Genomic DNA, 56,614 nt, shown 5'->3' with positions numbered 1-56,614 from the left:
ATCTGCATTCCAGCCGGTGGATTGATATAAGCTGTAGTACTCATCCATGTCCGGAATATCTGTATGGTAAGTAAAGCCCACTCCTCTTCCCCCTTAATCACTTCAAACTCTGAACCTGACCATTCAGCTGCTTATTTATTATCTTTCTCAGTATCATTCTCTTCTGGAGCTGGTGCAGCAGGCATCTCAACATCACGGTCCAGCAGTTCCCGGTTCTGTTCACGGTTGCCCTGGCGTATCTGTTCGAAGTGTTCCCGCTCCCGACGCTTAAGGATTCTGCGGACCCAGATCACAACCGCCACAACCACTGCAGCCACGATCAGCACCGGAAGTGCAGCCGCCAGCACAACTACAAGCCACTGGAACATTACAGATAATGCCTTCATGCTGCCCTGCAGCGCCTCCGAAGCACGTTCACCCAGCGGTCCTTGTTTTTTCACTTGCGTGACGGCGATGCTCTCCTCTGTCTGGTAAAGGCGAAGCTCAACGGTTGAGAAGGATACGTTCTGGTCGATATAACGCATTCTGCCCTTGATCTGTTCGATTTGCTCCTGGATTGCACCCAGCTGGTTGGCAAACTGCACAAGATCTGCCGGCTTGGTCGCTTTTTTCATGAAATCGATATATTGGGTCTCCATCATCTGCTTAGCCTTGAGGCGTGACTCCAGATCTACGTACTCTTCCGAGACATCCTGCCCCTGAATACTTCTCTGCAGCTTCTCATGTTTGACCTTCTCCAGATTGTTCAGAAAAGAAGAGAAGCCCGACGCCGGCACCTTGAGGATGAAGGTTCCGCCCTGTTCATATTCAGACATATTCTCTGAAAATTCAATAATGTAACCGCCTGCCAGTGTAATCATATTCCGTACTTCGGTCTGCGCCGCCCCGTAATCGGCTACCTCCATGTTGAGGTTAGCCTTATAGATCAGCTTTTTGTTCAGACCTGCCACCACATCGGTTCCCGTGAACCCGGCTGAAGCGTCTGCCGCCTGCTCCGCTCCCGGATTAGGGACCGCAGGATTCGCACCTCTGCCTTGCACCACATTGTGATCATTCACAGCCACCGTGGAAGTGGAATTGAAATTATCGGTCATTTCCTTTGCCGCCGGTACACTCGCAGCTGAGCCTTCTTCCGCCGCCGCCGCTGATTCAGCGGTCATCGCACTGTTTGCTGTATCCGCCGCCGAATTGTTATTGCCTGCCCCGCACCCCGCCAGAACCACTGCCAAAACAATTAAACACAACAAAGAATGCAGACCCCATTTTCGCATGTTCATTCCTCCAAAAGTGTAATGGCGAAAGGCCGTTATATCTATCGATCTCTTCCGCGCTTACACCCTTTGACGTTCCAAAAGCTGGAAGGTTGCAGACAATTAGGAGGATGGCAGCCTTTTTTTGTGTTTTTTTCCCATATCGGTAAAAATGCCAAACAGGACCTCTCAACAGCTGAATGATCCCGTTTGCGTAATAGCTCTTTATTTGTTACAATTATAGTGTCTGTAAAAGACAAAAAACACCAAATACCCTCCATTCTCAAGGAATAAGGGTAAGGTGCTGTTCGGACAAGCTCCACCTTGCCGGACAGATCTATTCAATTGCTAACTGATTTATGATGCCAACTACTATAAGAGGAGGTGAACCCTCATGGCAAAAGACGTATTGTGTGCAGTTAACTCCTGTACTTACTGGGCTGAAGAAAACAAATGCAACGCTGAGTCCATCTTCGTTGCTTACCACAGCTCCAAAGAACCTACTCATTCTGAAGAAACAGATTGCAAAACCTTCGAAAGCAAATAATGATTGAAGAATATCGAAGGGACCCTCCACGGTTCCTTCTTTTCTTTTTTCATTTTATCAAGAATGATAATTATTATCAAGTGTTTCTTGCAAAAAAAATGAAAATAAATCACCATAACCAGAGTGGATTACTCTGGTTATGGTGATTTATTTGTGTCCGGCAGCTATCACAGATTGGCTAAAACGTTTACCGGCTGACTGCTCCGCTCTTCTCCCGTACTAGGACCGCCGCCTTCACCATATTACGCAGCGCGGCTGTGGTCTCTTCCCATCCGCGAGTCTTCAATCCGCAGTCCGGATTAATCCAGAACTGCTGCACATCCAGAGCGCGCAGCGCCCGCTCGATGGCCGAAGTCATCTCCTCTACGACAGGAACCCGCGGACTGTGAATATCGTACACTCCGAGTCCAATGCCCTTGTCATATTCCTGCTCCTCGAAGCTGACGATCAGCTCCCCGTGGCTGCGGGAGGTCTCAATTGAGATAACATCCGCGTCCATCGCCGAGATCGAACCAATCATGTCGTTGAATTCGCTGTAGCACATATGCGTATGCACCTGGGTCGTATCCTTGACATGGTTCGTCGCGATCCGGAACGATTTCACGGCCCAATTCAGGTAATGCTCATGATCTCCCGCCTTCAGCGGCAAGCCTTCGCGGATGGCCGGTTCATCGACCTGGATCATCTCAATGCCCGCCTCCTCCAGGGCTGTCACCTCATGGCGCAGCGCAAGTGCGATTTGCCCTGCAACGGCTTCACGGCTGAGATCATCGCGGACAAAGGACCAGTTCAGGATCGTGACCGGACCCGTCAGCATCCCCTTGACCGGCAGCTTCGTCAGCGACTGGGCATACAGGCTTTCTTTGACGGTCATCGGCTCGATAAAAGCAACATCGGCATAGATAACAGGCGGCTTCACGCAGCGTGAGCCATACGATTGAACCCAGCCGCCTCCGGTGAAGAGATAACCGGCCAGCTTCTCCCCGAAGAATTCGACCATATCTGTCCGCTCAAACTCCCCGTGTACCAGTACGTCAAGTCCAAGCTCCTCCTGAAGGGTGATGGCCTCAGCGATTTGACGCTTGATGAACCCGTCATAACGCTCCTGGGTCCATACCCCCTTGCGCCATTTCAGCCGGGCCTGGCGGACCTCAGCCGTCTGCGGGAAGCTGCCGATGGTGGTTGTCGGCAGCAGCGGCAGCCGCCACTTCTCCTGCTGAACCTTCACCCGTTCTGCAAAAGGAAGACTGCGGTTGTCCGGCAGCTTCTCCAACGAGCGTACCTGCTCGGCTACATCCTCACGCCCGCGTTCCGGAAGGGCACGGAATATAGCAAGCACCTCACGGTTTGCGGCCAGCTCCGCTGCATAACGTTCAGTCCCCCCGTCTGCAGCTGCCGCAATAAGAACCAGCTCATTAAGCTTCTCATTGGCGAAGGCTAATGCATTCTTGACCGCTGATTTCAGTTTGTCTTCCCCTTCGACTGTAACCGGCACATGCAGCAGGCTCGAGGCGGGCTGAAGAATCAGCTGCTCTTGTGGCACATATTTCTGCAGTTCGGCAACCTGCTCCAGCTTGGCATCTATATCCGAACGCCAGATATTGCGTCCGTCGATAATTCCGGCAGCCAGGGTCTTATCCTGCGGCCAGCCCAGGCGGGCAATGGACTCCAGGTTCTTGCCTCCGTCATGGACGAAATCCAGGCCCAGGCCTTGCACTGGCAATTCCAGCAAGGCTTCCAGCGGCTCGGCAGCTTCGAAATACGTCTGCAGAATGATATTAAGGCCCGGTACTGAAGCGGCGATCTCCCCATAGATGTTCTTAAGCAATGCGATGTCCCCTGCCGTTAAGCCTGTTACAACTGCCGGCTCATCGATCTGTACCCAGGCCACTCCTTCCTGCAGCAGCTCCTGCAGCAGCTGCACGTATACCGGCAGGAAGCGGGCAGCAACTGCGGATATTTCGGCAGCCGGGAAGCCCTTGGACAGCTTGAGGAAGGTATAGAGCCCTACTATAACAGGCTTGCCTTCTATGCCCGCCCGCTCTTTGGCGAACCGGTAGGCTGCCAGCTGCTTATTCTCTGTCAGGACAGGTGTAATGCTGCCAATCTCAGGCACGATGTAATGGTAGTTCGTATTGAACCATTTGGTCATCTCGCAGGCTGTAGCCCCTGCATTGCCGCGGGCCATGGCAAAGTACAGGTCGAGCGGAATCTCTCCGCCCTGATAACCATAGCGCGCCGGTACAATTCCGAACATCGCTGCTGTATCCAGCACATGATCATAGAAGGTGAAGTCGCCCACCGGAATCAGCTCTATGCCGGCCTGCTGCTGGGTCTGCAAATGCTGAAGCTGAATTTCTTCCATCTGCGAGCGGAAATTCTGCTCATCTATTTTCCCGGCCCAGTAAGCCTCCAATGTTTTTTTCCATTCGCGGTTCTTGCCGATTCTCGGATAGCCGATGCTGCTTGTCTTAATTCCTTTGCTCATTTATGTCCGCTCCTCTTGGGTTAAGTTAGGTGCTGCATCCTTAATCTGCTGCCATCTTACTTCACATTTTCCGCAGTCCGCAACAGATTCCGGGGAGTTTGGCTATACAGATTCCTTATAACAAAAGCAAATCACCCCACAAAGTGGGGTTTTAGCTTCGGGGATCACTCAGGTACTTTCCGGAGACCCCGAACTTAATAAAAGCCGCACTCTCCATTGAAGGAGGTGCGGCTGTGGCAACCGTGCTGACGGGTTCAGAACCAGACCAGATAGACCACACCGGCTAGAATAATCCGGTAGATGGCGAAGGGCAGCAGCTTGATTCTGTTAATCAGCTTCAGGAAGAAACGCATCGACAACAGCGCGAACAGGAAGGCGCTGATAAAGCCGGCAATGAAGAATGGCAGGGCATCCAGTGTGAAGTACTGCCAATTCTTCAGCAGCGAAATCAGGCTGGCACCGGCCATAATCGGCACAGCCATAATGAAGGTGAAATCGGCAGCCGCGCGGTGGCTCATCCCCAGCAGCACGCCGCCGGAAATCGTCGAGCCGGACCGTGAGAACCCCGGCCACAGGGAGACACACTGGATCAGTCCGACCGATAGCGCCTGCCTATATGTAATCTGGTCAACACTCTCTGTTTTGATGGTTTTGGGTGCAAACCGGTCGGCACAGATCATAAATATAGCACCAACAACCAGTCCGATCAGCACTGTAGAAGTGGAAAATAAATGCTCATCAATGTAATCCTCGAACAGAAACCCGAAGATTCCGGCGGGAATCAGGCCTACGATTACCTGGGCTAACTTCAGACGGCCTTCGGCAGGCGCCTGCGGCTGCCCCTCAGGCACCACCGTCAGCTCCTTGCGGCTGAATTTCTTCAGCCCGAGCAGATCGATGAACCGGTTACGGAAAATAATAACTACAGCAAGGATGGAGCCCAGCTGAATAACAACCTTGAACGTGTTCGCCGTATATTTTCCCAGAAACTCCTGCGATTTAAGCCACATATCATCCACGATGATCATATGGCCTGTTGAGGATACCGGAGCAAATTCAGTCAGTCCTTCTACAATTCCCAGTATGATTGCTTTGACAATGGTCAGCAGCTCCATGGTTATCCTCCTTTGATTGTTGAAAAATCATCCCCGGACCTTGCCGGCATTCAGTCTTTTACGGTAATACAGGAATCCGAGCAACAATAGTCCTGCGGCAATGATGGCATATACTACACTGGAATAGGTGCCAATAATACCGGCAATATCCTCCCACGACTCCCCGAGCGCTGCCCCCAGCAGCACCAGCAGCACATTCCAGCCTAATGTTCCGATCGTTGTAAACAGCATGAACACGCCGAATTTCATCCCGGACATCCCTGCGGGAATGGAGATCAGACTGCGTACGAGCGGAATCATCCGGCAGAAAAGCACGGTCCAGTAGCCATATTTGTCAAACCAGGCGTCCGCCTTGCGGATATCCTTCCCGCTGATCCGCAGCAGGCCGCCCCAGCGGTCTACGATCCGCTCCAGTCTGTCCACATCCAGCATCCGTCCGATCCAGTACAGAATCACTGCTCCCAGCAGTGAACCGGCGGTTGAAGCGATCAGCACTCCGGGAATCGTCATGTCAGTCGTAGTGGTCATGAATCCGCCGAAGGGGAGAATGACCTCTGAGGGAATGGGCGGAAAAACATTCTCCAGCGCCAGCATCAGAAAGATGCCAAAGTATCCGAACTGCTCCATAAAATCCGTAATCCATGTTTGCATATGCGGGCCTCCTGTTTAGAGCAGATTTTTCTTGAGATTGCGTAAATAACGGCTGCGGATAAAAAAGAAATAGATTCCCTGGGCTGCCAGATATCCGGCCAGCACTGCCCCTGTCTCGGCCGCAATCGACAGATAGAACAGGCGCTGCAGGGCAATGAAAGCAAAGACGCTGTGCAATATGGCCAGCAGCACCGGAATAAAGAACATCAGGGCCAGCTGCTGGGTGACGCTGCGGTCCAGCTCCTGATCGGTGAAGCCCATTTTGGACAACGCAGAATACTGGAAACGGTCATGCTCCAGATCCATGTACAGCCGGAAATACAGGAAGCTTCCTGCCGCGATGAAGAAGACGGTCCCCACCAGCAGGGAAGCAAACAGCATTGTGCTGTACAGCGTCCGCTGAATCTCAAACAGTGTACCGCTGACCACGACAGCGTAATTCGCCTTATGCTCATAGGCGACCTTGCCGCCGTCCGCAAGACTTGAAGCAATGCCTACCGTCTGGGGGAAATCCTCCATGTAAAAGCCGTAGTATATATCCTGCTGGACCGGAGCTATAGAGTTATAGAGACTGTCGCTAACCACCAGGCCGCTGAAATCTCCTCCGCCCCGCCCGTCCAGCTCCGGCAGCAGATATTCGGCAACCGGCACATGCTGTGTGTAGCCAATTTCCCGGATATCGGTTCCCTGCTCCAGTGTATAAGTGGCTTTGACACGCTCACTGATCAGACTGCGGTCCCGCTGGGAGCCGATCATCACCAGACCGTCGTGTCCTTCCAGCGGAGGTTCAGAGGAATCGAAGCCGGCATATTGGAGAGCCAGCCTATAGTCACTGTAAGCCATGAGCGGCAACCGTTCGGTATGGTCCGGTCCGCTCTGCGAGGCCACATCTGCATATTTCACTGGGATCGACAAGGTATCATACGCTAGTCCCAACTGCTTCAGCTCCGACTCGATGCCTTCCAAATCCTGCACTGCCGTGGAACTGGCCGCTCCGCCTTTGGCGACGTAGCCTACGGCTGCGGGATAATCCAGCTTCAGCTCCCGGGACAGGGTATGGATCGAGGCGAAAACACCCACCGAAGTGAAGGATACCGCCGAGACAATGGTCACCATGAAGAACATCCGCCCGTTATCCTTCCAGCGGTAGGATAAACCCGAGAAGGTGATAATCCGCATCCGTTGCCAATAGAAGCGCCGGATTCTTCTCAGCTGTTCCACCACGTATAGACTCAGCTGTGTATAGAACAGGTAGGTACCCACTACCGTGATAGCCACTACCGGGAACATCATCACCTCAACCGTTGTGGCTGTAGTCAGCACTGCCAGCACATAACCGCCAAGCAGCAGTAGAGCGGCGAGCAGCGCCTGCCAGCGGTGAACGTGCGGCTCCGCATCTCCTCTGCGTCCGCCTTGGAACATTCCCCGCGGAGACTCATTGCCGATAAAAAAGAAGGTGCACAGCGAGATCAGGACGAACAACAGCACAAAGCTGATAATAGTCAGCACCGGTGCCTGCCAGCTAAGATGGAAATCCAGCGGGGGAATGCCGAGAAAAGCGGAGCCGATCATCAGGAACAGCTTGCCGAGCAGCATCCCGAGCAGTGTGCCGGTAAAGATGGCCGAGCCGCCGATCAGCATATTTTCCAGAAACACCATCTTGTTGAGCTGCTGCTTGGTCATGCCATGCATCAGCAGAATACCGAACTCCAGCTTGCGGGACTGCAGGAAGGAGCCGACGGATACCAGGACAAACAGTGAGCAGAAAACATAGATGATCCCTTCCGCCATCATCATTGTCTTAGCCGCAGTATCCAGAATAAGAGCTCCTGAGATTACCGGATGAAAGATAAACAATGCGCACAGAAAGAAAATCATCACCGAAAAGGCACTGCTGACGAAGTAGGCGGCATACTTGCGCTTGCTCCGGGTTACGTTCCTATAGGCGAATTGCCGAAAGGTCATGGCCGGCTCCTCCCAGCAGCGACAGCATGTCGATGATATTCTGGAAGAAGGCGGCTCTGCTGCTGCCCCGGTACATCTCGCTGTAGAAGCGGCCGTCTTTGATAAAAATCACCCGGTGGCAAAAGCTCGCTGCCACCGCGTCATGCGTAACCATCAGCACTGTCGCTCCCTCGGCTTCATTCACTTCAGCCAGCGCCCCGGTACATCTCGCTGTAGAAGCGGCCGTCTTTGATAAAAATCACCCGGTGGCAAAAGCTCGCTGCCACCGCGTCATGCGTAACCATCAGCACTGTCGCTCCCTCGGCTTCATTCACTTCAGCCAGCAGCCCCATCACTTCTTCCGACGCCTTGGAATCCAGGCTGCCGGTGGGTTCATCCGCCAGAATCAGCGAAGGGCGGTGGATCATCGCCCGGGCAATCGCTACGCGCTGCATCTGGCCGCCGGAGATTTCATAGGTGCGTTTGTGCAGCAGCCCGGCAATGTCCAGCCTGGAGGCCACTTCGGCCAGCCGCTTTTCCATTTCCGCAACGGAACTCCCGCTTAAAGTCAGCGGCAATACTACATTCTCTTCTACCGTGAGCGTGTCCAGTAGATTGAAATGCTGGAATACAAACCCCAGCTCCTTGCGGCGGAACAACGCCTTCTCTTTACGGCCCAGCAGGTTAGGGTCCCGGCCGCTGATCATTACCTGGCCTGAGGTAGGTTCATCAATCGTCGCGATGACATTGAGCAGTGTGGTTTTGCCGCTGCCGGACGGGCCCATAATTCCGACGAATTCCCCCTTCTCCACGGCGAACCGGATATGGTTCAGCGCGTGAATGGATACCTTGCCTTCATATATTTTGGATAAATTGTGTACGTCTAATAGGGGCAAGGGCTACCGCTCCTCTTTCACCTGGATTGCTTTCATTATACAAACTGTAAACTAATGCTGCTATTTCTGAAACTTACAGCTACCTTACAGTATTGTAAGCACAGTTGTAGTTGACAGTTGACAGTGCAGAGATAAGGCCTTATATTTAAATGCATGAGCATGCATGTATTTTATGGAGAGCCGATTATTTGTTACATAGTCCCCCCAGCCGCATGCCAATTCCAGATTGAACGAAGGAGCGCGACGAATAATGAAGGATCTGTTCACCCCCTATGAGTTTAAGAGCCTGAAGCTGAAGAACCGGGTAGTTATGCCGCCCATGTGCCAGTATTCGGTCACCAATAAAGATGGAATCGCTACAGATTGGCATTATAACCATTATGTGAGCCGTGCAGTCGGCGGTGCCGGACTGATTATTGTAGAGATGGCTGATGTTGACCCGGATGGCCGTATCACCGACTATGATCTGGGACTCTGGTCCGATGAACAGATCCCTGCCCTGGCCCGGATCGTGGAGGCCAGCCATGCCTACGGTACCAAAGTGGGGATTCAGGTCGCCCATGCCGGACGCAAGGCCGAGGATGCCGTGCTTCCTGTCTCCTCTTCCGCTATTCCTTTTGACGATAAGTCTACTACTCCGCATGCCTTGACTACGGAAGAAGTGAAAGCTATGGTAGGCAAATTCAAGCTGGGTGTGCAGCGGGCCGTCCAGGCCGGCTTCGATGTCATTGAGCTGCATGGTGCCCACGGCTACCTGATTCACCAGTTCCACTCACCGCTGACCAACCAGAGAACGGATGAGTACGGACAGGACCGGACGCTGTTCGGCCGGGAAGTGATTGCTGCCGCGAAGAGCGTAATGCCTGAGGGTATGCCGCTGATCATGCGCATTTCCGCGCAGGAATACGTTGAGGGCGGCTATGGGCTCACCGAGAGCCTGGAAATCAGCAGAGCTTATAAGGAAGCCGGAGCGGATATCTTCCACATCAGTGCAGGCGGTGAAGGCCCGATAGCTGCAGCCGGCAGACCGGGCACACATGCTGCCTATCAGGTGCCGCTGGCCAGAGCTATCAAGCAGGAGCTGAATGTGCCGGTGATTGCCGTCGGCCGGCTGGATGAAGCGGTACTCGCCAACGCGGTCATCGGCAATGAAGAGGCTGATCTCGTAGCGGTTGGACGGGGCATGCTGAGAAATCCTTACTGGACGCTGGAAGCTGGTGTAGTGCTCGGCAAAGACGCGGGCGTTCCCAAGCAGTATGAGTTCGGGTTTCCCCGCGCCGCCAAATAATTGAGCATTCCCTGCGGTGTCCTTCTCTTCTTCCAGATGATATACTAAAGTGAAATTTATATTCATGAATGGCATGCACCGGGAGGATTGATGACATGAAGAACACCCCTGCAAATGACCTGATAACCAGCTGGTTGTCACTCTCTCATATACAAATGAATGTTGCCGCTGCACTTGAAGCAAAGCTGATGGAGAACTATCAGTTATCGCTCAAGGAGTTCTACGTACTGCTGTTTCTGTCCGAGGCACCCGAGAAGAAGCTGAAGCTGCAGCAGCTTGAGTCGATGGTCGGGCTGAGCCAGAGCGCCGTATCCCGGCTGGTCAGCCGGTTCGAAGCCAAAGGCTGCGGCGCGCTGCAGCGCAAGGTCTGTGATGATGACCGCAGAAGCATCTATACCTCTTTGACTGACATCGGTCAGAATAAGGTGGACCGGGCACAGGTGACCGTTAATGAAGTGCTGCAAGAAGCCTTTCCTGTAGCCGATATACAGCAGCTGCTGGAACAGCTTGTGCAGCTGAAACAGCAATAGACCCGGGCAGAGCGCCTGCCGGGTGAACCCGCCGTCCCTTACAGGGGCGGCGGGGTTTTGATATGCACCGAACCTCAACCGCCCATTGAGCATACAACGTACTAAACGAAGAATAGCGGGGTGTACGCATGTTGTTCACGGTTATGCAGCTGATTGGCGGTATCATTCTCTCTGTAGGCTGGATTCCACAAATTCTGCAAATCATTAAGACCCGGTCTGTCGCAGACCTTAGCCTGAAGTCCTACCTGCTGATGCTGCTGGGCATCGCCCTTATGGAAGCCTATGCGGTTAACCTGGCCGCTCAGGGGGTCGGGCTCGCTTTTCTGATTACCAATACCCTGTCGCTGGCGGTCGTATCAACGGTCGTCCTCCTGATTATCCGCTACCGGGCCGGCAGCAGGTAGAGCCGAACCGCCTCCCGCTTGTATCAAAATATAATCCGCACTGCCGTCCCCTTGCCCACCTCCGAGGTAATCTCCACCTCATGCTCCAGCTTGCCGCAGATCTGCTTCACCAGATACAGCCCCATGCCGGTAGATTCCTGAAAGCTGCGCCCGTTGACGCCGGTAAAATAAGGATCGAATACCCGCGGCAGGTCACCCGGAGGGATGCCCACGCCTTCATCACGCACCTCCAGCACAGCCCTGCCCTGCTCCTCTAAATACCCGTGGAAATGCACAAACTTCCCCTCCTCCACTGTATAGCGCAGGGCATTGGTTATCAGCTGGGTTATGACGAAGGACAGCCATTTCTCGTCCGAGGTAATCGAAATCCCGCTCTCCACAGAAATCACCGGAAACACCCGCTTACGGATGAACAGCCGTTTCTGTTCCGAGGTCACGCTCCGCACCACGGCCGAGAGCTCCAGCCGCTCGACATAGAAATCATGCTCAAAGGTATCCAGCCGGGCGGTGTAGAGCACCGTTTCCAGCCCTTTCTTCAGCCGGTCCAGCTCATCGCCAATGGCCGTGAACGGAGGCCCGTCTTTATCCTGTATCATCAGATGAATCACCGAAAGCGGCGTCTTCATGCCATGCACCCACTGGTTGATGAAGTGAATATGCTCCTCCAGCTTGTGGCGGTAGTTGTGCAGGTCGTTCTGGTACAGCCGGAACTGCTGGGCCAGCAGCATACGCAGACTCCCGGCCAAAGGCGTGTTCTGCGCCGGCCCTCCGGATTCCTCGAGCGATGCCGGCACCGTCATAAGCCGCTCATAGAATGTACGGTTTGTGAGATACCGGTAGGCAAGATAACCCAGCAGCAGAATCGTACTGAGCAGCGCCGCGTACAGGCTCACCGTGACTCCGCTTCCCCCGTCCAGCCGGTAGACAAGCGTAATCATGATCAGCTGGGCCAGATAGACAATGATCAATGGCGATTGTTCCCGCATGAACAGCTTCATGTTACCCCTCCTCCCAATTCCCGGTGAGCCTGTACCCTTGACCGCGCACCGTCTGCAGCCCCTCCATAATGTCCAGCGCAGCCAGCTTCTTGCGTACCCGGGTTACATAGACGTTCAGTGTGTTGTCATCCACAAAAGCTTCGGTATCCCAAATCTTCTCCAGCAGCCGGTCACGCGTAACGAGGGTACCGGATTTCTGCATCAGCTCATCGAGAATCTTGGCCTCGGTATGGCTGAGGTCGATTCTGGCTCCGCCCCGCGTCAGGATCAGCCGTTCTACGTCCAGCATCAGTCCCGAGACGGTGAGGCTGCGTTCAGTGCCGCCCCCGGCGTAGGAGCCGTAAGCGCGGCGCAGGTGGCTTTTGATTTTGGCCATCGCAATCTCGTAATCAAAGGGTTTCGTAATATAATCATCCGCGCCATTCTCCAGCGCCATGACCTGATCCATCTTCCCGTCGCGTGCGGAGATGAACAGAATGGGACAGGTCGAGACCGCACGGATCTGGCGGCACCAATAATATCCGTCGAATTTGGGCAGGTTCACATCCAGCAGTACCAGCTGCGGGGCAAACGCCTCGAACTCGGTCCGTACCGCTTCAAAATCATGCACCGCCCGTGTTTCGTATCCAAACTTATGTAAGTAGTCCTGGAGCAGGGTTACCAGTCCCTTGTCATCCTCAATGATAAATATTTTGAACATCATAGCCCTCCGGTTGCCGCCTTAAGTAGTCTAAGGGGTTTGCCCCATAATATATACAGTACCTGCGTTCCAGTCAAATCTGCGGTATACTTTCCGGGAAGCGGTGAATGCCAGTACAATTCCTGTTTCGAAAAAATAACGGGCTTAAAGTCCGTTACGGAGGTACACCGTATGAAGCAAAACAAATATGATGAGGCCAGTTTTTTTGAAAATTACAGCCGGATGCCGCGCTCCACAGGCGGACTTGAGTCCGCCGGAGAATGGGGGACTTTCCGCACGCTGCTGCCTGACCTGCAGGGTCAGCGGGTACTGGATCTGGGCTGCGGCTTCGGCTGGCACTGCCGGTATGCCCGTGAGCAGGGGGCCGTTTCTGTAGTGGGCATCGATCTTTCCGCGAATATGCTGGAGCGGGCCAGGGCGATGACCCGCGATCCGAAGATTGAATACCTCCAGTTGGCAATTGAAGATGCCGCTTTTGGTGCGGATGAATTCGATACAGTCATCAGTTCACTTGCCATTCACTATGTAGAGGATTTCGCCAGCCTCTGCCGCCAGGTCTACTATTGCCTGAAGCCTGGCGGAGCCTTCGTGTTCTCGGTTGAGCATCCCATCTTCACCGCGCTCGCCGCGCAGGATTGGCATTACGGTCCTGAAGGCGGGAAGCAGCATTGGCCTGTTGACAATTATCATCTCGAAGGACCGCGGCAAGCCAATTTCCTTGATCATGCAGTTACGAAGTACCACCGTAATGTTGCTACCTACGTTAATACGCTGATCGGTTCCGGCTTCACCCTGACCCGGATCTCCGAGCTGCAGCCAACTGCGGATATGCTGGAGAAGAACGCAGCCTGGCTGGAGGAAACCCGGCGTCCGATGTTCCTGCTGCTGTCTGCGGTGAAGAATTAGCCGGTATAGCGTTTGAGAAACAAAATTGCTTCGAGGGCGCGGCTGGGTGGAGCTTCGAGGGTGAGTCGGAGCTTAGTATGCGCGCATTTGCTCCTTAGGAGGCCGGTGGCTTCATAACTCATCAGCTTTTGAGGAGGACTGAGATTCCGCTATTTGGGCAAATCTGCTGATTTGACGGGTCAAGCGGACTCAGATTCCGTTATGGTTCCAGTTATCCCTCATTTTAAGCTGAAATGAACAGGATAACGGAATCTCAGTCCGTTTCAGCCGCAAAAGAAGGTCTTTCCTGGAAATAGGGGCCTCTCAGTCCGCTTCCCTCCGCAGACCAAACAGCCCAGCCGCCTCCCGGGAATCCGGTGAGGCGGCTGTTGCACTTACCGGGGAATCCCGTGAAACACCTGCTGCGTTCCGGGGAACCCGGCGAGGCTGCTGCTACGTTCCGGGGAACCCGACGAGGCTGCTGCTGCATTCCGGGAACCCCGCGAGGCGGCCAATTATTACGGTTGAAATTGGATTGGCGGCTTATTTCATCGCCGCTCCATTTACTTGCCGTCCAGCAGATTGCCCAATCCGCCGAGGATGCTGCCCTCTTCCTTCCGCCCGGAAGGTCCGGCGGCCGACAGAATACGGTCAGCCATCCGGCTGAACGGCAGCGACTGCACCCACACCTTGCCCGGTCCGCGCAGGGTGGCGAAGAACAGGCCTTCGCCGCCGAAGAGCGCAGTCTTCACTCCTTTGACCATCTCGATATTATAATCGACAGAGGATGTCATGGCGACGAGACAGCCGGTGTCGAGCTTGATGGTCTCTCCAGGCTGCAGCGTCCGCTCCAGCACATGACCTCCGGAGTGAACGAAGGAGAGTCCGTCTCCTTCGAGCTTTTGCATGATGAAGCCTTCACCGCCGAAGAAGCCCGCCCCCAGCCTGCGCTGGAATTCAATGCCGATCGACACGCCTTTGGCTGCGCAGAGGAAGGAATCCTTCTGGCAGATGATTTTGCCGCCGTATTGCTGAAGATCCAGCGGAATAATCTTGCCCGGGTACGGGGCGGCAAAGGTTACGCTTTTCCGTCCATATGCCCCGCTGTGCGTGAAAACGGTCATGAACAGGCTCTCCCCGGTCAGCAGCCGTTTGCCTGCACCCTTCAGCATGCCCATCAGTCCGCCGCCGCCCCGCGAGTTGCCGCTGCCGTCACCAAAGATCGTCTCCATCGTAATCTCCGGGTCCATCATCATGAAGCTGCCCGCTTCGGCAATCACGCTCTCCCCCGGGTCGAGCTGCACCTCCACACACTGAATTTCCTCACCCATAATCGCATAGTCAATTTCGTGAGCACTCATTCCCTTACATCCTCCCTCTACATTCTGAGCATAGTGTAACCTTGGGCCTTGCAGTTTGAATGAAATATATACGCGCGCTCAAGCCTCACGGTTTCAGTATCCAGGAACACCCGGGAGGTCAATGTGCGAATTGTGGCGTGAAACGAAGAAGTAAACATTTTACCGAAAACAAATTAACAGAGGATGATATGCAAAAATGTTGCAGATATTACAACTTCGATTCACTGAATACCGGGGTGTGAGGTCGGATTGTTGTATGAAATACAAGAATCCTCTCGGTAATCGGCTTGGAGGGGGCAGAATGCTGCATTTCATACAACAATTTCCGGTTACGGTCGATATAACGGGCGGAATGTTGTATTCTGTGCAGGATTTTTTCAAAAAAAAGACCAGCTGGACTTAAGTCCGCTGACCTTTCATCATCCCCGTATACGGGGTTCACATTGCATTGTTCACATTACCGTGCTATCCTGCGCATTGCCCATTGCCGATTGAATCTTCGGAGCCTTGACCAGCTTCGGTCTGCCCAGAGAGGTTGTAAAAGTAATCACATATCCGGCCACGACTACAGCCATCACTGTGTACAGGGTCTCTCTTAACGGCATATAGAAGAGGGACAATGCCAGAACAATTACATCCATCAGGATAAATACGGTTCCTACCTTAATTCCTTTCCATTCACTGATCAGCAGCGACAGAATATCGTCCCCGCCGCTCGCCCCGCCGCCTCGCAGGACCATACCTGCTCCTAGACCTGTCAGTACACCTGACAACAATGCCGCAAGCGGCAAGTTATCCTGCAGATCAATAACCCATCCGGAATAGCGTTCCATCAGTCCGTAGAATACCGTGAAGGCTGCTACAGAGATGAAGGTGTTCACCACGAACGATTTTCCTTTGAAGATGATTGCGATTAAGAGTACTGGAATGTCTAAAATCAGGATCGATAGTGATGGTGAAATCCCAAGCACATATTTGCCGAGCAGCGACAGCCCTACGAACCCGCCCTCAGTCAAATGGTTCTGATAATTGATGTGATAATACGTAAATGCAAGCAATAGTGTTCCGGACAAAATAACGGCTAATCGGAGCGGCATACTCATGCCACTGTCTTGTTTCCTCATACTCGGTCTCCCCTTATCGTAAATGGCGGCTAGACGTCCCACCAGCCTCTACGAGGGGTTAAACCGGAGGTGTTGCTCCTTCGCATACAATACTCCTTCCCTCATAGAGGCGGCTATCGTCAATTAACAACAGTAAGCGCACATTCTACAGGGAAGCTAAGTATAAGACAGATCATAACGTTTCCAAATCGTCCTTTGGGGAATCGTCCTTCGGGGACACATGGTATCCTGATCCTTTCTTTAGTTTGATATGTTCTGAATAGATTATACCACGCGGAAGGGGCAGTCTAAACAGTTTCCATTAAAAATAAGCAATCAGCCCTGATTCCGCAGCAAACGGTTGACAGTTTCCCGGCGTACACCTATTAATTGCCCGATCTCTTCCTGTGTCAGCAGATCTGTCAGCTGTGCACCATGAGAGTATTCGTTCAGCCAGCGGGTCAGCAGCGCCATGCGTTCCCCGGGCGTTCCGACTGTAAGATGGTCAAGCCGTGTCTGCATGAACCGCACCTTCTCCTGGAGCAGAAGAGCGACCTCCATCACCTTCTCAGGGTCCTCCCGCAGCTCCCGGTACCATTCCGCAGCGGGAATGAGCTCGACCTCACTTTTCATCATCGCCACCGCTGTTCCATGCGCCTCCTTCGGCGAAATGAGGGAATGATGGGGAACTGTCTCACCCGGATACAGCAGGTTAAACAGTACCATGTTTCCGTTCTCATGCAGTCTTGTCACCTTGAACAGTCCGCTTTTCACCCGGTACAGGTTCTGGCCGCCGTCCCCCTGACGGAACAAGACTTCCCCTTTGTGCAGAATCATTTCGCATTCTCCTTTGCCTTCTCTTTATATATATTTTTAATTATACCGAAATACGACAATAAAATGGAGCGTGCAAACAAAGAAACCGTATGAATGCAGAATGTTGCTCTGCTTCCATACGGTTCAGGACAGGAATGATTACGTTACTTCAATGCGAGCGGCTTCTTCCAGAGACCCAGCATCAGCCCGGAAATAACGGAACCGATCAGCACAGCCAGCAGGAACAGCAGCGCGCTGCTGGATAAGAAGGCTACGAACACACCTCCATGCGGTGCAGGAACATTGATATTCCACAGCTGGGTCAGTCCGCCGGCTACGGCTGAACCCACGATACAGGAAGTGAGCACACGCAGCGGATCTGCTGCAGCAAACGGAATGGCGCCTTCGGTGATGAACGACAAGCCCAGCACGTAGTTGGTTAATCCGGATTTGCGTTCCGTCTCTGTAAATTTATTCTTGAAGAAGGTAGTGGCCAGCGCGATTGCCAGCGGAGGCACCATCCCCCCGGCCATAACAGCAGCCATCATCAGTCCGTTTGTGTTGCCGCTTGAGGTGAACACACCGATAGCAAAGGTGTATGCTGCTTTATTGAACGGACCGCCCATATCGATGGCCATCATACCGCCAAGCACCAATCCCAGCAATACTTTGTTGCCAGTACCCAGGTGGTTAAGCGCATCAATCATACCTTCATTAATCCAGCTGAATACCGGATTGAACAGATAGAACATGACCCCGCCGGTAATAAGCAAGCTGAACACAGGATACAACAGAATCGGTTTCAGGCCGTCAAGCGTACGCGGCAGGCCAGAAAAGGCTTTGCGGAGCATAATAACCACATAACCGGCCAGGAAACCGGCAGCCAGGCCGCCCAGGAAGCCCGCATTGGCATTCAGAGCCATGATACCGCCGACCATACCTGGCATCAGTGCCGGGCGGTCGCCGATGCTAAGTGCGATAAATCCGGCCAGGATTGGAATCAGGAAGTGGAACGCCCCGTCTCCTCCGCCGATCGTCTGCAGCAGCTTCACCAGCGGATTATCGACACTGGCTACCTGTTCAATCAGGAAGGAGATCGCCAGCAGAATCCCGCCGCCCACTACGAACGGCAGCATGTGGGAGATGCCATTCATCAGGTCTTTATAAATCTTGCTTCCGATTGTTCCGGACTTCGCCGATGCGGCACCATCCTCATTACGGCCGGAGCTGCGGTAGATTGGCGCATTGCCTTGGACCGCGATGCGGATTAATTCCTCTGACTTGCGGATTCCATCGCTTACAGGACGCTGAAGTACAGGCTTGCCGTTGAAGCGGTCCATCTCCACGTTCTTGTCCGCAGCGATAATAACTCCGCTCGCCCGGGCAATCTCATCCGCAGTCAGCACATTCTGCGCACCTTCTGAACCGTTCGTCTCTACTCGGATGTTAACTCCCATCTCTTTGGCTTTCTTCTTCAGGGCATCCTCAGCCATGAAGGTATGGGCAATTCCCGTAGGACATGCTGTCACAGCCACAACAAAGCTCTGAGAATCCGGATTCCCGGTGATCATCCGTGCAGGTTCAGCCTGCGGCGCCGCTGTCTTCCGGGCTTCTTGCTCCGCAGCTTCCTTAGCTTCCGCTTCCGCCTCAGCTTGCTTGGCATCGAACAAGCGCGTTACTTCTGCAGGAGTCTTGGCACTCATGAGCTGTTCGATGAATTCGCTTTCAATGAGCAGCCTTGACAACGCAGCCAGTGTGCGCAGGTGCATATTTCCAGCTCCGTCCGGCGCCGCGATCATGAAGAACAAATGGGCCGGCGCTTCATCCAGGGAAGCAAAATCGAGTCCGGTGCTGCTCTTGGCGAACACAACCGTCGCTTCATTCACAGCTTTGGTCTTGGCATGAGGCATGGCGATGCCCCCGCCGATTCCGGTGCTGGACTGGGCTTCACGGTCCAGTATCTTTTCTTTGAACAGCTTCACGTCATTAATGCGTCCGCTGGCCGCGAGGCTGGCAATCAGTTCGTCGATCGCCGCTTCCTTCGTTGTAGCCTGCAGCTCCATTATCATAGTTTCCTGTATCATCAAATCTGTAATTTTCATTAATCTCAACTCCCCGTTTTACTTAAAATCTTTCATTATCTCGTTTACAGCTGAGAAATTACAACGAGCGGCCGAAGCTGTTCTATCTTCTGACTGTCCGCCAGATCGTCCGAGAATGCCGTTGCGCTTCCTGAGGCGACGCCGGCACGGAATGCCTCCAGCACATCTCCTGTCAGCGACAAGGTCCCCACAAACCCGGCGATCATGGAATCTCCAGCACCTACTGAATTCTTCACCTGCCCCGCAGGAGCAGCCGCATGGTAGACACCTTGCTCGGAAATAAACAATGCGCCTTCACCGGCCATCGATACCAGCACATGCCTAGCCCCCGCTTCCAGCAGCTTACGCCCGTAGGTGATAATCTCAGCCCTGGTGCTGATCTGAGCGCCGAACAGCTCTGCCAGCTCATGGTGATTCGGTTTGACAAGCAGCGGTCCCAAGGGCAGCGCGTCTTTCAGCGCCTGTCCCGTTGTATCAATTACAAACTCTGCCCCCTTCTGCTTGCATACTGCAATCAGCCTGCTATAGAAATCTCCCCCAAGCGACGGTGGAGTACTTCCCGACAGAATAACAACATCGCCCTGCTTCAGGGCATCCAGCTTGTGCAGCAGCGAAGCGGTCTCGGGCTGCGAAATCTCCGGTCCGGCTCCGTTAATTTCCGTCTCTTCCCCGGCTTTCAGCTTGATATTGATCCGGGTATCATCCGCTATATGAACGAAATCACTTGCAATCATCTCCTGGCGCAGCCACTGCTCAATATATCCGCCCGTGAAACCGCCAAGGAATCCGGTTGCCGTATTCTCGACCCCCAGCTGCTTCAGCACGCGGGATACATTGATTCCCTTCCCTCCGGGGAGCTTCATATCCCGTTTCATCCGGTTTAACCCGCCTAGTGTAAACTCTTCAACCTCCACGATATAATCGACGGAAGGATTAAGTGTCACTGTATAAATCATCATTCATCCCTCATTTATAATGTTTGTCTTCTTCTCACACTCACACCAAGGTATAATCAACATCCATCTTCTCCAGCTCCCGGCGGAAGTTATCCGGCGTATCCGTATCAAGAATGCAGTGATCCATCTCCTGCAGATCCGCCACTTTACAAAAGGAGATTTGCCCGATCTTGCTATGGTCTGCGAGCAGAATGGTCTGCTTTGCGACAGCAATCATTTTGCGCTTGGTTGCAGCCTCCAGCATATTCGGAGTCGTGATGCCTTCACGTATATCCAGCCCGTTGGTTCCTAGGAATGCTTTGTCTACCCGAACCATATCCAGTGAGCGTTCTGTCATTGGTCCGACAAAAGCCATCGTGTCCGGCCGCAGCATTCCGCCTGTAATCGAAACTTCGATATGGCGGCAATCCTTCAGCTCATTAAGCGCCATAATCGAGTTGGTGATGACCTTGAGATTACGGAAGGATTTCAGCGCCCGGGCAATCTGCAGCGTGGTCGTTCCGCCATCCAGAAGAATAGCATCGCCTTCCTCAATCATCTCCACGGCCTTGCGGGCAATCCGCAGCTTCTCATCAAGGAACCGGTCTTCCTTATCCGGAACAGCTGCTTCAAAGTTCACACTCTGCAGGGATACCGCCCCGCCATGCGTACGTTTCAGCAGCCGTGCTTCCTCAAGCTCCTTGAGATCGCGGCGGACCGTTGATTCTGAGACGGACAGCTCCTGGCTCAGCTCCTGAACCGATGCTCTTGTATGATTCTCAATAAACTGCAGAATACTCAGCTTCCGTTCTTCTTCAAACATGCGCTTCACTCCTCGAACTTGCAGCACGTGCTGCCGGATTCCTTTTATACACAATCGTTTATTTGCGTTCGGGATTATTGTCAATTGGATTTGAATAAAAGCTTAAGCGTGACTGATATTGATCATTTATGCTCATTTATGATTGTAACAGCGTTTTCATAAACTGTAAAGTGCTTTTTTGTCTGCTTATTTTTTACGGAAAAAGCTTATAATATCCCTTATACTGTGGAACTTTCCGTTATCCTCTGATTGAATGGGTGCATGGATGCTCATCTCTGCTCATTTCATCCTGAAAGGGTCAAACAACGGCTGCAGCAAATAACCACCCGAACGCCTATTTCACAAACGCGGTCAGCGACATATTTTATATTACATATGGGGAAAAGCGGGTGAACAGGAGATGGCCTATAACAACAATAATTATGGATCCGGCTATACCGGCGGTAACAATAACACTGGCGGTGGTGCGGACAAATCCTCCCCTGCAGAAGCTGAAGAACTCAGTGCCGAAGACTATGCAATCATTGCAGCAGGTTTTGGGGCATTAGGTGAAATATTTGCTTTTCTCTCCCTGGTCAAAGCCAAACAGGTGACCAAAGAAACCGGAGGACAGGCAGGCTTTGAAGTGGACCCTATTCTATTCGTCCAATCACGAAAAAAAAAAGCAGCCAGACGAAAATCCCGCCGGCCGCGTTGATATATTCTTTTGCTTATGAAATCTTCAAAGGCAGAACCTGATGTTTGGCGAATATAGAGTCCACCTTCTCACGCTGCTCCTCCTCATCAAGGAAGACAATGACTATAATATGCTCCAGCTCGGCATGCCTGGCATAAGCCTCCGCGTCCTCCTGCGGAATGCCAATACCGATCAGACTTACAATAAGACCATCCGTTTCAATATCGGCTCCAGCCAGTTTGCGTGCAGCCGGACCCGCAGCTACAGCAGTATCGGCCAGCATATCGAGACCCACTCCTAACCCGCGGGCTGTACCGAACAAGCCCTCATTGCCTTCCCCGGTCTGCGCAGCCCCAATTCCGGTATCGTGGCTGATGATCTCCAGCGTATTTTTCTGCTTCGTGACTGCAGATATAGCTTTCGATTTGATTCCATCCTCTTTTAGCTCCCCAATCGCCAGTGCAGCATCGCTCCGATGTCCAAAAATCCCGAGTACCAATGTAGGCATCTAACATCCCTCCTGTTATTGCGATATTACCACTCTGCCAGTAGCTTGAACCTGACGGGAAGTCTCGGCGTTAGTGAATCATTCTCTCCTAATTCGGTTATAAAGATAGAATCAGGCAAATGATATACAGCAGTCTTTTAAAATAAGATAGAACGCTGCTGCTCCTGATGCGTATACATAAACATAAATCAAGAGATTGGGGGGGCTGCTGTGCTTCAAAGCAAATATTTCCGGACATGCCTGGCCATTATCGCCTTTTTGACGATACTGTACCTGGGTTCCAAAGTTATTTTCCTATTTACGCCGCTCGTATCCATCTTTAACCTTCTGCTTGTGCCAATGATGCTGTCGGGGTTCATGTATTATCTGCTCCGCCCGCTCGTCAACTTCCTGGAGACCAAAAAACTTGGACGTGCACTCTCGATTCTCCTAATCTATCTCGTCTTCATCGGTTTGTTCGTACTGTTCTGGGTGCTGGTGTGGCCGACCCTGCGTGAGCAAATCCAGAATTTCATCGACAATACCCCGTATCTGGTGGAGGGGCTACAGAATCAGTTCAATAAAATCCAGAATGATCCCTCATTGTCCCGTTTCTTCAAGGGCGATGCCAATTTGACCACTAAACTTACGGAGTACGTGAATAGCGCCATTACCTGGGTGACGAATTCCATGTCCAATCTAATCGGTGTCATCTCCAGCATCGTAGTAGTTATTGCCACACTGCCGATTATTCTCTATTACATGCTGAAGGATGGATATAAGCTGTCGCCGATTCTTCAAGGCCTGATTCCAAGAAAATACCGTAAGGAAGGCCAGGATATGCTGAAGGATATCGACAGTGCGCTAAGCGGCTTCATTGTTACGCGCGTCCTGCTGAATGTGGTGCTGGGCATCATGCTCTACATCGGATTTCTGTTTATCGGCCTGCCGTATTCACTACTGCTAGCCGTTATTTCCATTCCGCTTAACTTCATTCCTTATGTCGGCTCCTTGCTGGCAGCGATTCCGGTTATTATCGTAGGATTCATTGAATCTCCTTCGATGGCACTCTGGTCTCTGATTATCGTCGTCGTTGCCCAGCAGATTCAGGACAATGTGCTGTCACCGATTATCTATGGTAAATCCCTGGATGTACATCCGCTGACAACCGTTGTGCTTGTCCTGATAGGCGGCGACTTCTTCGGCATTATCGGTGTGCTCATTGCGCTGCCTGTATATATGATTCTCAAAATCCTCTTCTTGCGGATTTATGAAATCATTATCGCTGAGCGTGAGGATGATCCGGGCGGTCCCGGGCCTATAGCACCGGCAGGGATTGAGGTCGAGATTGTTAAAGAAGAGCAGATGTAGTTCAGTAAACCTGCTTTGAGTGTTATATTTCAAGACTGAATTCGCCCAAAGGGCGAGTCCGGCTGGAGCCGATGGGCCTGTGCAAGCTAATGTAGCTCATGCAGGCCATGAAGCTTATAAGACACCCCCACATTGCTCCATCCAGACTACTTCTGGGATAGCAGGCGGTGGAATCAAGAGCACTAATGCTCCTCATTTGCTCATTTGGTCCGCATCCGATGGAATCAAGAGCACTAATGCTCCTCATTTGCTCATTTGGCCAGCATCCGATAGAAATCAAGAGCACTAATGCTCCTCATTTGCTCATTTGGCCAGCATCCGGTGAAATCAAGAGCACTAATGCTCCTCATTTGCTCATTTGCTCAAAGTTCGGCGGGAACAGAGGGATTTATCCCTTTAATTTTCCCGCTCCGCCCACTTTCGGCGGGATCAGAGGGATTTATCCCTTTGATTTTCCCGTTCCGCTCACTTTCGCGGGATCAGAGGGATTTATCCCTTTGATTTTCCCGTTCCGCTTACTTTCGGCGGCATCAGAGGGATTTATCCCTTTGATTTTCCCGTTCCGCTCACTTTCGCGGGATCAGAGGGATTTATCCCTTTGATTTTCCCGTTCCGCTTACTTTCGGCGGCATCAGAGGGATTTATCCCTTTAATTTTCCCATTTCGCCCACTTTCGGCATCAGAGGGATTTATCCCTTTAATTTCCCCGTTCCGCCCACTTTCGGCGGGAACAGAGGGATTTATCCCTTTAATTTTCCCGTTCCGCTCACTTTCGGCGGGATCAGCGGGATTTCTGATATAAGAATAAGAATTAATTCATCCTTTAGACGGATCTGCCCTAATTCCAAAGAATCTTATCCATAACCCATACGCTGATCTTATCCACAACAATCAAATATCATAATAATCCAAATAACAAAAACAAAAAAACGGGCAAATCTCTAAATAAGAGGTTTGCCCGTTTTGCTATACCTTCCGAAGCCTTCCGTTCCGCAATCTCAGCCCCGCAGAGAACGAACCACAAAAATGTGATTGCCCTTCAGCAGGTTCTGCCCATCACGGAGCGTGACTGAACCCTTGGTGTGCGCTACGATGGTCGTATTGAGGGCAACCAGCTGATCGCCTTTCCAAATGGTGACCGCCGACTTGAAATATACCGCGTTGTCAAACTGCTGGCGTTCCCTCATCACGTACCCGACGGAATGGAGGACCGGGGGCAATGCCCTCTCCTTGGGAGCCAATGCCTTGATGAACACAATGTCACGAAAAGGGACGGCAATCTCCTGATGTCCGATTACGGCTACCGAAGCTGCAGGGTCCCATCTGCGCAGCACGCCTTTCATGATCGTATATGGCTCTTCTCCGCAGTACATAATGACCGGTCTGCCTACCCAATGCTTCATGGCTCCACCCCCTTCGCTGTGTCCGTGCTACTTATACATTCGGTATGGACCAATCGATTCCTGTAAGCCCGTGCGACTCCAGATAGGAGTTAGCCTGTGAGAACGGATGGCTGCCGAGAAATCCGCGATGGGCCGAGAACGGACTTGGATGCGGAGACTGAATAACCTTATGCCTGCTGCGGTCAATCGAAGCCCCTTTGAGCTGGGCATGACTGCCCCACAGGATGAACACCATCGGTTCTGTCCGCTCATTCAGCTTCTCCATGATGGCATCTGTAAACGTCTCCCAGCCCAAGCCTTTATGCGAGTTCGGCTGGCCTTCACGTACGGTCAGCACTGCGTTAAGCATCAGCACCCCTTCTTCTGCCCAGTGGAGCAGAGAACCATGGTTCGGCACAGGTACCCCCAGATCATTATGCAGCTCGGTATAAATATTGCGCAGTGACGGAGGAATCCGCACTCCCGGCTCGACCGAGAAACTCAGGCCATGAGCCTGTCCCGCCCCATGATAGGGGTCCTGACCCAGAATGACCACCCGGGTCTTGCTGTAAGGCGTCAGCTTCAGCGCTGAGAACAGCTTGTCTTTTGGCGGATAGACTGTATATTGCTTATATTCACGTGCCAGCGCATAACGCAGCTCTTCAAAATAGGGCTTATGCGTTTCTTCCTGCAGTACCTCATCCCAATCATTGCCGAACATCCCGTTCTCCTCCTGCTTGCTTCCCTGTAGTATTCATTCATTACCTGTTATTAACCAGATCCCGCAGAATTTATTTGCGCCCGTAATCTGCTTTGATCTCGCCCCATACCTTAGTCTGCCATTTCAGCACCTTATTCTCATATGTATGGCTGCGCAGCCAGCTCTCCGCCCGGTCAATCAGCGTCCAGATTTCCTCTGTGGAAGCATCCCGGGGCAGGGTAGTAGCGACCTTCTTCTGCTTCACCCACTTCATCGCATTCACGGAGTCGGTATAGACCGTACGGCTGCTGCCTTCCTTCTTAAGAAGAGCCAGCGCATGGACAATCGCCAGAAATTCCCCGAGGTTATTCGTTCCCTTACTGATTGGACCGCAGGAAAAAATAATGTCCCCGGTCTGCGTGTCTACGCCTTTGTATTCTACCGGTCCGGGATTGCCGCGGGTGCCGACATCTACAGAGATGCTGTCATAATCAATCTCCTCTGACGTTTCTACCGAGGCACTGCGGCTCCAGCTGTTTGCCGTTTTACTCTTGGCACCTGCGCCGGATGAGGACGCACCTGTTCCCCAGTTGCCTTTCCAGCCCGCCTTATAAGCCGTATCCGCTGCCGCTCTGCTCTCATAAGACTTATATTTCGCTCCGGTATAATGATCGGTCTGCGCCTGGCATTCTGCCCAAGTGCTGTACACTCCCGGCTGCTTGCCTTCCCACACTACATAGTATTTCTGCTTAGCCATGAATATAGCTCCTTCCTGCACGCCTCATGAATCATCAAAATCATATTGTAATCCAAACCGCGGCGATATTGAAGTGCAAATAAGCTCAGCGCCTGCTGTGAGCCGAAATTTAAATTGGATAATTACCAGCAGGCGCGTTCATACTAATAGGGCCGCATTATTCCAGTACGGAAAGCGTAGTGTTAACGATAGTCTGAAGCTTGTCAATATCCCGGGTGGCTTTGACCATGACCCGCAGCCCGACGAGGGCATTATGCAGATAAGCAGCAAGCGCGGAGGCCTGATGCCGGCCGGAGATCTCTCCGCTAGCCTGACCGTGCCGGATCAGCCGTTCGATGAGATGTTCGGTATTCAGAAAAGCATCATTCGCTTTGGTTGCTGCTTCCGGATCATGATTGGACAGCTCCACTGCGGTATTCACCAGCAGACAGCCCTTGGGCTCGTCTTCACTCCTGTGGATCGTTGCTTCGAACAGCAGGGTGATTGCAGCTTTGGCTGAGGAAATGCCTTCGATACGGCCCTCCATCCGGGAGGCGTTGATGGCTGCGAACCGCTCCAGTGCTTTTATATATAAAGTATGCTTGTCTCCAAATGTGTCATACATGCTTCTCTTGTGAATCCCCATGCCGGTTACAAGATCCTGCATCGAGGTTTTCTCATAGCCCTGCTGCCAGAAGATATTCATCGCCTTCAATAGTACGTCATCAATGTCGAATTCTTTGCTTCTCGCCATCATCATGCTCCTTTCTGGATCAATTTTACCATTTATAGAACGATCGGTAAATATTATTCTGCCATTGTGAATTAAATCACATTAATTCCGCACTAATCATTCTATATTAATTTTAAAGGAAAAATAAATCTGCAGCAACACACACCCCAAGGAGGTTATTTACATGAGAAAGCTCGCAGCAATAGCAGCCGCATTCACTCTGACCCTGCTCGTCGGATGCGGCAACTCGGCAAACAACAATGCGGCAAATACAAACACGTCCGCAAATAACGGCAACACGGCCACGGCCACCGAAGCACCGGATGCTGTAACATCGGTTTCCGTCGTTGATAATAATGAAGCCTTCAAGAAGGCGATCAGCAAAGACGGCCACTGGATCGCCGCAGTCCTGAACGACCTGACCTTCACGGAAGAGCTTGTGGTAGACGGACAGTTCATCAATAAGGAGGAGCCAGCCCGCAAAATCGCGCTCTATACCCAGGACGCAGATCACAACATCACCAATTCCTTCACGCTCACCGCTCCGAAAATTACGATCCGCAGTGAAAATTGCCGGATACAAGGCGGTATCTTTGTCGGGGATGTCTACGTTGAAGCTGACGGCTTCGCTGTTGTGAATGCTACCATTGAAGGCAATGTCTATTTCTCGGATGCCAAATACCAGGCTACCTACACGGCAGCTGACCAAGGTAAGGTAACCGGTGTGACTGAAGTCCAGAAATAAGTTATTCTGTACAGGAGGTGTTCCTTTCAGGGCAATCTTGCCGGGGACACCTTTTTGCGGTTTTACCAGGAAAAGAGGTGCAGAACCCATGTTATCTGTCCGTAAGTCCGTCATTCTCTCCCTACTGCTGCTGCTGTTCTCATCCTGCAGCGGGCAAGAAGAGGAGCAACAACCGCAATACCGCATACAGTCCGGCCATGATCTTAGTATTCTTACGACTACCGACACACACTATTTATCGCAAAGCCTGAGGGATCTCGGGCCTGCCTTCAATCAGTTTCTGGCTGCCGGGGATGGTAAACAGCTGGGATACAGCAACGAAATGATGGAAGCCCTCGGATACGACATCGGCATCCGGAAGCCCGATGCCGTCATCATTAGCGGAGATCTCAGCAACAATGGTGAAGAAGCCAGCCACAAAGACCTGGCCAAACATCTGAAGACCATCGAACAGGAGACAGGGACCCGGGTATATGTGATCCCCGGCAATCACGATATCCAGAATCCCTGGGCCCGCAAATTCAAAGGCCAGCGCCAATACCCTGCAGATTCCGTTACAGCCAAAGAGTTCCGCAAAATCTATGGCAGCCTCGGTTACAATGAAGCGCTGCTGGAGGATGAGGATTCGCTGAGCTATCTGGCCGCCCCGTCGGATGATTTGTGGCTGCTTATGCTCGACACTGCACAGTACAAGAATAATAAAATGCTGGGAAATCCGCAGCTTGAGGGCAAGGTGAGCGCTTCGACCCTCAAATGGATTGATACCTGTGGTGAAATGGCTGCGTCACAAGGGGCGCAGATCGTAGCAGTCATGCATCACAGCCTGCTGGATCACAGCGATTTCATCCAGGAGGGCTTCACTGTCGATGATAACGGGCAGGTTATTGACGCCCTGCTGCGCAATAATATCCATACCACACTCAGCGGCCACATTCATATTCAGGATATAAGTGAATATCAGAAGGACGGCAACAGCATCTATGACATCGCAGACAGTGCATTATCGGTATTCCCGCATCAATACGGCATCTTAAACTATTCAGCTTCTAATCAGACCCTGGATTACAATACAGCTAAATTAGGGATGGAGCTGTGGGCCGCAGCTTCGGGCAGCACAGATCAGAATCTGCTCCAGTTCAACACTTACAGCGAAGCTAATTTCCGCAAGCGCTCCGCGACCCGCAGTTATTCCCGTCTGACCGCGGACACAGCGTACGCTAATTACACGGATGCCGAGCTGAACGCGATGGCGGATGTGGTCGGCCGGCTGAATGAGATTTATTTTGCAGGAACCGCCAGTACTGACAATGCGGCTGTAATCGCCACGGAAGGCTACCGCCTCTGGCAGAAGGCCCCCGCCAGCGGGACAAGAAGTTATGTCCTGAGCATGGCTGCACGGGAGCAGAAGAACAACCACCAGCTGCATATACAGCTTCCGGCCCGTTGATGTTTGAGCATGAAGGATTGCGTTTAATTTAGGGCTGTACAGCAATATCATGACTGCTGAAGCGCTAAGGAGGATGACAAACCAATGTTCAAACGCATGGATGAGATTATGATTGAGATTCCGGACGTCGAGAAACCAGATCCCAATGCCGCTGCGGCTGTACAGGAACTGCTTGGCGGTAAATTCGGTGAAATGTCAACACTCAACAACTATCTGTATCAGTCCTTTAACTTCCGTTCCAAGGAGAAGCTGAAGCCCTTCTACGATCTGGTAATGAGCATTACCGCAGAGGAGTTAGGCCATGTCGAACTCGTCTCCCACGCTGTTAACAAATGTCTTAGAGGTTCCACGGATTATAAGAAGCCGGACTCTACTCCACTGGATGCTGTAAAAGATGCCCGGCTGTCCTATCACTTCCTGGCCGGAGCCCAGGGTGCCATGCCGTTCGATTCTATGGGTAACCCCTGGACCGGGGCCAATGTATTCAACAGCGGCAACCTCGTGGAAGATCTGCTGCATAACTTCTTCCTGGAATGCGGGGCCAGAACACATAAAATGAAGGTCTACGAAATGACCGACCATCCGGCTGCGCGTGCTGTTGTCGGTTTCCTCCTTGTCCGTGGAGGCGTTCATGTGGTCGCTTATGCCAAGGCACTGGAGATTGCCACAGGCGTCAATGTAACCAAGCTTGTGCCAATCCCTTCCCTTGACAACAAATCGTTCAATGAAGCCAGAAAGTATGAAGAAAAAGGCGTTCATACGAAGCTGTACACCTGGAGCGATAAGGATTTCAGCTCCATTGACCAGATCTGGAAGGGCACCCATCCAGAGGACGGGCTTCCGCTTGAGGTTATTCAGGGCGTGCCTGAAGGTGTACCGATTCCCGAGGCTCCCGAGTCCAAGGAGGAATTCGCACCGGGAATCTCGGCCGAGGAATTCAAGGAGATTGCCAAACGGCTTAAGATGGCAGGCAATATCAAAGATTAGACAGGGCTGGTGTTGGCATATATATTATGCGGTGGACACAGCCGGCTGAAATAAAGAAGCGGATGTTCCGGAAGCCCTGAGAGGGCTGCATGGACATCCGCTTTGCTGTGCAGGTTGGTGCAGGAGGTTGCGGATAATCCGCATATACCTCAAGATTCGCTGAACCCCTGACATTTACCGAATCAGGATTCATAACAGAAGGAGGCTGCAGACTGCAGAACACCAGTAATGTACTCCGAAACCCTGACATGCACCGGATGAACCAGATAGGCTTCCAGATCCGCCATGCTCTCATATTGCACAATCAGCATCAGATCGTAAGAGCCGCTGCGGACATCAGTCTCCACCTTCAGTTCATGGATATGCCCGATTTTGCCGCGCATGCCCAGAAGCACTTCACGGGCTTCAGCAATACGTTCCGGGCTGCCATCCTTCAGCTTGATTAACAGATTGTTGGTGATCATTGTACATTTCCCCTTTCATCCTGCGGCTCTAGAAGCAGTGACGTACCCGCGGCTTCACGGCCATTCACCAGTAGCGTTAGGGTGTGTTCTCCCGGATAATGACGGCGGGTGGTCAGGTTGGCCCAGCGGTGCGTCCGCGTGCCAGACAGTCTGGAACCGCCGGGGACGGTTTTGTCGGACAACAAAAAGAGCTTGCGCGAGGTCTTCCCCCCTGCCTTCACGAAGTCAATCCCATACTCGATCCGGATTCGCACCGGTTCACCTTCCCGGATCGTAAGGGCATACTGCAGTTCGCAGTTGTCACCGATCCGCACCTCAGCCGGTTGGGCAGCGAGTACAGCGGCGGTAACCAGCGGGGCACCGCCCGCTTCAGGAGCATAACCAAACAGCTCCATAATCTCAGGGTCCGCCTTACGGATCAGCGAGCGGCAGCCATGCCGCACAATCCAGTCCGTATTCACATTATTGCCTTTCCAGCGGCGGGCCGTCTCAATAACGACAGCCGGATGCTCCTTCGCGATATCATTCAGATTGTTGGCTACACTCTTACGCACATAGAGCGACGGGTCCGCCTTCAGCTTCTCCAGCAGCGGCAGCACCGGGGACGGATCGCGTTTGAACATCGGCAGCGCCTGGCCCCATGGGAGACGGGGCCGGCTGCCTTCGCTGGCGAGACGCCGTACATGCTCATCCGGATGCTCTGCCCAGGCCAGCATCTGAATCATCATCCGCTGCGGGTCCCGCAGCATGAACGGCCTGACGGCGAACTCTGCCGAGGATTTCGGCGTGAACCGTTCCAGCGCCGCCATGGACAACTCCCAGTGCTCCTCCCTGCCGCCAAACAACTCGACGAAATCAGGGAAGATCAGATACGGAAATCCGACACAGTCTTTATCGATGGCGCACAAAATATCTAATGCTTCTTCATAACATGATGGCAGGAATGCCCCCAGTGTCTCCGTGATCCGCCGCATCCGTGCCTTAAGCTCCAGTTCCTCCCAAGGCTCTTTCATTGCCGCAGCGGTGAAGTCGTCCGTATCAAATGAACCGTATACGGCCTGGATCTTCGCGCCGAGGCTGCGCAGGAATTCCTTGTTGTACATTGCTTTCAATGGTTCCGCCATCCTATGATTCCTCCTGCTGATTGTGTTCAGATCACTTGTCAGAACAGCGTAACATAATAAACTGGACAGCCTTATGTCACGTTAAGTTAGGTAATGTATTGTGTGAGGCTTATATACTGGATATACAACGGTTATGCCGGTCAGTTAATCAGGCGCTCCACTTCTTCAATGCTTTTCTTCGCCCGGCTGTTCAGCGCCCGTTTGTCCTTGAGTCCGAGCTGCTGCAGCTCATGGCCGGGGTCTGTCACCAGCGGCTGTGTTACCACACTTTCAAGCAGCTGCACGGCGACCCGGCAGGCGCTGAACAGCAGCTCGCGGGTAATTACTATTTTATGGGCGCGGATGATTTCTACCAGAGCTTCGGCATACATCAGTCTGACTATACTGTCTGCGCTCATCAGGTTGCGGGAGGCGAACGAAGCTGTCTTGTCCACAATGACCGGGTCCTGATAGTTCTTGGACAAAGCTTCAAGCCGGGCAACAGCCTCCCAGTCCCTGATCGACAGGCGCCCGCACCCTTCCGCGATCATCTCCTGAAACCATTGAAGCTCCATTTCCCGGACAATGCCATATTGTTTGTACTGTTTAAGGGCACCTTCACGGTGCATTTGGGCCGGGCTGCCCAGATACCGGATGAATATCTCCCGCGCTTGCCGCGTTTCTTCTTCCATACTGCCCTCCACCTTATTTCCTATATTTATTATTCACCATAACCAGCACTGCCAGCGTAGTATAAACCGTCTTTCTCCCAACACTCACGAGGGAACAGCCACCTTCATCCTTCGTCCGGCCTTCAAGCACAATCCGGGGAAAATTTTCAACTATTTCAGAAAGGAAATCCTATTTTCAAAATCCGCTGTCTGTCGTAGAATAGTGTTTAAGATTATGCACCGTTATATTTATACTACACATGGAAGGGGCTGGGATTATGCCGCAGACACTTGTCCAAAATGCTGATTTCTGGGTTGCAGCTTTATCGCAGACCTTCGTGTCCGCGTTGCAGCTTGACCCCGATGGAATGTACTCCCAGGTTGGAGTCGGAATTGTCGAGAAGTTCTCCGAGGAATATGTGCGGCTCAAAAGATTCGACGGCACTGTCTCGCATTATGCCCGCGATATTACCAAATTCCAGCACAATCAAGCCTCACGCCGCTAACAGGCCTATGCTGTACTTTCCCCTTTTGGCCGGAGTTTTCCTGCTTGGGGAGGTGAATTTCAAAAAAGGCGTATACATGACCTGCTCATGTATACGACTTTTGCCTGATAGCAGGCCGCAGAATCGCCTTCTGAAGCAGTCAACTTATTCCTGCTGCTTCAGCGCTTAGAAGGCCCCACGCCTCCCATTGTCCAGAAATCCGTCCCGGTAAAAAACCGATCTTTGCCTGCCGCCGCTTCCTTCTCTTCAGGAATAAATGCCCAGGCTGCACGCTTGGAACGCACCGGATCATCACCGGCTATGCCGTATTCCCGGTAAATGGCCGTCTGCATATTCCGGGGATTCCCCCAGGGGTCCCACCCGGAGGGATGAATATGCCCGCCCAGCCGGCAGTTCACGATATCCGTTCTGGCGTATCCGCGCCACGGGCGTCCCAGATAGACACCGCTAACCCCCGGGTCCGACGTAAAATAACACTCGTTGAACAGATAGCCATACTCCTGATGCTGCGGCGTGGATGCCGCTGTGATGTAACCCGGCCCGTCGTTATAATGACGCAGACTGCGGATCTCACAATGCTCGAAATAAGCTGCTGCTCCGCCGAAAATAAAATCAATCGTTCCTTCGATATAACAATTCGTGTACAGCTGGCGGCAAACGGCGTGCTGCTCCTTAAGCGGAATGCCTCCAAAGGCCTTGCCTTCTTTGGTATACGGCGGCAACGGTCCGGTGAACAGCGTATCCTGATGGCCCCTGAAGCTGCAGCTCCGGAATAGGGTCTCATCACAATGGGCCGATACCGCTACAGCCTGCCCGATGTCATTTCCTTGCCCAGCTGTGTTCACAATAATCAGGTTCTCAAGCATCAGCCTCCGGCCGCCGAGGAACAGTGTCGGTGTAGCAAAGGTTCCCTGCTCTTCTCCTGACTCGTCCAGCTCCTTGGCATGTCTGTTCATGGTGATTACCACTTCCCCGATGCCCACTAGATTAAGATTGGACCGGTATATTCTTACCGCCTCTTCATACACACCTGACATAATATACAGGGTCACCGGCTTCTCCAGCGGATCCCGTTCAAGTTCATCCACCGCTGCCTGGATACTCTGGTAATCGCAAAAGTCCCGCTTGCCCACCAGCACTGCTATCGTCCCCCTTAAGAAATAAGTTCTGTTCAAACCGGCATTCCTTGACACGTAAATTATACCGCCGGCCGCAGCAATGTTCCAGATATAATTTTAACGTGTGCATTTCAATAAAGTCTTGACTTGACGCGGCTGTAGCACTAAACTGAAATCGTTAACAATTCTATTTTCCCGGAGAGATGTCATGATTACCATCAAAGATATTGCACGCGTCGCCGGCGTCTCCCACACGACTGTATCCAGAGCGCTGAACGGCAGCCCGCTGATCAAGAAAGTCACCCGGGATAAGATTGAGCGAATCGCCGCGGAAATGAATTATGTGCCGAATTACAGTGCCAAGAGTCTGGTTACGAAGAGATCGTTCACCATCGGGCTGTTCTTCTCAAGCATTGAGCAGGGTACTTCAGCCAGCTTCCTGGTTGATGCTATCAAAGGCATTACGCATATCCTGGATGAGAACTACAATCTGACCGTTAACGGAATAGACGGTGTCCATAACTTCAGCAATATTCAGCCCCAGCGGTTCGACGGCATTCTGGTCATGAGCCAGAGTGATGAGGATAATGCCTTCATCTATCATGTGAAGAAGATGGGCATACCGCTTGTGGTGCTGAACCGCCAGTTGGAGGACCCGGGCATTATGAATGTCGTAGCCAATGACCGCGAAGGCGTGAAGGAAGCGATTGATTACGCTGTGCTTCAAGGGCACCGGAAGCTGGCTATTATTGAAGGAAAGCCCGGCTTCAAATCGTCCAGCGAACGCAAGCAAGGGTTCATGGACAGCCTGATTGCAGGCCGTCTGGCGCTGAATCCCGATTATTTCGCTTCAGGAGATTACAGCATCGAGAGCGGCTACACGGCAATGACCGCGCTGCTCAGCCTTGAGGATCAGCCTACAGCTGTATTCTGCTCCAACGATGATATGGCCATTGGCGCGATGAACGCCTGTTATGCCCATAAGGTAGATGTGCCGGGACAGATATCCCTAATCGGATTCGACGATATTATGTTCGCCCGCTATACGAATCCTGCCCTGACCACCGTCCGCAAGCCCATTGCGGAGATTAGTGAACTCGGTATGAAAATGCTGATTCAGCTGCTGCTGCAGCCCGAGACAGAGCCGCAGCAGTTATTCGTCAAGACCGGCCTCATGGTACGCGATACTGTCGCCAAGATCTGAGTGCTGGTTCTGACGCAGTGAATTACCGGTATGTGCCGGGTTATCCGGCTTGCCCGCTTTGTATTTTCAGCAGACACGAATAACGTCTACAATGACGTCATTTCCGGGTTTGCTCAAAATAAAATGTTAACGTGTGCATTTTAACATTATATTTTAAAAGGAGATCATGACCATTATGACAAACCGTTTATCCAGAAGCACTCACCCGGAGTTAACCCTGCATCCCGAGCGTATGATTCAATTCGGTGAAGGCAATTTCATGCGCGCCTTCGTGGACTGGCAGCTGCAGCAGATGAACAACCAAGGCCTGTTCAACGGAAGCGCAGTACTGGTCCAGCCGATTGAACAGGGGCTCGGCGGATTCATGGCCGCCCAGGACAATCTCTACACCGTGCTGCTGAACGGCATTATGGATAACCAGACAGTCAACTCGCGGGAAATCATCTCTTCGGTCAGCCGCGTGATTAACCCTTATAACGATTACGGGAGTTACCTTGCGCTCGCTGAGAATGATGAGCTGGAATTCATCACCTCCAACACGACGGAAGCCGGTATTGCCTATCTACCGGGCGACCGTGCAGACGGCACGCCGCCGAAGAGCTTCCCGGGCAAGCTGACTGCGCTGCTCCACCGCCGTTTCGAGCTGGGCAAAAAAGGCTTCGTCATCATCCCCTGCGAGCTGATCGACCGCAACGGCGAGAAATTGCAGGAGATTGTGCAGCAATATGCCGCTGACTGGAATCTGGGCGGGGAATTCCTGCAATGGCTGAAGGAGGAGAATACCTTCTGCTGCAGTCTGGTTGACCGGATCGTTCCGGGTTATCCGCGCGATAAGGCCGCTGAGCTGGAAGCTGAGCTGGGGTATCTGGACAATGTGATGGTTACGGCTGAGCCATTCCTGTTCTGGGTCATTGAAGGACCGGAATCACTTACTGAACGGCTGCCGCTGGCTAAGGCCGGACTGAATGTTGTGGTCACCCCTGATATGACTCCATACCGCGAGCGCAAGGTTCATCTGCTGAACGGGCCGCATACGGCTATGGTTCCTCTGGGTTTGCTGGCGGGTCTGGAAACCGTTGAGGATGTTATGAATGACGAAACGTTCTCCCGCTTCGTGAAGCAGCTGATCGAAGATGAACTGATTCCTATGCTGGATCTGCCTGCTGAAGAGCTGCTGTCCTATGCGGATGCCGTGCAGGAACGGTTCAGAAATCCGTTCATCCGCCATGAGCTGACTTCCATCTCGCTGAACAGCATCTCCAAATTCAAAACCCGGCTGCTCCCGGTGCTGCTCCGCTATCAGCAGGAACGCGGCAAGCTTCCGGAGCGCATAACGCTCGCCTTCGCCGCTCTCCTGCTCAGCTACCGCGGTGACCGTGTGCCGCTGCAGGACAGTCCGGAAATCCTTGAGATTTTCACACAGGCATGGAGTGATCCGGCAAGCTTCGCAGGCACCATTCTCAGCAACACCAGCCTGTGGGGACAGGATTTGTCCTTGCTGCCCGGACTCACAGCCGAGATTAACGCCCATCTGCAGCAGCTGGAGCAGCACGATTCCCGCGCCGCTCTGCAGCAGCTTGTCGGCTAAGAAATACTAACAAAACTTAGGAGGGTCCAACATGAAGCACTTAATGAAAATGAACCCCAGAGATACAGTAGCTGTAGCCCTGCGGCCGATATCGGCCGGGGAACAGCTCACCATAGACGGCTTGACGCTTCAGGCAGCCCAGGATATTCCGCAGGGCCACAAGATTGCCCTGACTGATTTCCAGACTGATGAGGTTATCACCAAATACGGTTACCCTATCGGCCATGCCATCACTCCGATTGCCGCAGGGGACTGGATTCATACGCATAATATCAAGACCAATCTGTCCGGCGAGGAGGAATATGAGTATGTGCCGGATGTTCATCAGGTTACGTATCCTCGCCGTGATCTGACCTTCCAGGGCTACCGCCGGAAGGGCGGCAAGGTCGGCATCCGTAATGATCTGTTCATTATCCCGACCGTGGGCTGTGTGAACGGGATTGCCGAGCAAATGCTGCAGGAGTTCAAGGCTGAGCATCCCGATCTCGGCGGCTTCGATAACTTCACGGTACTGAAGCATCCTTACGGCTGCTCACAGCTCGGCGATGATCACCGCATGACCCGCAGCATTCTGCTCGACGCGGTCAACCATCCGAACGCCGGCGGGGTACTCGTGTTCGGGCTCGGCTGCGAGAACAACATTGTCGCTGAATTCCGTAGCATGCTGGGGGATTATGACGAATCGCGGGTGAAATTCCTGGTTGCCCAGGAGGTGGGCAATGAGGTAGAAGCCGGCCTTGAGCTGCTGGAGCTGCTGTATGAAGCTGCGAAGAACGATGTCCGTGAGCCGGTTCCGCTCAGTGAGCTGAACATCGGCCTGAAATGCGGCGGCTCTGACGGGTTCTCCGGGATCACAGCCAATCCGCTGCTGGGGGCGTTCTCCGACTTCATCATCTCCCAGGGCGGAACCTCGGTGCTGACGGAAGTGCCGGAAATGTTCGGTGCGGAAAAAATGCTGATGGCGCGTGCAGAAAGCCATGAGGTCTATGAAGAGATCGTGTCGCTGATCAATAACTTCAAGCAGTATTTCCTCTCCTACGGCGAACCTGTATACGAGAATCCTTCTCCCGGCAACAAAGCTGGCGGCATCAGCACCCTGGAGGACAAATCGCTGGGCTGCACCCAGAAGGCCGGAACCTCGCCGGTGGTCGATGTGCTGCAATATGGCGTGAAGCTGCGCAAAAAAGGGCTGAGCCTCCTGCAGGCTCCCGGCAACGATCTGGTAGCCGCCTCCGCTCTCGCTGCTTCGGATTGCCAGCTGGTGCTGTTCACTACCGGACGCGGAACGCCGTTCGGCAGCTTCGTACCTACGGTGAAGGTGGCCACCAACAACGATCTTTTTGCCAAAAAAGGCCACTGGATGGACTTCAACGCCGGTCCTCTGCTGGAAACACCGATGGCTGATGTGCTGGAGGAATTCATCACTTATATCATTGATGTCGCCAGCGGCCAAAAAACACGGAACGAGCAGAATGAAGTGCGCGAGCTGGCTATTTTCAAAACTGGCGTTACGCTATAAACCCTACCAAATTCATGTAAAGGGAGATCTTATCCATGTTTCTTAATGAAGATTTCATGTTATCCGGCGATACCGCACGCCAGCTCTTTCATCAGCACGCCAAAGCAATGCCGATTGTCGATTACCATTGCCATCTGGACCCGCGCGAAATCTATGAGGATAAACCGTTCGAGAACCTCACGGCAGCCTGGCTCTATGGAGATCATTACAAGTGGCGGCTGATGCGCGCGAACGGTGTGCCGGAATCGCATATTACCGGGGACGCCTCCGATTATGATAAATTTCTGGCCTGGGCCCGCACACTCCCGAAAGCCATCGGCAACCCGCTGTACAGCTGGACTCATCTGGAGCTCCGCCGCTTCTTCGGCGTTAATGAGCTGCTGAACGAAGCTTCTGCACCGGCCATCTGGGAGAAGGTGAACCGCAAGCTGGCCGAACCAGCGTTCACCCGCCGCGGTCTGATCCGCAGTTCGAACGTCAAGGTGATCTGTACTACGGATGATCCGGCAGACTCGCTGGAATACCACAAGCTGCTGAGAGATAGTGAATCCGCGTTCCAGGTGTTCCCGACCTTCCGTCCCGATAAGGCACTGAACATCGATGCCGAGGGCTTCAGCGCCTGGATCGGCAAGCTGGAGCAGGCTACAGGTCAGCAGGTCAAGACTTATGCGGCCTTGCTTGAGGCACTGAGCAACCGTGTGGACTTCTTCCATGAGAATGGCTGCCGCTTGTCGGACCATGCCCTTGATGTGCTGCGTTACGAGGCTGGTGAACCGGAAGCTGCCCAGGCGGTCTTCGCCAAAAGACTGCAGGGTGCTTCCCTGTCACCTCAGGAAATTACCCTCTACCGTACAGAGCTGCTGACAGCACTGATCGGCTTCTACCAGGCCAAAGGCTGGACCATGCAGCTTCATCTGCATGCGTACCGCAACAACAACACGCCGATGTTCCGGAAGCTCGGGCCGGATACCGGATACGACGGCATTAACGATCTGCCGCTGACCACACCGCTGTCACAGCTGCTTGACCGTGCCGAGAGCGGCAGCGGACTGCCGAAGACGATTCTGTACTCGCTGAATCCCGGCGACTACCCAGCCCTGCTGGCTTTGCTCGGCTGTTACCAGAAGGATACTGCCGGCAAGCTCCAGCTCGGCTCCGGCTGGTGGTACAACGATACCCGCAGCGGTATGCGTCAGCAGTTGACCCTGCTGGCGGATAATAGCCTGCTGGGTAACTTCGTCGGCATGCTGACCGATTCACGCAGCTTCCTCTCTTATACCCGGCACGAATATTTCCGCCGGGTGCTCTGTGAGCTGCTCGGTGAACTCGTGGAACGCGGCGAGGCGCCGGATGATATAGACTTACTGGGCGCTATGGTAGAGGATATCTCCTATAATAACGCAGCAGGCTATTTCGGCTTCCAGACCTCCGGCAGCTCGGTGGAGGTTACTGCCCGATGAAGGAGTGCTGAAGATGCCGACTATCTATATTGCCGGAGATTCTACCGCAGCCCGGAAGGCGGCCTCCGAATCGCCGATGACCGGATGGGGAGAATTTCTGCACGGGCATGTGGGACCGGAGGTGCGGATTGAGAACCGGGCAGTGAACGGACGGAGCACACGCTCCTTCCTGGCTGAGGGCAGGCTTGCTGAGATCGAGCAGGACTTCCAGGCTGGAGACTTCCTGCTGATCCAGTTCGGGCATAATGACCAGAAGATCGAAGATCCGGCGCGTTATACCGATCCGGATACCGAATACCGCCAGAATCTCAAGGTGTTCATCGATTCCGCCCGCAGCCGCGGCGGGTTCCCGCTGCTGTTGACCTCTGTGAGCCGCCGCCGCTTCACAGCGGAGGGTGAACCTGATCCTGAGGCCGTGGGGTCATACCCGCAGGCCATGCGCGAGGTTGCAGTGGAGACCGGAACACCGCTGCTCGATATCTTCGCCTCCTCCCAGCAGCTCTACCGCTCAATGGGAGTGGAAGCTTCGATGCAGCTGTTCATGCATCTGCCGCCGGGCAGCCATCCCAACTACCCTGACGGGATCGCGGATGACACTCATTTCTCGCTGGCAGGCGCGCAGCGTATCGCTTCGCTGGTTGCGGAAGCAATGGAACAGTCTGCGGGACTCTCGGCACTGCAGCCGTACTTGCGGATATAGTGCGTTAAGCCGCTTCACTTGATGACTCAAATTGGCCGCCATGCGCCCTTGCGGACACAGGCGGCCTTATTTGCGGGAAATTGCCATTATTTCACTCTTTGCGGACCACAGAGCCTTTATTCACTCAGAGGAAGCTGATTTCGGCAGACAGCAGCTGCAATAGCGGCGCGTGTGTCCTTTAGGACCTTGAAATCAGTAATTTGCGGTGTATAACGAATCGTATGTCCGTAACATATCAACGGATGAAAGTGAATAGTTAAACATGTAGTTTCGTATGGCCTTAGCTAACATAGCTGAGTGCAGAGTATGCTTCGCTGGTAAGGTACAGATCTGCAGAAAAAAAGGAGTAAAACATATGACCGTTCCGTTTCACCTCGGTGTCCGCGCCCATGATTTCAGCCGATGCCCTTTGCCTCAGCTGATTGAAAAACTGGAAGAACACAGCTTCTCCTCTATTCAGTTCGCGCTGCATAAGTCCTTTCCGGAGAGTGCGCCCAGACTTGGCGCACTCAGTCCGGGAACGGCTGCCTATTATGGCGAAGCCTTCAGGCAGGCCGGCATCAGAATTGCCGTGCTCGGCTGCTATGTGAACATCATCGATCCTGATCCCGCCCGGCGCGTACAGGCGTTGAACGATTTCAGTGCCCATCTGCGGCTGGCCCGTGATTTCGGGGCGAGTCTGGTAGGTACCGAGACAGGCAGTGTGGGAAAGGGATATACGCCGGATAATTTCACGGAGGAAGCTTTTGAACAAGTTGTGGCTTCTGTTAAAGCAATGGTTGCGGAAGCAGAGCGTTTCGGGGTAACGGTCGGCATCGAGGCAGGGATTAACCACCCGCTTCACACGGCTCAGCTGACCAGACGGCTGCTGGACGAAGTGGCCTCCAGTAATCTGCAGATTATATTCGATGCCGCCAATCTGATGACGCCGGATAACTATTTGCAGCAGGAGCAGATTGTTGCAGAGGCCCTTGAGCTGCTGGGTGACCGGATCGCGGTCCTGCATCTGAAGGATTTCACGGTCAGGGACGGCCGGATTGAGATCGTCCCTGCAGGTCAGGGACTGCTGAACTTCGCTCCGCTGCTCCATTACATGAAATATAAGCGTCCGCATATTCAGGGCCTGCTGGAGAGCACTCCCGAAGAGCATATGAGCGGCAGTGCGGAGCTGCTCCGGCGGATGTATAACGAAATATAAACAAGTGCCCCGGCCATATGGCGTACGGGGCACTTGTTTATGTTGAATCCGGTTTAGGGGCCGGTTCAATACTAGAAATGAGCAATTTACAGTAATCGGTCGTTCGCTCCGGTCCTAAGTGTATTTTGTACAACTAAAGTGATCAATTTTTGCGCTGCGAGGGTTTTAATTGCACTTTGTACAGTTAAAAACCCCCATATTTCGCAAAAGTAGACTTACCGCTGATTTTAATTGTACTGAATACAGCTAAACTGACAACCCGGTTTTTTGCCGTCTTTTTAACTGCACGAAATACAATTAAATCTATTCACTTCACACTGGATACTCTCAAATGTTTGCAAACGCAGGGTCAGTGGATCCAAATTACACAACGCACAACATTTTACGGGACGTTGCTTCATTTGAGCACCTGGTATAGCAATAAGACCGCCCTCCAATGCCGGGGTCTTATCTTTTAAATTTAGTATTAGGTCAAGTGAAGGATTATCCTTTATCCTGCGACATTACGCAGACTTGAACCTGTTGTTATACCCCGGCATCCGGCGGGATTACGCCTTTTTTGAGAATAATATTCCCGTACAGCGCCTCTTCCCCGGTGATCACGATCGCATAGCTCCGCTTCGAGCGGTTGTAGAATTCAAAACGCTCCTCATACTCCACTTGGGCCGCACCATCGTGTTTGGCCAGGATCTCCTTGTACGTCTCCCATATCACCGGAACGGTAGGATCACCCTCCACTACAGCCATGAATGCCGCCTGTGCGGGCACATAATGATCCAGCGGAAGCAGCTCCAGGATCGCGTCCAGCAGCCGGGGAATGCCAATGCCGTCCGCCCGGAGCACTCTGGAATGCAGCCCGTGGCCCGGATAATTGGCATCCGCCAGGACCAGTTCATCCCCATGGCCCATTTCCATCAGGGTACGGACCAGCTCGGGGGAGAGGAGCTTGGGTATTTTTTTGAGCATGACTACTATCCTCCTTCATTCCTGTGTCGATGCCGCAGCTTACATGCCGTAGAACGATCTCAAAGCTAACAGTTCCTCGATCCGGTGCTGAGGAAGCTCACGTTCCCCGCCGATCATCCGGGTCAGGAAGGTCAGCTTCGCCGTATATTCCAGCCGCTCCATATTCATATAGGCAGCCATGACATCCTTGCCCCAGGTCAAAGCGCCATGGCTCTCCAGCAGTACCGCCGTCTTCTTGCCGAGGAAGGGGATCAGCGAATCGGGAATCTCCTCGGTTGAAGGTGTCCCGTATACCGCCAGTGGAATGTCCCCCATAGCAATCACCGACTCCGGCATCATCATCTTGTCGAGTGCTTCGCCCTTGATGGCAAAAGCGGTAGCATACGGCGGATGCGCATGAACTACACCGCCCATCTGCGGCAGCTCATTGTAAATCTTCAGATGCATCTTCACTTCTGTGGATGGCCGGTAGCCTTCCGCGGCTTCAAGGATATCTCCCTGCAGATTCACTTTGACCAGCATATGCGGCTGCAGATAACCTTTGCTGACTCCTGTTGGTGAGGTGATTACCTCTGTCGCCGACAGGCGTGCCGAGATGTTGCCGTCATTGGCGGCAATAAAGTCCTTATTAAACAGATTGCGGCCGATATCACAGATAAGCCGGCGCAATTCCTCTTCCTTCGTATTCATCATTGTCCTCCTTGATCGCTATGGATAATTGATAAAGCCGGCTGATACCGGACAGGGGCACTGGAACGGGCTACAATTGTTCTGGCTTCGGATGCTTCAATCGCTCCCAGTGCCGTCAATTGCACCAATACGTTGCCGATTGCACTTGCCTCTACCGGTCCGGCAATGATTTCTTTGCCTGTGGCATCGGCCGTAAGCTGGCACAGCAGCTTGTTCTGGATGCCTCCGCCGACCATATGAATGCAGCTGACAGAGCTGCCTGTGAGTGTCTCCAGTTCACGGATCGTGCTGGCGTAAGACTGGGCCAGGCTCTCCAGAATGGTGCGGATGATCTCCGCCCGGGTCTGCGGTACAGGCTGGCCTGTGCGGATACAATACGATTCAATCCGCAGCGGCATATCCCCCGGGGTGCTGAAGAGGGGATCGTTCGGGTCCAGAACGGCTATGCGCGCTGTCGACCGGTCCAGCCCCTCAGCAAGCTCTGCTGCCTCCTGATGGCTGAGCGGTTCACCCGCTTCTGCCCAGCCGCGCTGGGTCTCCTGCAGCAGCCACAGGCCGGTGATATTCTTCAGCAGGCGGTTCGTGCCGGCGAAGCAGCTCTCATTGGTGAAGCCGTAGGCGTCGGCCTCGACGCTAAGTACGGGCTCCGCAGTCTCCAGGCCAACCAGCGACCAGGTTCCGCAGCTGATGAAGGCGGCGGAACCCTCTCCGCCGGTGGAGCCACCAAGCCCGTAAGGAATGGAAGCCACAGCTGAAGCAGTGTCATGTGAGGCTCCGGCAATGACCTTGAGCGGGCCGGAACCAAGCTCTTCCTGCAAGCCTGGTCGAAGTTCGCCGATTACAGTACCCGCCGGCACCAGCCGGGGAATCAGCTCCACCGGCAGCTCCAGCCTGCGCAGCACTTCGCTTGCCGGAGCAGACGAATCCGGATTCAGCAGGCCGCTGGTGCTCCAGATGGTCTGCTCAGCGACCGCCGTGCCGCTAAACATATAATTGAACAGGTCAGGCATCATCAGCAGCAGACTGGCCTTTTGTGTAAGCTCCGGATTAGCCTGCAGATCGGCAAATAATTGATACACCGTATTAATCGGGCTGGACTGGTTGCCCGTCAGCCTGAACTGCTCCTCAGGAGGCAGGGCTGCCTCCAACGCCAAAGCAATCCCCTCCATCCGCTGGTCCCGGTAGTGATGCGGGGAGTACAGCAGCTCCCCCTCAGCATCCAGGAAGCCATAGTCGACTCCCCAGGTGTCGACACTCATAGACTGCAATGGGCCGCGGGACTTCACGGCCTCCAGTATCCCCTGCTTCATCTCATGAAACAGCTGCTGGACATCCCAGTACAACTGCCCGTCAGCCTCTACGGGCCCGTTAGGGAAGCGGCGGATCTCTTCCACCTCCACCTTCCCGTTAGCGTAGGTTCCCAGCATGACCCTGCCGGAGCTGGCACCCAGGTCGATTGCCAGCAGCTTGATTATCTCTTCGCCCATGTTCTCCGCACCCGCTTCACTTTGCAGATTTAGTAGAGCGGCCCAAAATTGCGGCAGGCTCTGTAGTCAGCGCTTTCCAGATCCTCTGTGCCGAACAGCGACCAGACACGCGGCCGGAAAATACGCGATTCCTCCACGTTATGCATGCTGACCGGAATCCGCAGGATCGAGGCCAGGGTAATCAGATCGGCTCCAATATGCCCGTAGCTGATCGCTCCGTGGTTGGCGCCCCAATTGTTCATCACATCATATACAGACTGGAACGAGCCCTTGCCTGTCAGCTTAGGTGCGAACCAGGTTGTCGGCCAGGTCGGGTCCGTTCTCTGATCCAGCGTATCATGCACTTCTCCCGGCAGCTCCACCGTGAAGCCTTCCACCAGCTGGAGCACAGGCCCGAGGCCCTTGACCAGATTCAGCCGGGCCATGGTGACCGGCATTCCGCCCTTGGTCAGGTAATCTGTCGAGAAGCCGCCCCCGCGGAAATATTCCTGCGAGGCCGGGCGGAACTGGGTCTGTGCGAGACAGGCAGCCGCTTCCTCATCCGTGATGTCCCAGAACGGCTTGATCGCCGGCTTGCCGTCAATGCTCTGCTCACCGGTTCCGTCCAGTGCCGCTGAACCGGAGTTAATCAGATGCAGCAGACCGCCTGCCGCTGCTCCCTCCAGCTCGTATCCGGTTACACGCTTCACTGCAGCCGGACTCCAGAAGGTACGGACATCGGCAAAAATCTGCGCCGTATTCGTCAGCAGATAATTGAACAGCATCGTGACCCCGTTCAGGCTGTCATTCTCGGTCGCGACAATATAAGGCGCCCGTCTGCCGTTCCAGTCGAACGAGGAGTTAAGAATCGTCTCCATGAAATCACCGTTCGGGAAATGGTCCGTCCATTGACGCTGGCCCTGGAAGCCGCCCAGCAGAGCGTTGTGGCCGTTCGCTTCTTCCTCGAAGCCGAGCTTCGCAAGCTCCGGATTGCCGATCATCAGATCGCGGGCAATCAGCGCCATTTTGACACAGGTCTCCCATTGCTCTTCCTTAACCTCTTCGCTGAGCTGCAGATGCTGCGGGTTATTGTCCGCTCCCACCCGGCAGTTGTCCTTCACCCAGGCCAGTGCCCGCCCCAATTCCTCAGGATCATAGATTTCTTCCTCGAATCTCCGTACATATTCAGACATATCGATATACTCATTGCGCATGCCGAGGTACTCCTGGAAGAACTGCTCGTTGACGATGGAACCGGCGATCCCCATGGATACGGAGCCCATCGACAGATAAGACTTCCCTTTCATCAGCGCAGCCGCAAGTGCCGACTTCGCGAACTGGAGCAGCTTGGACTGTACATCCGCCGGGATCTCTTCGCTGCTGGATTCCTGAACGTCTTCGCCGTAGATGCCGAAGGCCGGAATACCTTTTTGTGCATAAGCAGACAGCACTGCTGCCAGATACACCGCCCCGGGGCGTTCCGTTCCGTTAAATCCCCATACCGCATGCGGAATCGAAGCATCCATATCCATCGTTTCAGATCCATAACACCAGCACGGTGTGACCGTAATTGATACGCCTACACCCGCACCTGCGAACTTCTGCGCTGCCGCTGCAGCTTCCTTCACACCGCCAATGGTAGAATCGGCAATAATACACTCCACCTGCGAACCGTCCGGATAAAATAAATTCTCCTGCAAAAATGCCGCCACGCGCTGTGCCATACCCATAGTCTGGGCCTCAAGCGATTCACGCACCCCGCGTCTTCTGCCGTCAATCGTAGGCCGGATACCAATCTTCGGATAATTTGCTGTCACTGCTGTTCCTCCCCGGAATCAATGGTTGATTTGGATAAAATAATTTCATTGGAGCTGCACACTCCGATTAGTAAGCGCTATCAAATACAGCCTGCTACTGTCTGCAAACTATGGGCATTCTCCGCCGACTAATCCTTTTCTTCTCCATCATAGATTTCCAAACCCTTAAAGTCAACAATATTCCACACTTTTTATTTGATATTTATGTGGTATTATGTGATATAATTCAAATATAGTGTGGTATTATGTTCGTTTTAATTATTTAAGTTTTGCAGAAATATGTAGTAAACTAGTTGATATACTATGGCTAGAACTATTTAATCAAGGGTGGGCAACGGGATGAAGGCTTTTGAACGGCGGGATCTGGTAATCAACGAGCTATACAGGCATAAGAAGGTTCACGTAGCGGACCTTGCGCAGAAATTTGGTGTATCGGAGGAGACCATCCGGCGTGATCTCGACCGGCTGGATAAAGAGGGCATTGCCAAGAAGAATTACGGCGGAGCTATTCTGAACGCCCATACCAACGAGGACCCCTCCTATTCCCACAGGCATCAGGTCAATATTGAAGCGAAGCGGATGATTGCCGCATGTCTGCTGGAGCTGATCAGTGACGGGGACAGTGTGATGACTGATACCAGCACAACGGCTTTTGAAGGCTTGCGGAGAATCGTGGAGGACAAAAAAAATCTGACAATCATCACCAATTCCCTGGCGGTATTGTCAGAGTTCCAGCATTCCGGACAGAAGCTCATTTCTACAGGGGGCATCCTGGGTCCGGAGACCAGCTCATTTGTAGGGCCGACGGCGTCGCAGACGATCCTGAAATATAATGTGGATGTGGCCATCTTCAGTTGCAAGGCGCTCTCCATGACCGGCGGGCTCAGCGATTCGAACGAAGCGGAGACCGAGCTCAAGGTGCTGATGCAGCAGCAGGCGAACAAAGTTGTGCTCCTGGCCGACCATTCCAAGTTCGACCGTATCGCCTTCATCCGGCTGTTCAGCTTCGACAAGGTCGATTATATCGTCACCGATCAGCGGCCGTCCGAAGAATGGATTGATTTCTTAAGCAAATATCAGGTATCTCTGCTCTATCCTGCGCTGCAGTAGCGCAAACTCTGCACCGGAAGGAGGTGAACCACAGAATGGGGATGATCCAGATTGCTGCAACATCCGCTCCGCTGTGGTTTCCGTTGGTTCTCGCCGCCGTCGGCGTGTGTCTGATTTCGCTTTTGTGGATGGTGTTCAAGAAATCGGGCTGATCTTTTGAATGCGCTTACTTGGAGTCTGGAGTGCTGTTCTTAAAAGCTTGCGCCGACACATAGACGAACCGTTCGGCTCTGGCCATCATATGAAATTTCTGCTCCGGGAAATGGCGGTACAGGTGATCGACGAAATACCCCGGATTCTCGGCGTTACCGGCGTACAGATCATAATGCAGCGGAACGACGGTCTCAAAGCCGCTGGTCGCCGCAAACTCCGCCGCTTCCCGGTAGTTCATATTGCCGACAATATTGCGGCTTCCCCGGTAGTAGTCGCGGCCGTTAATCGGCAGCAGCGCCAGATCAATCTTCCGGCTGCCGACTTCCTCAATCAGCTCAGGGAACAGAACGGTATCTCCGGCATGATACAGCGTGACCCCGTTCAGCTGCAGGATGTAGCCGACATACTTGGGGTTACCCTGTTCATCGCGCTCCAGCTGTTCATGCGCCGCAGCAACCGGGAACACCTGCAGGCCGGGGACGGGTTCTACTGCTGCGTGAGCAGGCAATGCTGCGGTTAGGCGCTCCTTCTGTATTCCGAGTCCCTGCAATCGTTCCAGGCAGACCGCCGGAGCCATGAACCGGGCTGCGGGATTGAGCTCTGCAAGCATCGGCAATGCCCGCTCATCCAGATGATCCGAGTGGTCATGGGTGATCAGACATACGTCCATATTCGTAATCTCCGCAGGCGGAATCGGCGGCGGGAACGTCCGGTCCGGGTCAGGAGAGACATAAGGATCAATATAAACGGTTACCTCTGCCCCTTTGATAATCACACTGGCTTGTCCCAGAAACCAGACGGCCAGACAGCCATAGGGCACCCCGGTCGCCCGGACTTCCTCGATCAATTCTTTTCCTGTTAACGGCATGTACATGCCCTCCCTTCTTCTCGGCAAAATTCTAACCCAAAACCAGCGTGCACGCAAACGCAGCCAGTAATCCCCTGGCTTCAATCGCGGATTTTGCTCCTCCGCCCGTTGTCTTACCGCTGCACAATCCCCTTCCCTGCCATCCCGTTTCTGTGGACCGGCCCGTGCTTCATGAAGCTCTGACAGGCCGATTCGTCCGCCAGGCTATACATCCGGATCATAGATGCACTACTATAGATAGGTAATGAAATAGCAACATTCCAATCAAACGGAGGGAAAGTCATGAGTGAAATTGCCAATACACCAGCGCCGCCTTATTATGCAGTGATATTCACATCCGAACGTACAGACGGGGATAACCGGTATGCGGAAATGGCCGAGGAAATGGGGAAACTCGCAGCCGCCCAGCCTGGATATCTCGGAGTAGAAAGTGCCAGAGAAGGTCTAGGCATCACTGTCTCTTATTGGGATTCTCTCGAAGCTATCCAGCAATGGAAACAAAACGAACGGCACTTGGTCGCCCAAAGCAAAGGTATCTCGGATTGGTATCTCACTTATAAAACAAGAGTGTGCAAGGTTGAACGGGATTACGGATTCGAGAAGGGGAGCCCCCCGATCCGTTAGTCCACCCCAAAATCAAGTTGGTAGGTACCGGCTGAATCCCCATTGAAATTAGCAGCTGCATAAATGGTGATCATTGGTCGTATCCACTCTGGCTCTTCATCATTAATTGGATAAACGTATCTTAATTTGGATGTTAAGGAGCGTCAGAGGTAATTAGTTGGAGAAACGTCATTTAATTTCGAGCGTTCCCCCTACTCTGGACTATTTCCGGCAAAGTAAGTGCTGTTTATCCAACTGCTGTCTGGCAAATGTGCCTCCGTTCATGATCAAGTGGAGAAAATCCAACTGCCTACCGCCAACGCTGCCACACTCCTGCCAACTGCCAATGCTGTTCCCCGTTTCTTCAGGTGCTTCTTCGAAGTTATCCATATTTGCGGGAAATATATGATTACCTAATCTACCAAAAAGCGCGTCCCGTTCGGCTGCTGCTTATTGCTGCAAATCCCCGCTTGTTACCAATGCCATTTGATGGGTACAATATTTAGATAGTGTACTTCTACTAAAGGATAGGTAAAGGACAGGTGAAATGCATGCAGAATCACGGATTCGCGCGAGTCGCTGCCGCTTCCCCCGAGCTGAGGGTGGCCGACTGCGTATTCAATTCCGAACAAATTATTGAAGTGATAAATAATGCCGCGGCACAGGAGGTTGAGTACCTGGTACTCCCGGAACTGTGCATCACGGGGTACACCTGTGCGGATCTGTTCCTGCAGTCCAAGCTGCTGGACGCCGCCACGGAGGCACTGCTCCGGATCACTGCCGCAACGGCAGAACATACAATGATCGTTATTGCCGGCCTGCCCATTTCCATTAAGAGCCGGCTGTTCAACTGCGCTGCCGTAATCCAGCAAGGTCATATTCTCGGAATTGTCGTGAAGACCTGCATTCCAGGTTATAGCGAATTCTATGAGCCGCGCTGGTTCGCCGGAGCTGAAGAGCTGGAAGTGGCCGAGCTGCGGATTGGCGGAGCTACTGTACCTGTCGGCAATGATCTGATATTTGCCTGCGAGAGCAATGGTAATGTATCCTTCGGCGTGGAGATCTGCGAGGATCTCTGGGTGCCGGTGCCGCCAAGCAGTCTGCTGGCCCAGGCCGGGGCAACGCTGCTGTTCAACCCGTCTGCCAGCAATGAGCTGGTCGGCAAAGCCGATTACCGCCGCCAGCTGGTGGGCAGCCAGTCCGCTTCCTGCGTAGCCGGGTATGTCTATGCCGGCTGCAATACCGGCGAATCCACCACGGATGTTGTCTTCGGCGGGCACTCGTTGATCGCGGAGAACGGCCAGATGCTGGCCGAGTCTGAGCGCTTCACCCATGAGAGCCGGATGATCACCGCCGATATTGATCTGCCGCGGATTCAGTATTCCCGCACCGTGATGGGCACCTTCCGGGCCGGCAAGGGCGGCCGTAATTACCGCGAGCTGCTCTACGTTTCACCCGTCCGTGAGAACAGCCAGCGTGAGCTCAAACGGACGGTCGGCGTCAATCCGTTTGTCCCGGGCAACCCGCTGCAGCGTGACGAACGCTGCCAGGAGATCCTCTCGATCCAGACCTCCGGCCTGATGAAGCGCATCCGCCACATCGGCACCAAGCAGGCCGTGATCGGCATCTCCGGCGGCCTCGATTCTACGCTTGCTCTGCTGGTCGCAGTGCGGGCAATGGAGCTGCTCGGCCGTCCGGCCAGCGATGTGCTTGCCGTCACAATGCCGGGCTTCGGCACAACGAACCGGACCTACGACAATGCCGTTGGCCTAATCAAAGCGCTCGGCGCCTCACTTAAGGTCGTCGATATTAAGGCGGCCTGCCTCCAGCACTTCGAGGACATCGGCCATGACAAAGATGTGCATGACCTGACTTATGAGAATGTTCAGGCCCGGGAACGCACACAGATTCTGATGGATCTCGCCAACAAAAACGGCGGCATCGTCATCGGCACCGGCGACTTATCCGAGCTGGCCCTTGGCTGGTGCACCTATAATGGAGACCATATGTCGATGTATAGCGTGAATTCAGGCATTCCGAAGACGCTGATCCAGTATGTCGTTGCGTGGTATGCGGATCATGAAGCCGACGAGACGGTGGGCAAGTTCCTCTACAGCATCATCGAGACCGGAATCAGTCCGGAGCTGCTGCCGCCATCGGCAACCGGAGAGATCGTCCAGCTCACCGAGAACATTCTGGGACCTTACATTGTGCATGATTTCTTCCTGTATTACATGCTGCGTACAGGAGCTTCGCCCGGCAAAATGCTCTACCTCGCCCAGCATGCTTTCGGTGAGGCTTATCCCAAAGAGCAGCTCGTTGCCTGGCTGAAGGTATTCGTTACACGCTTCTTCACCCAGCAGTTCAAGCGTTCCTGCCTGCCGGACGGACCGAAGGTCGGTACGGTCAGCCTCTCGCCGCGCGGCGACTGGCGTATGCCGAGTGATGCTTCCGCTGCGCTCTGGCTGCGGGAAATCGAAGAATTGTAATCACCGCCAGGCCAATTCCGGAACACGTCAAAGAGGCGTCCCCAATCATCACAGGATGATGCGGGACGCCTCTTTTTTTTAATCAGCTTCAATCATACACATTATCCAGAATCAGCACTTCATCACTGCCAAACGGGGTTTGAATCGTAACCGTATCGCCGGGACGCGCCAGAATCAGCCCCCTGCCCATCGGAGACCACAGGGAGATACTGAATTCATCCAGTTCAGCTTCGCCCGGAATTACAATTCTATAGGCATCCTTCAGCGTTTCCTGGCCGATCCGCAGCGATACCCGCGACCCGACCAGAACAGTGGATTGCTCAAGCGCTTCATCCCCGCCGGACAGAATCTGCTCCACCGCCTCCTGATACTTCCTGATCATGGACTGAATCTCCGCCCGCTCGGCCGGCGACTCCCATGTTCCCCGGTCCAGAATAACGAATTTATGCTCATCGAGATAGACCAGCTGCTGCACCAGCTCCTGGCGCAGGGAAATCGTTATGAGACTATGGCTCATAGTAGATTTCACCCACTTTCTTCATCAGGTCATGCTCGAAAATACGCTTGCTCAAACTCATAGCCCTCAGTCCTCCCGGATAATAAAATAGATCCCGCGTGGGGATCTACTCTCTATGATAGCATCTTTCTATGGAAAGACAATGTCATGTATATATGCTGTTATGATTTACTGCTTGGCTGCAGCTGCTCTGCTGTACATGTTGAGATCCTGCAGCTTGATCAGCACTTTGCCGAACCGGCCGCCTTGGCGGATCACTACCTTTTGATCAGGATAAGCAGTATGCAAATAATCCGTAACTACCTTCAGGGTAGCCTCTTTCCGATCCAAATGATGCATAGGCAGCATCTCTATTACTTCAGCAAGCGCTGCATCTACGGATAGCTCCTTGCTTTTCGTCTCACGGGTCACAATCGATTCGTAGGAATATCCCTTCAAATACAGCAGCTGCATCAGGTAGGCCATATCCGAAGATTCCGCATGCACTGCCCGGCCCGTCAGCAGAGGCAGCACTTCATTCATGAGGCTATGCTCCTGAACCCCCGCCGATGTACTGATATAGCAGTATTGCCGGGCACAGCTAATGACCTTCTCCGCACTCTCCCAGTCAAATACCGCCGGACACATGGATACAAAAACAAGATCGAAGGCGTTCAGCCAGCCTTTGGCCGCAATATCGATATCTTCAAACGCTTCACGTACCAGCTCCACTTGGCCGGGGGCACTGCCCGCAGTGTTCATCAGAAACAGTTCGGCCAGCGGAATGTTAGGCTCTACTGCCGTTACCTTGGCCCCTCGCTCGATAAAAGGTACGGTGAAGCCGCCCGAAACCGCGCCCACATCCAGGACAGTCAGCCCTTTGAAATCTACTCCCTGGCCCTCCATCCAGCTGATAATCCGCTCACTTCTGTCTCTTCCCGCGCTGCTGAATACCTCTTCATTAAACACCTTCGCCTTATGATCAAAGCTGTGATGCGGGTCCATCCCCATCGCTTTGAACTTGTTGGCCATTGCCTTGGGATCTTCCTTCCAGGCCGTCTCCCATACTGTTGCCTCAAATAATCCGTTGTTCATCTCTAATCCATCCTCTCGTATTTCGCAGATTTAACAGACTTTGAATATCTATGAAATTCTCGAAAAAATAACGGAGCTCAATGGCTCTCCGTTAATTTTCCGGCAAGCTCGGACATCATTTTATTGCGCAAATACTCCTCCATCTGCCCTTCTGCCTTCACCATCTCCTGCTGGATGAGACACTCGCTGGAATGATTAAGCGTACAGTCAAACAGCGAAGCCGTGCCTTCGATCGCATGGATAATATCCAGGAACGAGATTTCTTCCTTCCTGCGTCTCAGCCGATACCCGCCATTCGCGCCGGATGCGGATTCCACCAGCCCCGCCTTCACCAGCTTGGTCAGGATTTTGGACAAATAAGTAGGGGATACATTCTGCCGTTCGGCAAGCTGCTGCACTCCTACCGGCTTATCCGGAGCATACGCCACCAGGAACAGCATCGTGTGCAGCGCGTAGTTCGTTGCTTTTGAGTATTTCATGTCTTGTTCCACCTTAAGTATGGACTTTGTTTCTAATCAAAGACTTTATTTATCTATAATATATTTTATACAGCAAAAATGCAAGTGCAGAAATGATTTCCTGTCTAAAGCGAAGATGGCGGTATAGTCCCCGCTTATCCATAAAATTTTTTCATGGATTGCATGCACCGCTTGAATTTTACGCCTGCAGAATGCTGTTGTACACTTTGAATGTAAGCGTTACCATCATAACAAATGACCTGCGCGCACAAGGTTGGAAGGGACGAAAGCCTATTCGATGTTTCTGGAACAGAGCTATGGTTCCGTTTAGGCAAAAGGTAGGGTACACATTTAATTAGGGGGGTTCACATGGTTATTCAGGTTTTAGCCATCGTTCTGGCGCTTGGCCTGCTGATGTTCTTCGCTTACCGGGGGTTTCCGGTTATTGTTTTTGCACCTATATTCACACTGCTTGCGGTAGTTATCTCAGGGGTCGCCCTGATGCCGAGCTACACCGAAGTATACATGCTGAATGCGGCAAACTACGTAAAGAACTTCTTCCCAATCTTCCTGCTGGGCGCTATCTTCGGTAAAATGATGGAGCTTAGCGGCGCTGCCTCGTCCATCGCCCAGACGATTGTCAAAGCGCTCGGCTCAAAGAGAGCCATGCTTGCCGTTGTACTCGCCTGCTCCGTGCTGACTTATGGCGGCGTATCGCTGTTTGTCGTAGCCTTCGCTGTCTATCCGTTCGCTGTAGCGATTTTCCGTGAAGCCGATATCCCGAAACGGCTCATTCCCGGCACCATCGCACTTGGAGCGTTCACCTATACGATGGATGCCCTGCCGGGTACGCCGCAGATTCAGAACATCATCCCGACCACTTACTTCGGTACAGATGCCTATGCTGCTCCGCTCGTCGGTATTGCCGGCGCGCTGATCGTCTTCATCGGCGGCCTGTGGTGGCTGGAACGCCGCCGCAAGCAGGCAGCTGCTAACGGGGAAGGCTATGGCACCGGCCATAAGAACGAGCCGGAAGTGCTGGAGAACGCCAAATATCCAAACATCTGGATCTCCGTTCTGCCGCTTCTGCTCGTGCTCGTATTCAACTTCCTGCTCAGCCGGACGTCCATGTCGGTGACCAACTGGTACAGCAGCGAGCTGCTGGAAACGTTCAATATCGCCAATGTCAAAACCGTATCCTCAAGCTGGGCCTTAATTATTGCCCTCTGCATCGGGGTTATCGCTGCCGGGTGCATCAATATCCGCCAGGTCAAAGGCAAAATGGCCGCAGGCCTGACCGCCGCAGCCATGGGCTCCCTGCTTGCCATTTTCAATACAGCCTCCGAAGTAGGCTTCGGCAACGTTGTCAAAACACTGCCAGGCTTCAAATCCATCCAGGAATGGATCATGAATATCAGCGATCATCCGCTAATTTCCGAAGCGTTGTCCGTCAACATTCTCGCCGGAGTCACCGGCTCCGCATCAGGCGGTTTATCGATCGCCCTGGAGGTCATGGGCAAATCCTATCTTTCCATGGCCCAAACGCTGGGGATCAGCCCGGAAATGCTGCACAGAATCGCTTCCATGGCCTCCGGAGGTATGGATACGCTTCCACATAATGGTGCTGTCATCACTTTGCTGGCGATTACCGGACTTACGCATAAGCAATCCTATAAAGATATCTTTGCCATCACCTGCCTGAAGACAATTGCCGTATTCACCCTTGCCATCGTTCTATCCATCTTCTAATTCATCCCCATGGAGGTTATGCAGAAATGAGCAGATTTTTGGAAAATAGAGTAGCATTCATCACCGGCGCTGCCAGCGGCATCGGTCTGGAAATTGCCCGCAAGTTCGCCCATGAAGGCGCCAGGGTGGTCATTTCCGATGTACGTGAGGAGCAGTCCGTCAACGCCGCCGAAGAATTACAAGCCCGGGGCTATGAAGCCTATGGCCTCAGATGCGATGTTACCCAGGAAGCGGAATACAGCGCAGCTATCGCCAAAGCCAAAGAAGTCTATGGCAGACTGGACATTCTGGTGAACAACGCCGGGCTGCAGCATGTGTCGCCGATTGAGGATTTCCCCGTGGAAAAATTCGAGTTCATGCTGAAGGTGATGCTGACCGGAGCTTTTATCGGCATCAAGCATGCCTTCCCGATTATGAAGGAGCAAGGCTACGGCCGCATCATTAACATGGCCTCCATTAACGGAGTCATCGGCTTTGCCGGCAAAGCCGCTTACAACAGCGCCAAGCACGGCCTGATCGGGCTGACCAAGGTCGCCGCCCTGGAAGGCGCTGCCCACGGCATTACAGTGAATGCCCTCTGCCCGGGTTATGTGGATACCCCGCTGGTGCGCGGACAAATGGAGGATCTGGCCCGAACCCGGAACGTGCCGCTGGAAAGCGTACTAGAGGAGGTCATCTATCCGCTCGTCCCGCAGAAACGCCTGCTGGCTGTTGAAGAAATCGCCGACTACGCTATGCTGATTGCCAGCGAGCGCCTCGGGGGCGTCACAGGTTCTACCCTGCTGATCGACGGCGGGTATACAGCGCAGTAAGTTTATGAAATGAATGAGCAGTCCCAACGAATGCAAAACAGCGATTCTCCGGTTAATGGAGGATCGCTGTTTTGGGTTTGGGTTTTTCTCCTCCAAGTTAGTGGAATTTGTACACCTAAATTGATGATTGTAACGGAGCAGCAGGCAGTAAGTGGATAAAAGCAGACTGTTGAAAAAGTCGATTTTCAAGCTGCTACATTCCCGGAAATTC

The 56,614-nt window shown here is 53.1% G+C and carries 54 protein-coding genes and 1 pseudogene (1 of these 55 cut by a window edge); 22 read left to right on the top strand and 33 right to left on the bottom strand.

The window, feature by feature from the left end; translation table 11 throughout:
* Together QW71_RS07115 and QW71_RS36955 are read right to left on the bottom strand one after the other, a co-directional pair.
* A protein-coding gene (locus QW71_RS07115) for a GNAT family N-acetyltransferase (RefSeq protein ID WP_235441412.1) crosses the window boundary here: on the bottom strand, positions 1-81 show its beginning. It extends 327 nt beyond the left edge of the window; only the first 81 of its 408 coding nucleotides appear in the window; the start codon lies at positions 79-81; its stop codon lies beyond the left edge, outside the window.
* 50 nt (positions 82-131) lie between these two features.
* Positions 132-1,271 (bottom strand): DUF4349 domain-containing protein, encoded by a 1,140-nt coding sequence (locus QW71_RS36955; RefSeq protein WP_052769921.1) that lies wholly within the window; start codon positions 1,269-1,271, stop codon positions 132-134.
* Positions 1,272-1,644: 373 nt separating this feature from the next.
* Here QW71_RS36955 and QW71_RS38860 point away from each other — a divergent pair, with 373 nt between their 5' ends.
* Positions 1,645-1,797, top strand: a complete 153-nt coding sequence (locus QW71_RS38860; protein WP_076245672.1) for a DUF1540 domain-containing protein — start codon at positions 1,645-1,647, stop codon at positions 1,795-1,797.
* 187 nt (positions 1,798-1,984) lie between these two features.
* Here the strand turns inward: QW71_RS38860 and metE are convergent, their stop codons facing one another.
* The 6 genes and pseudogenes from metE to QW71_RS07080 all read right to left on the bottom strand — a co-directional run bounded on the left by metE (position 1,985) and on the right by QW71_RS07080 (position 8,891).
* The gene (gene metE, locus QW71_RS07105) at positions 1,985-4,285 is read right to left on the bottom strand and encodes a 5-methyltetrahydropteroyltriglutamate--homocysteine S-methyltransferase (protein ID WP_039295405.1); all 2,301 of its coding nucleotides are present in this window, start codon (positions 4,283-4,285) and stop codon (positions 1,985-1,987) included.
* Positions 4,286-4,539: 254 nt separating this feature from the next.
* A complete protein-coding gene (locus QW71_RS07100; RefSeq protein ID WP_039295404.1) occupies positions 4,540-5,400 on the bottom strand; it encodes an undecaprenyl-diphosphate phosphatase in 861 nt (286 codons plus the stop codon).
* A 27-nt stretch (positions 5,401-5,427) separates the two neighbouring features.
* Positions 5,428-6,051 carry a DedA family protein gene (locus QW71_RS07095; RefSeq protein ID WP_039295402.1) on the bottom strand — a complete coding sequence of 208 codons (624 nt, stop codon included), beginning with the start codon at positions 6,049-6,051 and terminating at the stop codon, positions 5,428-5,430.
* Positions 6,052-6,066: 15 nt separating this feature from the next.
* Positions 6,067-8,016, bottom strand: a complete 1,950-nt coding sequence (locus QW71_RS07090; protein ID WP_039295400.1) for an FtsX-like permease family protein — start codon at positions 8,014-8,016, stop codon at positions 6,067-6,069.
* Positions 7,991-8,191, bottom strand: a pseudogene (locus QW71_RS07085) (bacitracin ABC transporter ATP-binding protein); the annotation flags it as partial. The pseudogene QW71_RS07085 and the gene QW71_RS07090, both read right to left, overlap by 26 nt.
* 10 nt (positions 8,192-8,201) lie before the next feature.
* Positions 8,202-8,891, bottom strand: a complete 690-nt coding sequence (locus QW71_RS07080; RefSeq protein WP_047013663.1) for an ABC transporter ATP-binding protein — start codon at positions 8,889-8,891, stop codon at positions 8,202-8,204.
* Positions 8,892-9,141: 250 nt separating this feature from the next.
* Here QW71_RS07080 and QW71_RS07075 point away from each other — a divergent pair, with 250 nt between their 5' ends.
* From QW71_RS07075 to QW71_RS07065, 3 genes are all read left to right on the top strand, one after another.
* Positions 9,142-10,179, top strand: coding sequence for an NADH:flavin oxidoreductase/NADH oxidase (locus QW71_RS07075; RefSeq protein WP_039295396.1), 1,038 nt, complete (start codon positions 9,142-9,144; stop codon positions 10,177-10,179).
* A 95-nt stretch (positions 10,180-10,274) separates the two neighbouring features.
* On the top strand, positions 10,275-10,709 hold the full coding sequence (locus QW71_RS07070; protein ID WP_039295395.1) for a MarR family winged helix-turn-helix transcriptional regulator: 435 nt from the start codon (positions 10,275-10,277) through the stop codon (positions 10,707-10,709).
* 128 nt (positions 10,710-10,837) lie between these two features.
* A complete protein-coding gene (locus tag QW71_RS07065) occupies positions 10,838-11,113 on the top strand; it encodes a PQ-loop domain-containing transporter (RefSeq protein ID WP_039295394.1) in 276 nt (91 codons plus the stop codon).
* Between the two features lie 23 nt (positions 11,114-11,136).
* Here the strand turns inward: QW71_RS07065 and QW71_RS07060 are convergent, their stop codons facing one another.
* Positions 11,137-12,111, bottom strand: coding sequence for a sensor histidine kinase (locus tag QW71_RS07060; RefSeq protein WP_039295393.1), 975 nt, complete (start codon positions 12,109-12,111; stop codon positions 11,137-11,139).
* A gap of 1 nt (position 12,112) precedes the next feature.
* The gene (locus tag QW71_RS07055) at positions 12,113-12,811 is read right to left on the bottom strand and encodes a response regulator transcription factor (RefSeq protein WP_039295391.1); all 699 of its coding nucleotides are present in this window, start codon (positions 12,809-12,811) and stop codon (positions 12,113-12,115) included.
* Between the two features lie 171 nt (positions 12,812-12,982).
* On the opposite strand from QW71_RS07055, the gene QW71_RS07050 reads away from it, so the two are divergent.
* Positions 12,983-13,717 carry a bifunctional 2-polyprenyl-6-hydroxyphenol methylase/3-demethylubiquinol 3-O-methyltransferase UbiG gene (locus QW71_RS07050; RefSeq protein WP_039295389.1) on the top strand — a complete coding sequence of 245 codons (735 nt, stop codon included), beginning with the start codon at positions 12,983-12,985 and terminating at the stop codon, positions 13,715-13,717.
* Positions 13,718-14,259: 542 nt separating this feature from the next.
* Here QW71_RS07050 and QW71_RS07045 read toward each other — a convergent pair.
* The 6 genes from QW71_RS07045 to QW71_RS07020 all read right to left on the bottom strand — a co-directional run bounded on the left by QW71_RS07045 (position 14,260) and on the right by QW71_RS07020 (position 20,836).
* Positions 14,260-15,057, bottom strand: a complete 798-nt coding sequence (locus tag QW71_RS07045; protein ID WP_039295387.1) for a TIGR00266 family protein — start codon at positions 15,055-15,057, stop codon at positions 14,260-14,262.
* A gap of 452 nt (positions 15,058-15,509) precedes the next feature.
* Positions 15,510-16,181, bottom strand: a complete 672-nt coding sequence (locus QW71_RS07040; protein ID WP_039295385.1) for a YitT family protein — start codon at positions 16,179-16,181, stop codon at positions 15,510-15,512.
* A gap of 315 nt (positions 16,182-16,496) precedes the next feature.
* Positions 16,497-16,997, bottom strand: coding sequence for a Crp/Fnr family transcriptional regulator (locus QW71_RS07035; RefSeq protein WP_039295383.1), 501 nt, complete (start codon positions 16,995-16,997; stop codon positions 16,497-16,499).
* A gap of 143 nt (positions 16,998-17,140) precedes the next feature.
* Positions 17,141-19,078 (bottom strand): PTS fructose transporter subunit IIABC, encoded by a 1,938-nt coding sequence (locus QW71_RS07030; protein WP_039295382.1) that lies wholly within the window; start codon positions 19,076-19,078, stop codon positions 17,141-17,143.
* A 44-nt stretch (positions 19,079-19,122) separates the two neighbouring features.
* Positions 19,123-20,034, bottom strand: a complete 912-nt coding sequence (gene pfkB / locus QW71_RS07025; protein WP_039295381.1) for a 1-phosphofructokinase — start codon at positions 20,032-20,034, stop codon at positions 19,123-19,125.
* 40 nt (positions 20,035-20,074) lie between these two features.
* Positions 20,075-20,836, bottom strand: a complete 762-nt coding sequence (locus tag QW71_RS07020; protein ID WP_200905895.1) for a DeoR/GlpR family DNA-binding transcription regulator — start codon at positions 20,834-20,836, stop codon at positions 20,075-20,077.
* Between the two features lie 400 nt (positions 20,837-21,236).
* Here QW71_RS07020 and QW71_RS07015 point away from each other — a divergent pair, with 400 nt between their 5' ends.
* Positions 21,237-21,533 (top strand): hypothetical protein, encoded by a 297-nt coding sequence (locus tag QW71_RS07015; RefSeq protein WP_039295379.1) that lies wholly within the window; start codon positions 21,237-21,239, stop codon positions 21,531-21,533.
* Positions 21,534-21,546: 13 nt separating this feature from the next.
* Here the strand turns inward: QW71_RS07015 and QW71_RS07010 are convergent, their stop codons facing one another.
* A complete protein-coding gene (locus QW71_RS07010; protein ID WP_039295377.1) occupies positions 21,547-22,020 on the bottom strand; it encodes a general stress protein in 474 nt (157 codons plus the stop codon).
* 210 nt (positions 22,021-22,230) lie between these two features.
* Here QW71_RS07010 and QW71_RS07005 point away from each other — a divergent pair, with 210 nt between their 5' ends.
* Positions 22,231-23,370 carry an AI-2E family transporter gene (locus tag QW71_RS07005; RefSeq protein ID WP_063776433.1) on the top strand — a complete coding sequence of 380 codons (1,140 nt, stop codon included), beginning with the start codon at positions 22,231-22,233 and terminating at the stop codon, positions 23,368-23,370.
* 998 nt (positions 23,371-24,368) lie between these two features.
* Here QW71_RS07005 and QW71_RS07000 read toward each other — a convergent pair.
* From QW71_RS07000 to QW71_RS06985, 4 genes are all read right to left on the bottom strand, one after another.
* A complete protein-coding gene (locus QW71_RS07000) occupies positions 24,369-24,773 on the bottom strand; it encodes a hypothetical protein (protein WP_039295375.1) in 405 nt (134 codons plus the stop codon).
* 31 nt (positions 24,774-24,804) lie between these two features.
* A complete protein-coding gene (ung, locus tag QW71_RS06995) occupies positions 24,805-25,473 on the bottom strand; it encodes a uracil-DNA glycosylase (RefSeq protein WP_039295373.1) in 669 nt (222 codons plus the stop codon).
* Positions 25,474-25,543: 70 nt separating this feature from the next.
* The gene (rnhA, locus tag QW71_RS06990; protein ID WP_039295371.1) at positions 25,544-26,209 is read right to left on the bottom strand and encodes a ribonuclease H; all 666 of its coding nucleotides are present in this window, start codon (positions 26,207-26,209) and stop codon (positions 25,544-25,546) included.
* 157 nt (positions 26,210-26,366) lie between these two features.
* Positions 26,367-26,948, bottom strand: a complete 582-nt coding sequence (locus QW71_RS06985; protein WP_306766030.1) for a TetR/AcrR family transcriptional regulator — start codon at positions 26,946-26,948, stop codon at positions 26,367-26,369.
* A 157-nt stretch (positions 26,949-27,105) separates the two neighbouring features.
* On the opposite strand from QW71_RS06985, the gene QW71_RS06980 reads away from it, so the two are divergent.
* The 3 genes from QW71_RS06980 (at position 27,106) to QW71_RS06970 (ending at position 30,100) form a co-directional block, all read left to right on the top strand.
* Positions 27,106-27,666, top strand: a complete 561-nt coding sequence (locus QW71_RS06980) for a hypothetical protein (RefSeq protein ID WP_039295368.1) — start codon at positions 27,106-27,108, stop codon at positions 27,664-27,666.
* A gap of 88 nt (positions 27,667-27,754) precedes the next feature.
* A complete protein-coding gene (locus QW71_RS06975) occupies positions 27,755-29,113 on the top strand; it encodes a metallophosphoesterase (protein ID WP_039295367.1) in 1,359 nt (452 codons plus the stop codon).
* A gap of 84 nt (positions 29,114-29,197) precedes the next feature.
* Positions 29,198-30,100 carry a manganese catalase family protein gene (locus tag QW71_RS06970; protein WP_039295366.1) on the top strand — a complete coding sequence of 301 codons (903 nt, stop codon included), beginning with the start codon at positions 29,198-29,200 and terminating at the stop codon, positions 30,098-30,100.
* Positions 30,101-30,282: 182 nt separating this feature from the next.
* Here the strand turns inward: QW71_RS06970 and QW71_RS06965 are convergent, their stop codons facing one another.
* The 3 genes from QW71_RS06965 to QW71_RS06955 form a co-directional block, all read right to left on the bottom strand.
* Positions 30,283-30,564, bottom strand: a complete 282-nt coding sequence (locus QW71_RS06965) for a Dabb family protein (protein ID WP_039295365.1) — start codon at positions 30,562-30,564, stop codon at positions 30,283-30,285.
* The gene (locus tag QW71_RS06960; RefSeq protein ID WP_039295363.1) at positions 30,561-31,688 is read right to left on the bottom strand and encodes a hypothetical protein; all 1,128 of its coding nucleotides are present in this window, start codon (positions 31,686-31,688) and stop codon (positions 30,561-30,563) included. Before QW71_RS06960 ends, QW71_RS06965 begins: the two co-directional genes overlap by 4 nt.
* Positions 31,689-31,828: 140 nt before the next feature.
* Entirely contained in the window at positions 31,829-32,359 is a 531-nt protein-coding gene (locus QW71_RS06955; RefSeq protein WP_039295360.1) for a hypothetical protein, read from the bottom strand.
* 257 nt (positions 32,360-32,616) lie between these two features.
* On the opposite strand from QW71_RS06955, the gene QW71_RS06950 reads away from it, so the two are divergent.
* Positions 32,617-32,844, top strand: a complete 228-nt coding sequence (locus QW71_RS06950; protein ID WP_052421961.1) for a hypothetical protein — start codon at positions 32,617-32,619, stop codon at positions 32,842-32,844.
* Positions 32,845-33,002: 158 nt separating this feature from the next.
* Here QW71_RS06950 and QW71_RS06945 read toward each other — a convergent pair whose 3' ends face one another.
* Entirely contained in the window at positions 33,003-33,983 is a 981-nt protein-coding gene (locus QW71_RS06945) for a pectinesterase family protein (RefSeq protein WP_039295355.1), read from the bottom strand.
* Between the two features lie 187 nt (positions 33,984-34,170).
* On the opposite strand from QW71_RS06945, the gene QW71_RS06940 reads away from it, so the two are divergent.
* The 6 genes from QW71_RS06940 to QW71_RS06915 all read left to right on the top strand — a co-directional run bounded on the left by QW71_RS06940 (position 34,171) and on the right by QW71_RS06915 (position 41,631).
* The gene (locus QW71_RS06940; protein WP_039295353.1) at positions 34,171-35,166 is read left to right on the top strand and encodes a LacI family DNA-binding transcriptional regulator; all 996 of its coding nucleotides are present in this window, start codon (positions 34,171-34,173) and stop codon (positions 35,164-35,166) included.
* 175 nt (positions 35,167-35,341) lie between these two features.
* Positions 35,342-36,754 (top strand): tagaturonate reductase, encoded by a 1,413-nt coding sequence (locus QW71_RS06935; RefSeq protein WP_083442455.1) that lies wholly within the window; start codon positions 35,342-35,344, stop codon positions 36,752-36,754.
* Positions 36,755-36,785: 31 nt separating this feature from the next.
* A complete protein-coding gene (locus QW71_RS06930; RefSeq protein WP_039295348.1) occupies positions 36,786-38,273 on the top strand; it encodes a UxaA family hydrolase in 1,488 nt (495 codons plus the stop codon).
* Between the two features lie 35 nt (positions 38,274-38,308).
* A complete protein-coding gene (uxaC, locus tag QW71_RS06925; RefSeq protein ID WP_039295344.1) occupies positions 38,309-39,733 on the top strand; it encodes a glucuronate isomerase in 1,425 nt (474 codons plus the stop codon).
* Positions 39,734-39,746: 13 nt separating this feature from the next.
* Positions 39,747-40,433 carry a rhamnogalacturonan acetylesterase gene (locus QW71_RS06920; RefSeq protein ID WP_039295342.1) on the top strand — a complete coding sequence of 229 codons (687 nt, stop codon included), beginning with the start codon at positions 39,747-39,749 and terminating at the stop codon, positions 40,431-40,433.
* A gap of 355 nt (positions 40,434-40,788) precedes the next feature.
* A complete protein-coding gene (locus tag QW71_RS06915) occupies positions 40,789-41,631 on the top strand; it encodes a sugar phosphate isomerase/epimerase (protein WP_039295340.1) in 843 nt (280 codons plus the stop codon).
* Between the two features lie 525 nt (positions 41,632-42,156).
* On the opposite strand, the gene fucU is transcribed toward QW71_RS06915, so the two are convergent.
* From fucU to QW71_RS06895, 4 genes are read right to left on the bottom strand one after another with little or no spacing between them, the layout of a single operon-like run.
* Entirely contained in the window at positions 42,157-42,597 is a 441-nt protein-coding gene (gene fucU / locus QW71_RS06910; protein ID WP_039295337.1) for an L-fucose mutarotase, read from the bottom strand.
* Positions 42,598-42,636: 39 nt separating this feature from the next.
* A complete protein-coding gene (locus QW71_RS06905) occupies positions 42,637-43,290 on the bottom strand; it encodes a class II aldolase/adducin family protein (RefSeq protein ID WP_235441411.1) in 654 nt (217 codons plus the stop codon).
* Positions 43,287-44,774: a rhamnulokinase family protein gene (locus QW71_RS06900; RefSeq protein WP_039295331.1), complete on the bottom strand. Its 1,488-nt coding sequence runs from the start codon at positions 44,772-44,774 to the stop codon at positions 43,287-43,289. Before QW71_RS06900 ends, QW71_RS06905 begins: the two co-directional genes overlap by 4 nt.
* 29 nt (positions 44,775-44,803) lie before the next feature.
* Positions 44,804-46,570, bottom strand: a complete 1,767-nt coding sequence (locus QW71_RS06895) for an L-fucose isomerase (RefSeq protein WP_039295328.1) — start codon at positions 46,568-46,570, stop codon at positions 44,804-44,806.
* A gap of 339 nt (positions 46,571-46,909) precedes the next feature.
* Here QW71_RS06895 and QW71_RS06890 point away from each other — a divergent pair, with 339 nt between their 5' ends.
* Positions 46,910-47,680, top strand: coding sequence for a DeoR/GlpR family DNA-binding transcription regulator (locus QW71_RS06890; RefSeq protein ID WP_039295325.1), 771 nt, complete (start codon positions 46,910-46,912; stop codon positions 47,678-47,680).
* A gap of 166 nt (positions 47,681-47,846) precedes the next feature.
* On the opposite strand, the gene QW71_RS06885 is transcribed toward QW71_RS06890, so the two are convergent.
* A complete protein-coding gene (locus tag QW71_RS06885) occupies positions 47,847-48,701 on the bottom strand; it encodes an MBL fold metallo-hydrolase (protein WP_235441410.1) in 855 nt (284 codons plus the stop codon).
* A 282-nt stretch (positions 48,702-48,983) separates the two neighbouring features.
* Here QW71_RS06885 and QW71_RS06880 point away from each other — a divergent pair, with 282 nt between their 5' ends.
* Together QW71_RS06880 and QW71_RS06875 are read left to right on the top strand one after the other, a co-directional pair.
* Positions 48,984-49,325, top strand: a complete 342-nt coding sequence (locus QW71_RS06880) for an antibiotic biosynthesis monooxygenase (RefSeq protein ID WP_039295319.1) — start codon at positions 48,984-48,986, stop codon at positions 49,323-49,325.
* A gap of 530 nt (positions 49,326-49,855) precedes the next feature.
* The gene (locus QW71_RS06875; RefSeq protein WP_039295315.1) at positions 49,856-51,793 is read left to right on the top strand and encodes an NAD(+) synthase; all 1,938 of its coding nucleotides are present in this window, start codon (positions 49,856-49,858) and stop codon (positions 51,791-51,793) included.
* Between the two features lie 88 nt (positions 51,794-51,881).
* On the opposite strand, the gene QW71_RS37815 is transcribed toward QW71_RS06875, so the two are convergent.
* The 3 genes from QW71_RS37815 to QW71_RS06860 form a co-directional block, all read right to left on the bottom strand.
* Complete coding sequence (locus QW71_RS37815; RefSeq protein WP_052769920.1) at positions 51,882-52,310, bottom strand: GreA/GreB family elongation factor; 429 nt, start codon at positions 52,308-52,310, stop codon at positions 51,882-51,884.
* A 168-nt stretch (positions 52,311-52,478) separates the two neighbouring features.
* Positions 52,479-53,384, bottom strand: coding sequence for a class I SAM-dependent methyltransferase (locus QW71_RS06865; RefSeq protein WP_039295312.1), 906 nt, complete (start codon positions 53,382-53,384; stop codon positions 52,479-52,481).
* 77 nt (positions 53,385-53,461) lie between these two features.
* Positions 53,462-53,863, bottom strand: coding sequence for an Rrf2 family transcriptional regulator (locus QW71_RS06860; protein WP_039295309.1), 402 nt, complete (start codon positions 53,861-53,863; stop codon positions 53,462-53,464).
* A 348-nt stretch (positions 53,864-54,211) separates the two neighbouring features.
* On the opposite strand from QW71_RS06860, the gene QW71_RS06855 reads away from it, so the two are divergent.
* The gene (locus QW71_RS06855; protein ID WP_039295304.1) at positions 54,212-55,591 is read left to right on the top strand and encodes a GntP family permease; all 1,380 of its coding nucleotides are present in this window, start codon (positions 54,212-54,214) and stop codon (positions 55,589-55,591) included.
* Positions 55,592-55,617: 26 nt separating this feature from the next.
* On the top strand, positions 55,618-56,403 hold the full coding sequence (locus QW71_RS06850; protein ID WP_039295302.1) for a 3-hydroxybutyrate dehydrogenase: 786 nt from the start codon (positions 55,618-55,620) through the stop codon (positions 56,401-56,403).
* Positions 56,404-56,614: the final 211 nt, after the last annotated feature.

The organism is Paenibacillus sp. IHB B 3415, assembly GCF_000802655.2.
GTDB classification, from domain to species: domain Bacteria; phylum Bacillota; class Bacilli; order Paenibacillales; family Paenibacillaceae; genus Paenibacillus_AQ; species Paenibacillus_AQ phytohabitans.
The sequence above is the reverse complement of the archived record's forward strand: the minus strand, read 5'-3'. Positions and strand labels throughout refer to the sequence as shown.

What these genes read in the sequence shown, in the direction of transcription:
- QW71_RS36955 (WP_052769921.1), bottom strand. Translation starts at nt 1,271, where the DNA reads ATGCGAAAATGGGGTCTGCATTCTTTGTTGTGTTTAATTGTTTTGGCA.
- QW71_RS38860 (WP_076245672.1), top strand. Translation starts at nt 1,645, where the DNA reads ATGGCAAAAGACGTATTGTGTGCAGTTAACTCCTGTACTTACTGGGCT.
- metE (WP_039295405.1), bottom strand. Translation starts at nt 4,285, where the DNA reads ATGAGCAAAGGAATTAAGACAAGCAGCATCGGCTATCCGAGAATCGGC.
- QW71_RS07100 (WP_039295404.1), bottom strand. Translation starts at nt 5,400, where the DNA reads ATGGAGCTGCTGACCATTGTCAAAGCAATCATACTGGGAATTGTAGAA.
- QW71_RS07095 (WP_039295402.1), bottom strand. Translation starts at nt 6,051, where the DNA reads ATGCAAACATGGATTACGGATTTTATGGAGCAGTTCGGATACTTTGGC.
- QW71_RS07090 (WP_039295400.1), bottom strand. Translation starts at nt 8,016, where the DNA reads ATGACCTTTCGGCAATTCGCCTATAGGAACGTAACCCGGAGCAAGCGC.
- QW71_RS07075 (WP_039295396.1), top strand. Translation starts at nt 9,142, where the DNA reads ATGAAGGATCTGTTCACCCCCTATGAGTTTAAGAGCCTGAAGCTGAAG.
- QW71_RS07070 (WP_039295395.1), top strand. Translation starts at nt 10,275, where the DNA reads ATGAAGAACACCCCTGCAAATGACCTGATAACCAGCTGGTTGTCACTC.
- QW71_RS07065 (WP_039295394.1), top strand. Translation starts at nt 10,838, where the DNA reads ATGTTGTTCACGGTTATGCAGCTGATTGGCGGTATCATTCTCTCTGTA.
- QW71_RS07060 (WP_039295393.1), bottom strand. Translation starts at nt 12,111, where the DNA reads ATGAAGCTGTTCATGCGGGAACAATCGCCATTGATCATTGTCTATCTG.
- QW71_RS07055 (WP_039295391.1), bottom strand. Translation starts at nt 12,811, where the DNA reads ATGTTCAAAATATTTATCATTGAGGATGACAAGGGACTGGTAACCCTG.
- QW71_RS07050 (WP_039295389.1), top strand. Translation starts at nt 12,983, where the DNA reads ATGAAGCAAAACAAATATGATGAGGCCAGTTTTTTTGAAAATTACAGC.
- QW71_RS07045 (WP_039295387.1), bottom strand. Translation starts at nt 15,057, where the DNA reads ATGAGTGCTCACGAAATTGACTATGCGATTATGGGTGAGGAAATTCAG.
- QW71_RS07040 (WP_039295385.1), bottom strand. Translation starts at nt 16,181, where the DNA reads ATGAGGAAACAAGACAGTGGCATGAGTATGCCGCTCCGATTAGCCGTT.
- QW71_RS07035 (WP_039295383.1), bottom strand. Translation starts at nt 16,997, where the DNA reads ATGATTCTGCACAAAGGGGAAGTCTTGTTCCGTCAGGGGGACGGCGGC.
- QW71_RS07030 (WP_039295382.1), bottom strand. Translation starts at nt 19,078, where the DNA reads ATGAAAATTACAGATTTGATGATACAGGAAACTATGATAATGGAGCTG.
- pfkB (WP_039295381.1), bottom strand. Translation starts at nt 20,034, where the DNA reads ATGATTTATACAGTGACACTTAATCCTTCCGTCGATTATATCGTGGAG.
- QW71_RS07020 (WP_200905895.1), bottom strand. Translation starts at nt 20,836, where the DNA reads ATGTTTGAAGAAGAACGGAAGCTGAGTATTCTGCAGTTTATTGAGAAT.
- QW71_RS07015 (WP_039295379.1), top strand. Translation starts at nt 21,237, where the DNA reads ATGGCCTATAACAACAATAATTATGGATCCGGCTATACCGGCGGTAAC.
- QW71_RS07010 (WP_039295377.1), bottom strand. Translation starts at nt 22,020, where the DNA reads ATGCCTACATTGGTACTCGGGATTTTTGGACATCGGAGCGATGCTGCA.
- QW71_RS07000 (WP_039295375.1), bottom strand. Translation starts at nt 24,773, where the DNA reads ATGAAGCATTGGGTAGGCAGACCGGTCATTATGTACTGCGGAGAAGAG.
- ung (WP_039295373.1), bottom strand. Translation starts at nt 25,473, where the DNA reads ATGTTCGGCAATGATTGGGATGAGGTACTGCAGGAAGAAACGCATAAG.
- rnhA (WP_039295371.1), bottom strand. Translation starts at nt 26,209, where the DNA reads ATGGCTAAGCAGAAATACTATGTAGTGTGGGAAGGCAAGCAGCCGGGA.
- QW71_RS06985 (WP_306766030.1), bottom strand. Translation starts at nt 26,948, where the DNA reads ATGATGATGGCGAGAAGCAAAGAATTCGACATTGATGACGTACTATTG.
- QW71_RS06980 (WP_039295368.1), top strand. Translation starts at nt 27,106, where the DNA reads ATGAGAAAGCTCGCAGCAATAGCAGCCGCATTCACTCTGACCCTGCTC.
- QW71_RS06975 (WP_039295367.1), top strand. Translation starts at nt 27,755, where the DNA reads ATGTTATCTGTCCGTAAGTCCGTCATTCTCTCCCTACTGCTGCTGCTG.
- QW71_RS06970 (WP_039295366.1), top strand. Translation starts at nt 29,198, where the DNA reads ATGTTCAAACGCATGGATGAGATTATGATTGAGATTCCGGACGTCGAG.
- QW71_RS06965 (WP_039295365.1), bottom strand. Translation starts at nt 30,564, where the DNA reads ATGATCACCAACAATCTGTTAATCAAGCTGAAGGATGGCAGCCCGGAA.
- QW71_RS06960 (WP_039295363.1), bottom strand. Translation starts at nt 31,688, where the DNA reads ATGGCGGAACCATTGAAAGCAATGTACAACAAGGAATTCCTGCGCAGC.
- QW71_RS06955 (WP_039295360.1), bottom strand. Translation starts at nt 32,359, where the DNA reads ATGGAAGAAGAAACGCGGCAAGCGCGGGAGATATTCATCCGGTATCTG.
- QW71_RS06950 (WP_052421961.1), top strand. Translation starts at nt 32,617, where the DNA reads ATGCCGCAGACACTTGTCCAAAATGCTGATTTCTGGGTTGCAGCTTTA.
- QW71_RS06940 (WP_039295353.1), top strand. Translation starts at nt 34,171, where the DNA reads ATGATTACCATCAAAGATATTGCACGCGTCGCCGGCGTCTCCCACACG.
- QW71_RS06935 (WP_083442455.1), top strand. Translation starts at nt 35,342, where the DNA reads ATGACAAACCGTTTATCCAGAAGCACTCACCCGGAGTTAACCCTGCAT.
- QW71_RS06930 (WP_039295348.1), top strand. Translation starts at nt 36,786, where the DNA reads ATGAAGCACTTAATGAAAATGAACCCCAGAGATACAGTAGCTGTAGCC.
- uxaC (WP_039295344.1), top strand. Translation starts at nt 38,309, where the DNA reads ATGTTTCTTAATGAAGATTTCATGTTATCCGGCGATACCGCACGCCAG.
- QW71_RS06920 (WP_039295342.1), top strand. Translation starts at nt 39,747, where the DNA reads ATGCCGACTATCTATATTGCCGGAGATTCTACCGCAGCCCGGAAGGCG.
- QW71_RS06915 (WP_039295340.1), top strand. Translation starts at nt 40,789, where the DNA reads ATGACCGTTCCGTTTCACCTCGGTGTCCGCGCCCATGATTTCAGCCGA.
- fucU (WP_039295337.1), bottom strand. Translation starts at nt 42,597, where the DNA reads ATGCTCAAAAAAATACCCAAGCTCCTCTCCCCCGAGCTGGTCCGTACC.
- QW71_RS06905 (WP_235441411.1), bottom strand. Translation starts at nt 43,290, where the DNA reads ATGATGAATACGAAGGAAGAGGAATTGCGCCGGCTTATCTGTGATATC.
- QW71_RS06900 (WP_039295331.1), bottom strand. Translation starts at nt 44,774, where the DNA reads ATGGGCGAAGAGATAATCAAGCTGCTGGCAATCGACCTGGGTGCCAGC.
- QW71_RS06890 (WP_039295325.1), top strand. Translation starts at nt 46,910, where the DNA reads ATGAAGGCTTTTGAACGGCGGGATCTGGTAATCAACGAGCTATACAGG.
- QW71_RS06885 (WP_235441410.1), bottom strand. Translation starts at nt 48,701, where the DNA reads ATGCCGTTAACAGGAAAAGAATTGATCGAGGAAGTCCGGGCGACCGGG.
- QW71_RS06880 (WP_039295319.1), top strand. Translation starts at nt 48,984, where the DNA reads ATGAGTGAAATTGCCAATACACCAGCGCCGCCTTATTATGCAGTGATA.
- QW71_RS06875 (WP_039295315.1), top strand. Translation starts at nt 49,856, where the DNA reads ATGCAGAATCACGGATTCGCGCGAGTCGCTGCCGCTTCCCCCGAGCTG.
- QW71_RS37815 (WP_052769920.1), bottom strand. Translation starts at nt 52,310, where the DNA reads ATGAGCCATAGTCTCATAACGATTTCCCTGCGCCAGGAGCTGGTGCAG.
- QW71_RS06865 (WP_039295312.1), bottom strand. Translation starts at nt 53,384, where the DNA reads ATGAACAACGGATTATTTGAGGCAACAGTATGGGAGACGGCCTGGAAG.
- QW71_RS06860 (WP_039295309.1), bottom strand. Translation starts at nt 53,863, where the DNA reads ATGAAATACTCAAAAGCAACGAACTACGCGCTGCACACGATGCTGTTC.
- QW71_RS06855 (WP_039295304.1), top strand. Translation starts at nt 54,212, where the DNA reads ATGGTTATTCAGGTTTTAGCCATCGTTCTGGCGCTTGGCCTGCTGATG.
- QW71_RS06850 (WP_039295302.1), top strand. Translation starts at nt 55,618, where the DNA reads ATGAGCAGATTTTTGGAAAATAGAGTAGCATTCATCACCGGCGCTGCC.